The 56,523-nt window shown below is 52.0% G+C and carries 57 protein-coding genes and 1 tRNA gene (2 of these 58 cut by a window edge); 36 read left to right on the plus strand and 22 right to left on the minus strand.

What is annotated here, in order from left to right; all coding sequences use genetic code 11:
- From tdh to QWF21_RS06860, 10 genes are all read left to right on the plus strand, one after another.
- Positions 1-530 carry the 3' portion of an L-threonine 3-dehydrogenase gene (tdh, locus tag QWF21_RS06810; protein WP_330087296.1) on the plus strand. Its footprint begins 496 nt before the window's first position, so the window shows 530 of its 1,026 coding nt (coding positions 497-1,026); its start codon lies off the left edge, out of view; the stop codon is at positions 528-530.
- A gap of 224 nt (positions 531-754) precedes the next feature.
- Entirely contained in the window at positions 755-1,321 is a 567-nt protein-coding gene (locus tag QWF21_RS06815; RefSeq protein WP_330087297.1) for a diguanylate cyclase, read from the plus strand.
- Complete coding sequence (locus QWF21_RS06820) at positions 1,318-2,415, plus strand: beta-ketoacyl-ACP synthase III (RefSeq protein ID WP_330087298.1); 1,098 nt, start codon at positions 1,318-1,320, stop codon at positions 2,413-2,415. The genes QWF21_RS06815 and QWF21_RS06820 overlap by 4 nt, the downstream gene beginning before the upstream one ends.
- A gap of 14 nt (positions 2,416-2,429) precedes the next feature.
- Positions 2,430-3,122, plus strand: coding sequence for an iron-containing redox enzyme family protein (locus QWF21_RS06825; RefSeq protein ID WP_330087299.1), 693 nt, complete (start codon positions 2,430-2,432; stop codon positions 3,120-3,122).
- Positions 3,112-3,969, plus strand: a complete 858-nt coding sequence (locus tag QWF21_RS06830; protein ID WP_330087300.1) for a DUF6999 family protein — start codon at positions 3,112-3,114, stop codon at positions 3,967-3,969. Before QWF21_RS06825 ends, QWF21_RS06830 begins: the two co-directional genes overlap by 11 nt.
- A gap of 453 nt (positions 3,970-4,422) precedes the next feature.
- Positions 4,423-5,058 carry a hypothetical protein gene (locus QWF21_RS06840; RefSeq protein WP_330087301.1) on the plus strand — a complete coding sequence of 212 codons (636 nt, stop codon included), beginning with the start codon at positions 4,423-4,425 and terminating at the stop codon, positions 5,056-5,058.
- Entirely contained in the window at positions 5,055-5,366 is a 312-nt protein-coding gene (locus tag QWF21_RS06845) for a hypothetical protein (protein ID WP_330087302.1), read from the plus strand. Before QWF21_RS06840 ends, QWF21_RS06845 begins: the two co-directional genes overlap by 4 nt.
- Positions 5,359-6,807, plus strand: coding sequence for an esterase/lipase family protein (locus QWF21_RS06850; protein WP_330087303.1), 1,449 nt, complete (start codon positions 5,359-5,361; stop codon positions 6,805-6,807). The genes QWF21_RS06845 and QWF21_RS06850 overlap by 8 nt, the downstream gene beginning before the upstream one ends.
- A gap of 5 nt (positions 6,808-6,812) precedes the next feature.
- Positions 6,813-8,450, plus strand: a complete 1,638-nt coding sequence (locus QWF21_RS06855; RefSeq protein ID WP_330087304.1) for a choice-of-anchor X domain-containing protein — start codon at positions 6,813-6,815, stop codon at positions 8,448-8,450.
- Positions 8,451-8,526: 76 nt separating this feature from the next.
- Entirely contained in the window at positions 8,527-8,832 is a 306-nt protein-coding gene (locus QWF21_RS06860; protein WP_330087305.1) for a hypothetical protein, read from the plus strand.
- A 4-nt stretch (positions 8,833-8,836) separates the two neighbouring features.
- Here the strand turns inward: QWF21_RS06860 and nagB are convergent, their stop codons facing one another.
- The 12 genes from nagB to QWF21_RS06920 all read right to left on the minus strand — a co-directional run bounded on the left by nagB (position 8,837) and on the right by QWF21_RS06920 (position 21,117).
- Positions 8,837-9,631: a glucosamine-6-phosphate deaminase gene (gene nagB, locus QWF21_RS06865; protein ID WP_330087306.1), complete on the minus strand. Its 795-nt coding sequence runs from the start codon at positions 9,629-9,631 to the stop codon at positions 8,837-8,839.
- 123 nt (positions 9,632-9,754) lie between these two features.
- A complete protein-coding gene (locus tag QWF21_RS06870) occupies positions 9,755-10,567 on the minus strand; it encodes a copper resistance protein NlpE N-terminal domain-containing protein (protein WP_330087307.1) in 813 nt (270 codons plus the stop codon).
- Positions 10,568-10,631: 64 nt separating this feature from the next.
- Positions 10,632-10,910 carry an acylphosphatase gene (locus tag QWF21_RS06875; RefSeq protein WP_330087308.1) on the minus strand — a complete coding sequence of 93 codons (279 nt, stop codon included), beginning with the start codon at positions 10,908-10,910 and terminating at the stop codon, positions 10,632-10,634.
- A gap of 120 nt (positions 10,911-11,030) precedes the next feature.
- Positions 11,031-12,617 carry a bifunctional phosphoribosylaminoimidazolecarboxamide formyltransferase/IMP cyclohydrolase gene (gene purH / locus QWF21_RS06880; protein ID WP_330087309.1) on the minus strand — a complete coding sequence of 529 codons (1,587 nt, stop codon included), beginning with the start codon at positions 12,615-12,617 and terminating at the stop codon, positions 11,031-11,033.
- 91 nt (positions 12,618-12,708) lie between these two features.
- The gene (gene fis / locus QWF21_RS06885) at positions 12,709-12,999 is read right to left on the minus strand and encodes a DNA-binding transcriptional regulator Fis (protein WP_228590975.1); all 291 of its coding nucleotides are present in this window, start codon (positions 12,997-12,999) and stop codon (positions 12,709-12,711) included.
- A gap of 15 nt (positions 13,000-13,014) precedes the next feature.
- On the minus strand, positions 13,015-13,986 hold the full coding sequence (dusB, locus tag QWF21_RS06890; protein WP_330087310.1) for a tRNA dihydrouridine synthase DusB: 972 nt from the start codon (positions 13,984-13,986) through the stop codon (positions 13,015-13,017).
- 253 nt (positions 13,987-14,239) lie between these two features.
- Positions 14,240-15,595, minus strand: a complete 1,356-nt coding sequence (locus tag QWF21_RS06895; RefSeq protein ID WP_330087311.1) for a hypothetical protein — start codon at positions 15,593-15,595, stop codon at positions 14,240-14,242.
- Between the two features lie 189 nt (positions 15,596-15,784).
- On the minus strand, positions 15,785-16,666 hold the full coding sequence (gene prmA / locus QWF21_RS06900; protein WP_330087312.1) for a 50S ribosomal protein L11 methyltransferase: 882 nt from the start codon (positions 16,664-16,666) through the stop codon (positions 15,785-15,787).
- A 128-nt stretch (positions 16,667-16,794) separates the two neighbouring features.
- The gene (gene accC, locus QWF21_RS06905) at positions 16,795-18,135 is read right to left on the minus strand and encodes an acetyl-CoA carboxylase biotin carboxylase subunit (RefSeq protein ID WP_330087313.1); all 1,341 of its coding nucleotides are present in this window, start codon (positions 18,133-18,135) and stop codon (positions 16,795-16,797) included.
- 18 nt (positions 18,136-18,153) lie between these two features.
- Entirely contained in the window at positions 18,154-18,609 is a 456-nt protein-coding gene (gene accB / locus QWF21_RS06910) for an acetyl-CoA carboxylase biotin carboxyl carrier protein (RefSeq protein WP_330087314.1), read from the minus strand.
- Between the two features lie 19 nt (positions 18,610-18,628).
- Positions 18,629-19,087 (minus strand): type II 3-dehydroquinate dehydratase, encoded by a 459-nt coding sequence (gene aroQ, locus QWF21_RS06915; protein WP_330087315.1) that lies wholly within the window; start codon positions 19,085-19,087, stop codon positions 18,629-18,631.
- Positions 19,088-19,329: 242 nt separating this feature from the next.
- Positions 19,330-21,117: a protein-disulfide reductase DsbD gene (locus QWF21_RS06920; RefSeq protein WP_330087316.1), complete on the minus strand. Its 1,788-nt coding sequence runs from the start codon at positions 21,115-21,117 to the stop codon at positions 19,330-19,332.
- Positions 21,118-21,359: 242 nt separating this feature from the next.
- On the opposite strand from QWF21_RS06920, the gene QWF21_RS06925 reads away from it, so the two are divergent.
- The 3 genes from QWF21_RS06925 (at position 21,360) to QWF21_RS06935 (ending at position 24,116) form a co-directional block, all read left to right on the plus strand.
- Positions 21,360-21,653 carry a co-chaperone GroES gene (locus QWF21_RS06925; protein WP_330087317.1) on the plus strand — a complete coding sequence of 98 codons (294 nt, stop codon included), beginning with the start codon at positions 21,360-21,362 and terminating at the stop codon, positions 21,651-21,653.
- Between the two features lie 38 nt (positions 21,654-21,691).
- A complete protein-coding gene (gene groL / locus QWF21_RS06930) occupies positions 21,692-23,335 on the plus strand; it encodes a chaperonin GroEL (RefSeq protein WP_330087318.1) in 1,644 nt (547 codons plus the stop codon).
- Positions 23,336-23,552: 217 nt separating this feature from the next.
- Positions 23,553-24,116 carry a DUF3016 domain-containing protein gene (locus tag QWF21_RS06935; RefSeq protein WP_330087319.1) on the plus strand — a complete coding sequence of 188 codons (564 nt, stop codon included), beginning with the start codon at positions 23,553-23,555 and terminating at the stop codon, positions 24,114-24,116.
- A 47-nt stretch (positions 24,117-24,163) separates the two neighbouring features.
- Here the strand turns inward: QWF21_RS06935 and QWF21_RS06940 are convergent, their stop codons facing one another.
- Positions 24,164-24,475 carry a prephenate dehydrogenase gene (locus QWF21_RS06940; protein WP_330087320.1) on the minus strand — a complete coding sequence of 104 codons (312 nt, stop codon included), beginning with the start codon at positions 24,473-24,475 and terminating at the stop codon, positions 24,164-24,166.
- A gap of 140 nt (positions 24,476-24,615) precedes the next feature.
- Here QWF21_RS06940 and QWF21_RS06945 point away from each other — a divergent pair, with 140 nt between their 5' ends.
- Entirely contained in the window at positions 24,616-25,044 is a 429-nt protein-coding gene (locus QWF21_RS06945) for a MerC domain-containing protein (RefSeq protein ID WP_330087321.1), read from the plus strand.
- A gap of 3 nt (positions 25,045-25,047) precedes the next feature.
- Here the strand turns inward: QWF21_RS06945 and QWF21_RS06950 are convergent, their stop codons facing one another.
- Genes QWF21_RS06950 through rsgA form a run of 3 tightly spaced genes read right to left on the minus strand, consistent with a single transcriptional unit; the run spans position 25,048 to position 27,719 of the window.
- Positions 25,048-25,746: a glycerophosphodiester phosphodiesterase gene (locus tag QWF21_RS06950; RefSeq protein ID WP_330087322.1), complete on the minus strand. Its 699-nt coding sequence runs from the start codon at positions 25,744-25,746 to the stop codon at positions 25,048-25,050.
- Between the two features lie 57 nt (positions 25,747-25,803).
- Positions 25,804-26,673 (minus strand): archaetidylserine decarboxylase, encoded by an 870-nt coding sequence (asd, locus tag QWF21_RS06955; RefSeq protein WP_330087323.1) that lies wholly within the window; start codon positions 26,671-26,673, stop codon positions 25,804-25,806.
- A gap of 17 nt (positions 26,674-26,690) precedes the next feature.
- The gene (gene rsgA / locus QWF21_RS06960; RefSeq protein WP_330087324.1) at positions 26,691-27,719 is read right to left on the minus strand and encodes a small ribosomal subunit biogenesis GTPase RsgA; all 1,029 of its coding nucleotides are present in this window, start codon (positions 27,717-27,719) and stop codon (positions 26,691-26,693) included.
- A 139-nt stretch (positions 27,720-27,858) separates the two neighbouring features.
- Between rsgA and orn the strand changes: the two genes are divergently transcribed.
- Both orn and QWF21_RS06970 read left to right on the plus strand, forming a co-directional pair.
- Entirely contained in the window at positions 27,859-28,410 is a 552-nt protein-coding gene (orn, locus tag QWF21_RS06965; protein WP_330087325.1) for an oligoribonuclease, read from the plus strand.
- A 71-nt stretch (positions 28,411-28,481) separates the two neighbouring features.
- A tRNA-Gly gene (locus QWF21_RS06970) sits at positions 28,482-28,557 on the plus strand.
- A gap of 73 nt (positions 28,558-28,630) precedes the next feature.
- On the opposite strand, the gene queG is transcribed toward QWF21_RS06970, so the two are convergent.
- Positions 28,631-29,758 (minus strand): tRNA epoxyqueuosine(34) reductase QueG, encoded by a 1,128-nt coding sequence (gene queG / locus QWF21_RS06975; protein ID WP_330087326.1) that lies wholly within the window; start codon positions 29,756-29,758, stop codon positions 28,631-28,633.
- Between the two features lie 151 nt (positions 29,759-29,909).
- On the opposite strand from queG, the gene tsaE reads away from it, so the two are divergent.
- From tsaE to rnr, 13 genes are all read left to right on the plus strand, one after another.
- The gene (gene tsaE / locus QWF21_RS06980) at positions 29,910-30,398 is read left to right on the plus strand and encodes a tRNA (adenosine(37)-N6)-threonylcarbamoyltransferase complex ATPase subunit type 1 TsaE (RefSeq protein ID WP_407935268.1); all 489 of its coding nucleotides are present in this window, start codon (positions 29,910-29,912) and stop codon (positions 30,396-30,398) included.
- Positions 30,391-31,710 carry an N-acetylmuramoyl-L-alanine amidase gene (locus tag QWF21_RS06985; RefSeq protein ID WP_330087327.1) on the plus strand — a complete coding sequence of 440 codons (1,320 nt, stop codon included), beginning with the start codon at positions 30,391-30,393 and terminating at the stop codon, positions 31,708-31,710. The genes tsaE and QWF21_RS06985 overlap by 8 nt, the downstream gene beginning before the upstream one ends.
- Positions 31,710-33,422, plus strand: a complete 1,713-nt coding sequence (mutL, locus tag QWF21_RS06990; protein ID WP_330087328.1) for a DNA mismatch repair endonuclease MutL — start codon at positions 31,710-31,712, stop codon at positions 33,420-33,422. Before QWF21_RS06985 ends, mutL begins: the two co-directional genes overlap by 1 nt.
- A gap of 2 nt (positions 33,423-33,424) precedes the next feature.
- A complete protein-coding gene (gene miaA, locus QWF21_RS06995; RefSeq protein WP_330087329.1) occupies positions 33,425-34,348 on the plus strand; it encodes a tRNA (adenosine(37)-N6)-dimethylallyltransferase MiaA in 924 nt (307 codons plus the stop codon).
- Positions 34,349-34,443: 95 nt separating this feature from the next.
- A complete protein-coding gene (gene hfq, locus QWF21_RS07000; protein ID WP_330087330.1) occupies positions 34,444-34,704 on the plus strand; it encodes an RNA chaperone Hfq in 261 nt (86 codons plus the stop codon).
- 43 nt (positions 34,705-34,747) lie between these two features.
- Positions 34,748-36,028, plus strand: coding sequence for a ribosome rescue GTPase HflX (gene hflX / locus QWF21_RS07005; protein WP_330087331.1), 1,281 nt, complete (start codon positions 34,748-34,750; stop codon positions 36,026-36,028).
- A gap of 37 nt (positions 36,029-36,065) precedes the next feature.
- A complete protein-coding gene (hflK, locus tag QWF21_RS07010) occupies positions 36,066-37,226 on the plus strand; it encodes an FtsH protease activity modulator HflK (RefSeq protein WP_330087332.1) in 1,161 nt (386 codons plus the stop codon).
- 3 nt (positions 37,227-37,229) lie between these two features.
- Positions 37,230-38,108, plus strand: a complete 879-nt coding sequence (gene hflC, locus QWF21_RS07015; RefSeq protein ID WP_330087333.1) for a protease modulator HflC — start codon at positions 37,230-37,232, stop codon at positions 38,106-38,108.
- A 42-nt stretch (positions 38,109-38,150) separates the two neighbouring features.
- Positions 38,151-39,326, plus strand: coding sequence for an aminotransferase class V-fold PLP-dependent enzyme (locus QWF21_RS07020; RefSeq protein WP_330087334.1), 1,176 nt, complete (start codon positions 38,151-38,153; stop codon positions 39,324-39,326).
- Positions 39,327-39,407: 81 nt separating this feature from the next.
- Positions 39,408-40,709 (plus strand): adenylosuccinate synthase, encoded by a 1,302-nt coding sequence (locus QWF21_RS07025; RefSeq protein WP_330087335.1) that lies wholly within the window; start codon positions 39,408-39,410, stop codon positions 40,707-40,709.
- Positions 40,710-40,796: 87 nt separating this feature from the next.
- Positions 40,797-42,179 (plus strand): S41 family peptidase, encoded by a 1,383-nt coding sequence (locus QWF21_RS07030; protein ID WP_330087336.1) that lies wholly within the window; start codon positions 40,797-40,799, stop codon positions 42,177-42,179.
- 179 nt (positions 42,180-42,358) lie between these two features.
- Positions 42,359-42,955, plus strand: coding sequence for a tetratricopeptide repeat protein (locus QWF21_RS07035; RefSeq protein ID WP_330087563.1), 597 nt, complete (start codon positions 42,359-42,361; stop codon positions 42,953-42,955).
- A gap of 65 nt (positions 42,956-43,020) precedes the next feature.
- A complete protein-coding gene (gene rnr, locus QWF21_RS07040) occupies positions 43,021-45,381 on the plus strand; it encodes a ribonuclease R (protein WP_330087337.1) in 2,361 nt (786 codons plus the stop codon).
- Here the strand turns inward: rnr and rsmD are convergent.
- A complete protein-coding gene (rsmD, locus tag QWF21_RS07045; RefSeq protein WP_330087338.1) occupies positions 45,378-45,965 on the minus strand; it encodes a 16S rRNA (guanine(966)-N(2))-methyltransferase RsmD in 588 nt (195 codons plus the stop codon). The genes rnr and rsmD overlap by 4 nt on opposite strands.
- 79 nt (positions 45,966-46,044) lie before the next feature.
- On the opposite strand from rsmD, the gene ftsY reads away from it, so the two are divergent.
- Genes ftsY through ftsX form a run of 3 tightly spaced genes read left to right on the plus strand, consistent with a single transcriptional unit; the run spans position 46,045 to position 48,913 of the window.
- The gene (gene ftsY, locus QWF21_RS07050; RefSeq protein WP_330087339.1) at positions 46,045-47,250 is read left to right on the plus strand and encodes a signal recognition particle-docking protein FtsY; all 1,206 of its coding nucleotides are present in this window, start codon (positions 46,045-46,047) and stop codon (positions 47,248-47,250) included.
- A 2-nt stretch (positions 47,251-47,252) separates the two neighbouring features.
- Positions 47,253-47,936, plus strand: a complete 684-nt coding sequence (gene ftsE / locus QWF21_RS07055) for a cell division ATP-binding protein FtsE (RefSeq protein WP_330087340.1) — start codon at positions 47,253-47,255, stop codon at positions 47,934-47,936.
- Positions 47,933-48,913, plus strand: a complete 981-nt coding sequence (gene ftsX / locus QWF21_RS07060; RefSeq protein ID WP_330087341.1) for a permease-like cell division protein FtsX — start codon at positions 47,933-47,935, stop codon at positions 48,911-48,913. The genes ftsE and ftsX overlap by 4 nt, the downstream gene beginning before the upstream one ends.
- A gap of 17 nt (positions 48,914-48,930) precedes the next feature.
- Here the strand turns inward: ftsX and QWF21_RS07065 are convergent, their stop codons facing one another.
- The gene (locus QWF21_RS07065) at positions 48,931-50,139 is read right to left on the minus strand and encodes an EAL and HDOD domain-containing protein (protein WP_330087342.1); all 1,209 of its coding nucleotides are present in this window, start codon (positions 50,137-50,139) and stop codon (positions 48,931-48,933) included.
- A gap of 183 nt (positions 50,140-50,322) precedes the next feature.
- Between QWF21_RS07065 and rpoH the strand changes: the two genes are divergently transcribed.
- From rpoH to QWF21_RS07085, 4 genes are all read left to right on the plus strand, one after another.
- Positions 50,323-51,174 carry an RNA polymerase sigma factor RpoH gene (gene rpoH / locus QWF21_RS07070; protein ID WP_330087343.1) on the plus strand — a complete coding sequence of 284 codons (852 nt, stop codon included), beginning with the start codon at positions 50,323-50,325 and terminating at the stop codon, positions 51,172-51,174.
- Between the two features lie 264 nt (positions 51,175-51,438).
- A complete protein-coding gene (locus QWF21_RS07075; RefSeq protein ID WP_330087344.1) occupies positions 51,439-51,855 on the plus strand; it encodes a lysozyme inhibitor LprI family protein in 417 nt (138 codons plus the stop codon).
- A 103-nt stretch (positions 51,856-51,958) separates the two neighbouring features.
- On the plus strand, positions 51,959-52,297 hold the full coding sequence (locus tag QWF21_RS07080; protein WP_330087345.1) for a zinc ribbon domain-containing protein YjdM: 339 nt from the start codon (positions 51,959-51,961) through the stop codon (positions 52,295-52,297).
- A 46-nt stretch (positions 52,298-52,343) separates the two neighbouring features.
- A complete protein-coding gene (locus QWF21_RS07085; RefSeq protein ID WP_330087346.1) occupies positions 52,344-52,886 on the plus strand; it encodes a hypothetical protein in 543 nt (180 codons plus the stop codon).
- Between the two features lie 286 nt (positions 52,887-53,172).
- Here the strand turns inward: QWF21_RS07085 and QWF21_RS07090 are convergent, their stop codons facing one another.
- The 3 genes from QWF21_RS07090 to gpmM all read right to left on the minus strand — a co-directional run.
- Entirely contained in the window at positions 53,173-53,946 is a 774-nt protein-coding gene (locus QWF21_RS07090; RefSeq protein WP_330087347.1) for a divergent polysaccharide deacetylase family protein, read from the minus strand.
- A 134-nt stretch (positions 53,947-54,080) separates the two neighbouring features.
- The gene (locus QWF21_RS07095) at positions 54,081-55,193 is read right to left on the minus strand and encodes a murein hydrolase activator EnvC family protein (RefSeq protein WP_330087348.1); all 1,113 of its coding nucleotides are present in this window, start codon (positions 55,191-55,193) and stop codon (positions 54,081-54,083) included.
- Positions 55,194-55,214: 21 nt separating this feature from the next.
- A protein-coding gene (gpmM, locus tag QWF21_RS07100) for a 2,3-bisphosphoglycerate-independent phosphoglycerate mutase (protein ID WP_330087349.1) crosses the window boundary here: on the minus strand, positions 55,215-56,523 show its 3' portion. 236 nt of this gene lie beyond the right edge of the window; the window shows 1,309 of its 1,545 coding nt (coding positions 237-1,545); its start codon lies off the right edge, out of view; it ends in the stop codon at positions 55,215-55,217.

Here is a 56,523-nt window from a genome sequence, read left to right on the forward strand (position 1 = left end):
ATGTGCTGATCACCGGTGCTGGCCCGATTGGTATTATGGCCGCAGCGGTAGCGCGCCATGTCGGTGCCCGTCATGTGGTGATTACTGATGTCAATCCTTACCGCCTGCAACTGGCGCTGGATATGGGCGCCACCCGGGCGGTGGATGTCAGCAAAGAAAAGCTGACCGATGTGATGAAAGAGCTCGGCATGACCGAAGGCTTTGATGTCGGTCTGGAAATGTCGGGTGTACCGTCTGCCTTTAACAGCATGCTCAGCACCATGAACCACGGTGGTAAGATTGCCATGCTGGGTATTCCACCGTCGGATATGGCGGTGGACTGGAATCAGGTGATTTTCAAAGGCTTGATCATTAAAGGCATCTATGGCCGTGAGATGTTTGAGACCTGGTACAAAATGGCCAGCCTGATCCAATCCGGTTTGGATCTCAGCCCAATGATTACCCACGAAATGCCGGTCGATAACTACCAGGAGGGCTTTGATATTATGTGTTCAGGCCAATCCGGTAAAGTGATCCTGAACTGGAGCTAACCGTTTCAGCGCTGTACCAAAAAACGGCCACTTAGTGTGGCCGTTTTTTATGGGGGCCTGACACCCTTGGTTTTTGTTGGCAGTCGCTGGCTCCACTGTTTGCTAAAGCCGGCAGCGTGTTTGGCAGATGGCTGCTCTGTTTTTCGTGAATGCTATTAGGGATGGGCAAGCCCAGACCTTTCATTTACAATAAATAAAAAAGCCATTCAAAGGATGAAGCCGCTTTGCAAACCAGTGACTTATTAATTCAATTGATGCTCTATGTATTCCTGCCCCTGTGGGGGATTGCAGGCTTTATTGATTGGTGTTGCCACCGGGCTACCCGCATTGAGCACACGTCTGGTGTGAAAGAATCTCTGGTGCATTCGCTGATGGGAATCCAAATGGCGATTCCTATTTTGCTGTGCTTGTTGTTTCAGGTAAATGTGCTGATTATGTTGATTTGTCTGCTGGCCTGGCTGGCACATGAGCTGGTGGCACATTACGATGTGCATTATGCTGCGCCCAGACGACACATCAGTATTTGGGAAATGCATGCCCACAACTATCTGGCTACCTTACCACTCTTTATGCTGTTGCTGATTATCGTGATCAACTTCCCGGTATTTATCCAACTGGTCACTCTGGACTGGCAAGGACAGTTTCAGTTTCAGCGTATGCCTTATGCTCATGGTGGTGATAGTTATTTGCTGTATTACCTTGGATTTATGCTGTTGGTGTGCGTACTGCCCTATCTGGAGGAGAACCTGCGCTGTTTGCGGGTCTATCTGCAACAAAGGGCGGCGGCATGAGTGTATTTATCACCAGTACAGGGCACTTCCTGCCAGGCCCGGCGATTAGCAATGAGGAGATGGAGCCGATCCTTGGTTTGGTGCATGGCAAACCCAGCCGGTTACGACGGCGTATTTTGCAATCCAATGGCATTCAGCAACGCCATTATGCGATCGATGCAGAGCACCGTACCCTGTTTTCCAACAGTGATATGGCTGCCAAGGCGGTAGAAGATTGTCTGGCAAACAGCTTTATCGGCAAACCACAACTGACTATGCTCAGTGCTGCCACCAGTCAGGGCGATATGGTATTGCCTGGTTTTGGCTCCATGGTGCAGGCCGAGCTGCAACTGGCTGATGTGGAACTGCATACCAGCCATGGTATTTGTTCCAGCAGCATGATGGCGCTCAAAGCGGCCTATACCGGTATTCTGGCGGGAGAGCATCGCACGGCTATGGTGGTGGCGAGTGAGTTGACATCGCGGCTTTTTAAAGCGCGCCGTTACGAAATGGCCGCAGCCGAGCTGGATTTTAATGCCGAGTTTCTGCGTTGGATGCTGTCGGATGGTGCCGGAGCTTTGTTATTGGAAAGCAATCCAAGGGCAGGTTGTTTCCGGATTGATTGGATCCGCGGCTTTTCCCATGCTGATGCTTACCCGGTGTGTATGAGTGTCGGCCAGGCACCGAATGAGAGCCGAAGCTGGCAAGACTATCCGAGTTATGCCGAAGCAGAAGCCGCCGGGGCTTTGTTACTGAGGCAAGATGTGCGGGTACTGGATGCCATTGTCAAACTGGGGGTCGATGGTTATTTGCGCTTAATAGCACAGGGCCTTATCCAACCCGAGGCCATTGATCATGTGCTGTGCCACTATTCATCGCACTACTTCAAAGGCAAGATTTTCGACATGATGCAGCGGGCTGGTGTCGGGCTGGCTGAGGACAAGTGGTACAGCAATCTGTATCAGCGCGGCAATACCGGCTGTGCTTCGATCTTTATTATGCTGGATGAATTCAGACGGACCCAGAGCTATCGGCCGGGCGACACCATCTTATGCATGGTACCGGAAAGCGGTCGCTTTAATACGGTCTATATGCAGTTAACCGTGATGGATTGAACTAGGAGAGCCGGATGTCGGAAGTCATCAAGAGTGAGGTTGCCCAACAAGGTTTGCAGGCCCTGATGCGGGTTTGGTTTGATTTCGAGCGTCAGCTCGGACGTATCCCTTTGTTGCAGCGTCTGCAGCGTGGCCAGTTTTCGCTGGACGATTACCAAACACTGTTGCTGCACTGGCGTCAGCAGGTGATTGAGGGGTCGCGCTGGATCAGCCGCTGCGCCTCGAGCTTTGATCGCAATTACAGCGATGTGCGCTCTGCCATTATTGGCCATGCCCGTGACGAGCACCGGGATTATGAAATGCTGGAGCAGGACTTTGTCGCCGCCGGTGGGAAACTGGCGACCATTCATGCCGCCAGCAGAGCGGATAACATCGGCTCGGAAGCCCTGCATGGCTTTATTATGTATCGGGCCAGTCAGCCCAACCCGGTCGATTTAGTCGGTGCCATGTGGATTATCGAAGGCTTGGGGCAGAAAATGGCCTCAAGTTGGGCCGGGCAAATCGAACAGGCCACTGGCTGTGACAGCAACTGCACCCGCTTTATGCGTTACCATGGCTCGCAGGATGAACACCATATGCAGGAACTGTATCAGTTGCTGGACAGGGTATGCAGCACGCCAGAGCAATTGGCCGCCATTGTCCGGACTGCCAAAGTTGTTGCCAGGTTGTACTGTCTGCAATTGGAAGAGGTGGAACATGGCCAGTAAACCCAGCGCCTATTTGCAAGCCATTGCGCGTGACAACTCACTGCCCATTGAGCAAAGTGCGCTGGATTTATGGTTGAAGGATTTGCAAAATCCGCTGCGCTGGGGCATCCGGCCCTTGCTGCAGTTTGTCTTTGCCATCCTGCTGCACTTGATTTGGTTTTTTAAGCGCTTGCCGCTGCCTCAGTTCTGTGCGCATCAGAGCTTGCAACGGCTGATTTGTTGGTTTTGCCGCCACTTTGTCAGTAAAGAAGCCAATCTGTTGATCCTGCGTCATTATGCCACCGAATCCAATGTACTGAATTTTCTGGCTGCCAATAGTGCGGTGGACCATTATCAGCCGGTGCAGCTGTACCCCAAAAGCATTGATGACATGCTGGACGCCAGCTTTGTCGAGCATGACCAGCAGTTGTTTCGTTTGTTCGGGGAGCTTGGCGCCTGGCACCATCCGGCCAAGCCCCTGCCGGTCGATGAGCTGAGCTGGCAGCACTGGCAGCCAGTAAAGATGGCAGATTTTCACTTTGTCGAAAAGCGCACCCAGTGGCTGGACTTTGAAAGTGCTCATGCGCTTTTTATGTGCTTGTTTTGCCTGCTGCTAACGCGGGAAGAATACCGGGATGCCATCAATGGCTTTAACCTCGATCAGTCCATCGCCTTGCGCATTGGCGATCTGGTGGGCAACCCCAAGCTGGCCGAGATGGCGTACAACAAACACCCGCATTATCTGGTAGGGCCCTGGAATTTAAGCCAGCGCTTTTTAATGCATGGCTTTTTCACCGAGCAGTTGTATGCCTATCTGGAAGGGGTGCGACAAGAGAACTCTGGCCTGGCCAGTAAAGCCGCAGATTAGCGGCTTAGCTTTTTCCCAATCGCTGCAGCAGCAACTGATTTTCCCGCTCGATATGGCGGTAAAACTCAAGATCAGCCAGCTTGCTGGCAGCGGCTTCATCCAGCACCACCACCGCATGCTGATGCAGTAGCGGGGCAGACAGCGCTAAGCGGCCTTTCTATCATGATTTACTCTGATTAAACAATTAAAGTTGATATGTTGCACTTTTCCGGCCTTCAGTCGCAAATATTGGTGCTTGTGTCGTATTTTTTTACAAAAGTCCAGCGCTCAAACTACTCCTCTGAATTAAATCCTTTCATATTATATTCTTAATGTATGTGGCATAAAATTGGCATTAAGTGTGCTCAAGGTTATGCTAATGTAACTATTGGGGGGTGTATGCGTATAGTGTCTGGTGTTGTTCGTAGGTTTATGGGCGTCTGTGCTGTCTTCAGGTGCTCTGTCTGTGCTTCAGTGTTTATTCTAAGTGCATTCTTTCATGGCAATTTGGTTGCTGCAGTTATCTCAATCAGTACATCTCATCATGAGGTCTATGTTGGTGATACAGTCGAGATGAGTTTTATGATCAGCGGGCTTGACTCCAATGCAGGAAATTCGCTGAGTGGCTTTGATGTGGATATTTACTTTGACAGCGCAGTATTTGGTTTTGTTGGGGTAAGCTTCAGTGATCCTGGTTATGGCAATCAATTGGATTTACCTGGTGAAGCTACTGCCTGGGATTTTGAATCGGGATACAGTGTGTTGTCGCCTGGCATATTGGATATTTATGCGTTATCAGGCAATAGCGCCAGTTACCTTGATCATCATCAACAGTCAGAGTTTCGCTTTTTGTCCATCACTTTTGAAGCGATGATGCCGGCTATAGATACAGTTCTGGAGCTTGATATTTGGGATCCCGACTTACTTTTTATCAATAGTTGGTTTGGTGATTTGGCTGTCACTATGGATGTGTTCTCACTACAACTCTCCGTGCTGGAAAGGACGGTAACCGTTGCTGAGCCCGGCACTTTTTCTATAACGGCGACATGCCTGCTGTTGCTCTTGATGCTAAGAACGCAATCGTTTAAACGCTATGGAGGTATCCAATGAACAAGCAGTTTCCCTTCGTTATTAGTGCGGTTTGTATTTTACTGCTGGCGCTGTCAAGTCTAAAACTCCACTCAGCAGAGGTGGCCGCCCAGGCATTTTCTGGTGAGGTGCTTCAGGTAACTGGTCAGCGTCTGCAACTTAAATTAATAGACAATCAGGTTATTTGGTTAACTTTGGCCCACGAAGGTTTTGAGATAAAAACAGGCAGCCTTATCCGAGGCCACTTTTTACCAATTGGGGATGCATTTGTTGTCACCAATGCGGAGCTAGAGCCTGCCGCGTCCAATAAGGGAGGCAGTAATGAATAACTTATCGTATTTACTGGCTGGATTTCTGCTGATGGCATCCAGTCAGTTTGTTTTGGCTCACACCTCATCTCCATTTGAGCCTCCAGAAGAGAGGCTAGGAGTTTACGTCGTCAATAGTGGGCCTGGGCTGGACACCGGCTGCACTTTTCGTTCTGGTGGCCCTTTGCTTATTGATTTGCCTGTACCTACCGTAGTGAACCCGAATGAACTTAATGCGGACGGTACCCTAAGAAATCCACAGAAGCTGATCGAGCGAGGGGTGGTGGGAGCACAGGCCGTGCTAAGTATGCCAGTCTGGGATGTTGATTCACATGTGCCGGTTCCACCGCCATACCAACCTGAATTAAACAGAGTGTATTTCAATGGTGTCTTTAAGCATATTCAGTCTGGTGAAAATAATCGCTGGACAGACGACTCTATTGTAGTACCGATTGAAGAAGTTCGCTTTGGTCAGAACAACCAGATCCGTATTGATATAGATACTGGCAACACACTTGAGCTGTGGTGTACTGCTGTAGACTGGGTGGCCATTACGTTTGATTTGGCGGCGCCAGTTGTTCTGGCTCATGGTATTAATGCGCAGGCAGACACCTGGGATGAAGGCAGTGCTCCTGGAGTCTTGCAGGCACTGGAAGAGAGTGGTGTGCTTTATGAGCGTTTTTCTGTGACGGCCAATGGGCGCTCTGCTGGTAATGCTGCTGAATTAGAGCCGCAAATTAGAGCATTTTTGCAGAATATAAAGGCAGACAAAGTGCATGTGATTGCTCATAGCAAAGGCGGATTGGATACTCAAGAATTGCAGAGGAGAGAGCTTGAGTTTGAGATTCTCTCACTTTCTACCTTATCAACCCCGCATCTTGGTAGCGTGGCGGCTGATATGTCGATAGTCCAGAAAGCCGAAGCAGACCGCAAAAGAAATTCGGGGGAGGATCCTAATGGTTTTGCCAGTGATTATATTGATAGTTGGACCTTTGGTCAGGGACCTCAATTACCAGGCTTGCGGGATTTAACAACCTATAGAGCGACAGAGGCTATTAATTTGGGTTTGAGAGGCAATATAGACAATACCTTTACGATTGGCGCTAATGCGGATGCAAATAATGATAATGAACTGACACGTGATGAGTCTGCAGGCTTGTTTCCTGGAGTTGCCCATTATGCTGCGCGCAGAGCCTGGCGTGTCATGCGCGACTTTTCTGCTACGCCTGTATTATCCATCCAGGAGGAGCCTTGTGTATTTTGTTGGGGGGGCAGTCGAACAGTGTTAATTTATGAAACTATTCTGGCTGCAGAGCCTCAAGACAATGACATTGTGGTTACCACATCAAGTGCAAACCCATTCTATGGTACAGCTCTGGGTAATTCTTTGCATAATCACTCGACGGTCAAGAATGAGGGCAACCTTGTGCTTATCCTTGAACAGATCATTCCTCTGAGGTAATCGCCATGATTGATTCGATATACAAAAAAATCAGCTGGAGTTGCTTTTTTGTCGGCAGGGTACTGCTGGTTGTAGTCGCTGCTTTGGCTTCAATGGTGCATGCAACTCAAACTGTGCGAACAGAAAACATCGTTGTGGGCTCCGAATCTGTAGAGGTAATTTTTCATCATGAGCAAAGTGCCCAGGTGATGTTGGAAGCCATAGTCCCCGTTGACGGGGCAAGCATCACTTTGCGAGACCCAGCAGGGCAGATCATTCGTTCATCCGCCGCCGGCGATGTGGAGTTTTACCCGGGAGCAGATCTCGAGGATCCTCTGCCGGGTGGTGTTTTTGTTATTGATGAGTTGGCATTTTCGCAAAGTGGCGAATGGACAGTACGTTTTGATTACCCAATGGCTCAAGTACCTACGGTTGCAATGGTGACGGTGTATGCTCAGTTGCCAGTAAATGCTGGCATTGTATTGGTCAGGCAAAGTTACCTGGTGGGTGAAGATGCTTCTATTGGCATGCTGCTGGTAGAAAATGGTTTGCCTGTATTATCCCAGTCGCCGCTCATCCGGGTGAGTAAGCTGGGCCAGGGGGAGCCTGCCGATGAGGCCGTTGGGCTGGATGATGGTAGTGGCTACGATGGCCGTGCCGATGACGGTATTTACAGCCGAGGCTATACCTTCAGTGAAGCGGGTGTCTACCTGATTGAGGGGGAGGTGGCAATTGATCATGGTGAAAGGACGATGACTTTACAGGCAAGACGGGAAGTTCCAGTTTTTGAAGCGCCACTGGATGTACTGGATGTCAGCGTGTCACTGACTCATGGCGCCAATGGCTGTGTGGCGGCTGTACGCTATGATGTGTTAGTGGATGTACAAGAGGAAGGTGATTATGTTGCCCGTGGTACCTTGCAAGCCAGTAATGGCTTTGAATTGTCGAGCGGACAGAGACTGATCTCGGCGTTGGGGCATACCAGCCTGATGCTAGAGTACACTGCAGATGCCATTCGGACTTCATTGCAAGAAGATGGTCCTTATCGTTTGTCCAGGCTGCAATTTCTGCGCTTGCATGATCTTAGTCTGGCAGCACCAATGCAGGCCTGGCTTGGTGAGACACCGCCCATCAGTTTGGACGAGTTATGCAGCAAGCCCATTGTTATTGAGGACATGGTGGTGCATGAAGTGTTGCAGGGGGACTTTATTGCTCAGCTTGAGTTCGTTGTGCCGATAACTGTCCAGGTGAATGCCAACTATCAGTTTTCATTTAAATTGGTTGGTGCACAAGGAGAAGACATCGCTCTTATTTCACTATCCAGATTTTTGTCTGCCGGTAGGCATGAGGTTAGTTTCATCATGGATGCCAGTCAGGTACAAACCATTGATGGGCCCTACCGGGTGTTATCTGCACTTGTATATGGGGCTGGTGAAACGGCCATGAAGGCTTTTGTCGGTCAGTCTGAGCCCTATCTGCGTTGGCAGTTTTTACCCACCTTAGAAGGTGACTTGAATGGTGATGGTGTTGTGGATGAGCTAGACAGGCAGATTATTCTGAATTACCGCAATAGTGATGCATTAAGCCCCGGCGACCGGCGAGACATTACGCAGGATGGGAAAATTGACCTGCGTGATGCCAGAGCCCTTAGCCAATTGATGTAATCGTAATGAAGTATGTCTTATCTCAGTCTTTAAGGCATACTTCGGTTACCTCCACCGCTCATTAGGCAAGCCGCTGATGCATAGAATACCAGTTATTTTTATACTGTATGGCTATCTGGCACCAGCCCTGCTGTATCTGCCTGACTTTTGGGAATTACCTTACTGGCTGGAAAAAGCCTTCCTGGGGTTTGCTTTACCCCTGTGGCTGTTGATTATGCCTTGGATGGGGCTGTTGCAAAGCTGGCACCTGATTGAAGGCGAATGGTGGAAGCTGCCGACGCTGACTGGTTTAACCCTGGTATTGTTGGCCTATACCGCTTTGTATTATGCCATGCTGTGGTTGGTCCGACGCTTGTTGCACGCATGGCAGCACAAATCATAACGGTTTAGCTTTTGCCCAACCGCTGCAGCAGCAACTGATTTTCCCGCTCGATATGACGATAAAAGTCGATGTCGGCCAGCTTACTGGCAGCTGCTTCATCCAGTACTACCACCGCATGCTGATGCAGTTGCAGGGCCGAGGCCGGGCAGGCGGCGCTTAGCGGGCCCTCAACCATGGCTTTGACTGCATCGGCTTTGGCCTCGCCGGTTGCCAGCAGCAGCACCTTGCGGGCATCCAGGATGGTACCGATGCCCATGGTGATGGACAAGTGCGGTTGGTACTCACCCTCAGTAAAAAAGCGGGCATTGTCGTGGATGGTGGCCTGGGTCAGGGTTTTTACCCGGGTACGCGAACGCAGGCCGGATGATGGCTCGTTAAAACCAATATGGCCGTTGCGGCCAATCCCCAGCAATTGCAAATCAATGCCTCCGGCTGCTTCGATACGGGTTTCGTAATCGTGACAGGCGGTGATGGGATCGGCGGCATTGCCCGGTGGTACATGAGTATGCTCGGGGGCAATATCAATCAGATCAAACAATTGCTGCTGCATAAAATAGCGGTAGCTTTGCGGGTGTTCGGGTGAAAGACCCAGGTATTCGTCCAGATTAAAACTGGTAGCTTTAGCAAAGCTCAGCTCGCCCGCCTGGTAGCGGCCAATCAGCTTTTGATAGAGCGCAACCGGGGTAGAGCCGGTGGCGAGTCCCAGCACAGCGTCGGGCTTTTTACTCAGCAAACGACTGAACTGGTCGGCGCCGTACTCAGCAACAGCATCGGCATTGGGCTGGATCACGATCTGCATAACGACTTCCTGTGGTTTTTACAGCAAAGCCACCTGGCGCAGGTGGCCGAATTTTAGGCAGCTAACATAGCAGAAATAAGGATAAATGACAACGTTGTCATGCCGTTTATGCAGGGGGCCGGGTTACTCCCCGGCAGGCCCTGCGGCACTAAAGCGCGCCAGTGGTGCCATCCTGGCCCGGTTCAGTGTCAGGCTGTCATCGGTCAGGTTAAAGTTATCAAAACTTTGTAGAACGTCCAAAAACTCCGACTCGTAATTGTCTTGCAGGCACGCCATTTGCGTCATGCCAACGCCGGAAACCCGTAGCCGCAGAGCATCGCTGTTCAGCTCATAACCGCCAAAGAAACGATTACAACCCGCATGGCCATACACTCTGGCTTCGGTGCCGCTAAATACGATATAAATCGGGTTGTCGGCTGCTAATGGTTGCCCCATCAGCTCTGTTAGTTGCCACTTGGTATCGGCCAGCGGTGCTGTGGCTAGTTGTGGGGGAGGGGCTTTATGCAACTGGTAATGATCTGCCAGCTTACCGGTAATACGCTGGCCGTTCAGGTCCAACTGCCAGAGTATGTTTTCACCAACAAAAAACTGGTCACCGCCAGGCTGTGGCCGCTGCAAACGTACGATCTGGCCACTGCTGTCCCAGTCAAAGTTACCATCTTCACGAAATACTTCGTTGGATTTACCCAGATACTGAGTTTCTAACTGGTAATGCCCATCCTGGTGCAGGGTCAGTTTGGTTTTAATACCTTCGCAGTCGGCGCAGGGCAACACACCCTCATAGCGCCCATCCCAGTCCAGAGCATTGCGGCTGCTGTGAGCCGGGTCTGCTACTGCTGCTGTGGTGCCATTATCAGCACTTAAAGACACATCCGGTTCGGCACAGCCGAGCAACAGCATGCTGGCAACTAAAAAACTTGTTGGTAAGTACTTCATCGTTTTTCCTCGATGGCTTGTCAAACATCTCTATTCTATGCGGCAACTCTGAATCATGCCTGAACTAATGGCGGATCTGAAAATCCTGCCATTCATCAGTTGGTATGTCTTTATCGATATCAATGGCGCTGACTTGTGCCTGAGGTGGGCCTTGCCAGCACCACTCCAGCAGTTGTTGCAAATGATCGGGCATGCCTTCAGCAACTACTTGTACCCGGCCATTGTCCAGGTTCTGGCAGTAGCCAGTCAGGCCCAACATCCGGGCTTGTTGCTGGGTAGAGGCACGGTAAAACACGCCTTGTACTTTGCCATGGATCTGCAGTTGCCAGCGTTCGTGGTGCATGGAGCCTCCATTGATACTCTGTTGGACACTGAAGTATAGAGTAGCCTGTTTGGTAAGCGTGGCAAAGTAGCAAATAAAAACGGCAGCCGATGGCTGCCGTTGCATGGGGAAGTCGTGCTGTTAGTGGCGGAAATGACGCACACCGGTAAACACCATGGCCATGCCGTGCTCATCGGCAGCGGCAATGACTTCAGCATCGCGCATTGAGCCTCCCGGCTGGATCACTGCAGTGATACCGGCAGCAGCGGCTGCATCGATGCCATCACGAAACGGGAAGAAAGCATCGGATGCCATTACCGAGCCTTTCACTTCCAGCTGTTCATCAGCCGCTTTGATGCCGGCAATTTTGGCGCTGTACACCCGGCTCATCTGGCCGGCACCGACACCGATGGTCATGCTGTCTTTCACATAAACGATGGCGTTGGATTTGACGTACTTGGCCACTTTCCAGCAGAACAATAAATCTTTGAGTTCCTGCTCCGTTGGCTGACGCTTGGTGACTACTGTCAAATCTGTGGCGCTGACCCTGGCCTGATCACGGTCTTGCAGCAAAATACCGCCATTGACCTGTTTGATATCCACTGCCGGGGCTGGGGCGCTAAAGGCGCCACACACCAGCAAGCGGACATTTGGCTTGCTGCCAATCACCGCAACAGCCGCTTCGGTGGCTGCCGGGGCAATAATTACTTCGACAAACTGGCGATCAATGATGGCCTTGGCGGTGGTCTCATCCAGTTCACGGTTAAAAGCGATGATGCCACCAAAAGCGGAGGTTGGATCCGTCTGGTAAGCACGCTCATAGGCGCTCAGAATACTGTCGCCAATGGCCACACCGCATGGGTTAGCGTGTTTTACGATGACACAGGCTGGCTCACTGAACTCTTTCACGCATTCCAGTGCGGCATCCGTATCGGCGATGTTGTTGTACGACAGAGCCTTGCCTTGCAGCTGTGTGGCGGTTGATACCGATGCTTCCTGAGCTGCCGGGTCTACATAGAAAGCCGCTTGCTGGTGGCTGTTTTCGCCATAACGCAAATCCTGCTTCTTCACGAACTGGCTGTTGAAGGTACGCGGGAAACGATTGGCCGGCTCGGCTGGGCTGTCATAGGCTGGCAGCATGGCACCAAAGTAATTGGCAATCATGCCGTCGTACTGAGCGGTGTGTTCAAACGCAGCAATGGCCAGGCTAAAGCGGGTGGCGTGGGTGGTGCCGCCCTGATGTGAACGCATTTCAGCCAACACGGTCTCGTAATCAGCGGCATTGACGATAATGGTGACGTCTTTGTGGTTTTTCGCCGCTGCGCGCACCATGGTTGGGCCACCAATGTCGATGTTCTCGATGGCATCTTCTAAGCTGCACTCTTTGTTGGCGACGGTTTTAGCAAAAGGATACAAGTTCACAGCTACCAGATCGATGGCACCGATGCCATGTTCGGCCATCACTTCTTCGTCCTGGCCACGACGTGCCAGAATGCCACCATGTACTTTCGGGTGCAGCGTTTTAACGCGGCCAGCCATAATTTCCGGGTGACCGGTGTAATTGGAGACTTCCTGCACTGGGATGCCATGCTCGGCCAGCAGTTTGGCGGTGCCACCAGTGGACAGGATTTCTACCTGCATCTGATGCAAAGCGCTGGCAAATTCAACAATACCGGTTTTGTCCGACACACTTAGCAGTGCACGACGAATGGGGCGATAGGTAGTCATTTTTGTTTCTCTGTTGCTTAAACGGGGCGATTAAAAATGAAAAAAGCACCTGGCGGTGCTTTTAAGCAGGGGCCGGGCCCCTGCATCAGTCTCAGCTCATGCCGTACTGTTTTAATTTTTTCCGCAGCGTGCCACGGTTAATACCCATCAGGTTGGCAGCACGGGTCTGGTTGCCACGGGTATATTTCATCACTTCTTCCAGCAAAGGACGCTCCAGCTCAGACAAAACCAGCTCATACAGGTCGTTGACGTCCTGGCCATTTAGCTGCTGCAGGTAGTGGGCAACGGCTTTTTGCGCAGCGGTTCTCAGCGCTTGAGGTTTTTCCTGAGACTGCACATGGGCATTGGTGATAAAAGGCGAAGAAACAGTTTCATTAAACATTGCGATTCTCTTTACTTAAGTTGCTGCTAGTTGATGAAAATACATAGTTAACGCTGCCAGCTGCTGTTCGGGCAGCTCGATGGCGTTGAATTCTCGACGAAATGCACCGGCTGCATCATGCTCGGCCAGATACCAGCCAACATGCTTGCGGGCGATGCGCGGCCCCAAATGTGGGCCATAGAGCTGATGCAATCCCTGCACATGCTCTTGCAAAATGGACTCGACTTCCGAAAGCTCAGGGGGCGCTAATTCTTGCCCTGTGGCCAGGAAGTGTACTACTTCCCGGAAGATCCAAGGGCGCCCCTGCGCTGCGCGACCTATCATAATGGCGTCCGCGCCGGTGGTATCAAGCACCATTTTGGCTTTTTGTGGTGAGGTTACATCACCGTTGGCGATCACCGGTAAGGTGACTGCCTGTTTGATGGCGCGAATTGTATCGTATTCTGCGTCCCCTTTGTACATACAAGCGCGGGTACGGCCGTGAACCGCCAGCGCCTGAATGCCATTGGCTTCAGCTATACGGGCAATTACCACCCCATTTTTGTGGTCCGGATGCCAACCAGTACGAATTTTCAGCGTAACTGGCACCGACACGGCTTGGACCACGGCCTGGATGATCTGTTCCACCAATTGCGGAAATTGCAGCAGAGCAGAACCAGCCAGTTTTTTATTCACTTTCTTGGCCGGGCAGCCCATATTGATATCAATGATATCGGCGCCCAACGCCACATTGTACTGAGCGGCTTCGGCCATTTGTGCCGGATCGGCACCGGCAATCTGTACCGAGCGGATACCAGTTTCAGCCTGATGCGTCATGCGTTTTTGTGATTTCTCGCTTTGCCACACCAGCGGATTGCTGGAGAGCATTTCCGATACGGCCAGGCCAGCACCAAAACGACGACACAGCTGACGAAAGGCGACGTCTGTTACACCTGCCATCGGAGCACAAATCACATTGTTCGGCAGTTGATAGGGACCGATTCGCACTTTTTGCTCCGCTCGCACAGCTCTTACCCTCAGGGGGCGCAAGTTTACGGATTTTTGCCCGCCTTGCAAAGGCTAATATTTAAACAATGTTGAAATTTATTGCGCCCTGAAGCCTTGACAAAAGCTAACTGATTGAATTTTAGTCGTCATCAGGCCAGAGCTAGCCTCAGGATAAAAAAGGCGCTACCCATAGGCAGCGCCAATATCCAACACTCAGGAACAGAGGTGCAGGAAACAGGGAGGAGCAGAATCCTTAATGATCGTGCTCATCATCGGATGGCTCAGCCACACCGAGCCAGGTGATCAGAGCCGGCTCAAAATCCAGTGCAATACGCTCAACCGTCAGGCTGTGCAGATCGACTACCACCAGCTGTTTGGCGACCGGATCGGTCAGGTAGATGGTTTCGTTTTGCTGGTTCACAGCAATGCGTGGACGGTTGTTGTTATCGATGGTTTCGATCAATGCCAGGCTGTCTTTCAAGGCAAAGTCCGCATCCCAGTCAAAGACATGGAGGGCACCACTGCTATCCAAGACCGCATAATGCTCGCCATGCGCATCGACCGCTGAAGCAACGCGGGTGACTTCACTGTCGCCACGCCAGTCCAGCTCACGCATGGTGCCGTGAACAGCATCGATGATCCAAATGGCTTGACCGGCATAACCAATGACCTCATGCTGATGCTTATGGCCGCTGAAGCTACCAATACGACCAGTCAGGCCGTCGGCATTGGCAATTTTGCTGGCTAAAAATTGAGTACCGCGTTGCTCTACCAACAGCACACCGTCGGCGCAGCCAAATAGGGTGTAATCCTCAATTGAATAACTGCCATGCAGGCTGGCACAGGGCTCGGTAAAGCGGATTTCATAGTGATAGTGATCACCATGGCGATGGTACAACTCCACCTGGCTTGGCAGGGTTGTTGCTGTGCCTTCTGCCCGGTAAGTGGTCAGTAGGTAGTCACCCCGTACTTCGGCTGTACCATGTTGGTTGATAGCCAGCGTCAGGCTGGCACCAATGCGGCCATGAGCTAAGTCATCATCATTGAACACGAATACAGCAGCATTTTGCTGTGGATCGGCGTAGCCATCGTAAAATAGCGCTGCCAGGCCTTCGTGTGCTTCGTAATGAGTGGGTGCCGGCCCTGCCAGTGCAAAGCTCAGCATCGCAGGAGCCTGCACATAATCGTGCATATGATCGCCATGATCTTCCTGCCACTGGCCGCCATCCAGAATTTGCGTACTATTTTCGCTGCGTTGATTCAACAGCGCAAAGCGAAAACCCGGGCTGGCATAGAGCTGGGATACTTCATGCTCCGTTTCCAGTTCAGCGATGATTTCGTTATCATGCAAATCAAACACATAGACATGGTGATGATCGTGGTCATGGCTGTGATCATCGTCATGATGCGGCGCTGCGGTGATGACCAATCGGCCACCTTCCGTGTTGTGGTGGCCGTGGTCATGATCGTGGTCATGACCATGATCATGGTCATGTGGATCCTCTGCTACCGTATCCTGATAGGTATGGCTGTCGTTACAGCCCATTAATACTAAGCCACTGGCCAATGCCAAAGTGGCAGCCAAAGGAAAAGAGGTTGAAGTGCGCACAGCAAGTCTCCGACAGTATGTTATGATTTGTTATAACATAACACCAAACCGGTGGGGCTGACCAGCCTCTTGGGCTGGAATTTTAAGCTGTTGAACGATGATCGGAGCTGTATTTCGAGCCAGGGAAAACGGTGTTTTCCCTGGCAACTGGGCGAAACGGCATGGATGCCGTTGCAGGATGGAAGCGAATCAGTTCAGTTTACGGGCACTTAGTCGTACCCATTCGTCCTGCTCGACCACAGCATCGAATTCAAAACGGTCGCGGTAGGCCGCCATCACTTGCTCGGCCTGTTGCGGCAAAATGCCGGACATCACCAGGCTGCCGCCAGGGCGGACATAGGCTGCAATCACTTGATTCAGTTCGGCCAAAGGGCCGGCCAAAATATTGGCCACCACCACATCAGCACTTAAACTGGGCTGGTCTTTCGGTAAATACAGCTCCAGTTTATCGGCAACTCCATTGCGTTCGGCATTGGCCAGGCTGGCCTGAATGGCTTGCGGGTCGATATCAATGCCGACCACCCGTTTAGCGCCAAGCTTTAAAGCTGCTATCGCCAGAATGCCGGAGCCGCAGCCAAAGTCCACCACCGTTTGCTCTGGCTGGATATGCGCGTCCAGCCATTGCATGCACAGGGCGGTGGTTGGGTGGGTGCCGGTGCCAAAGGCAATACCCGGGTCCAGTAGCACATTGATGGCGTCCGGGTCTGGTATTTCACGCCAGCTGGGGCAAACCCAAAGCCGCTCGCCAAACTGAATAGGGTGGAAGTTATCCATCCATTCACGTTCCCAGTCTTTGTCTTCCAGTTGCTCCAGTTTGTAGTTTAAACCCTGTTTAAACAAAGCAGTTTGCTGCAGTTTATCCAGCACCGACTGCATCGGGTAATCGGCTTCAAACAAGCCCATCACGGTGGTGTCTTGCCAGTACAAGACTTCACCGGGCAGAGGCTCATAAATGGGGGTGTCTTTACTATCAATAAAGGTGACGGCCTGGGCTCCCCAGCCAATCAGCATGTCACTCACTTGTTCGGCGTGGTGCTCGGTGGTTTGAATTCGAAGTTGGATCCAGGGCATTGAGGGTCTCTTGCTGGCAAAACGAAACACCCATTCTAACACTTGCTGGCATCAAAGCTGAAATAAAGCCGCCGTGGAAAATAAAAACAGGCTCCGCAGAGCCTGTTTTAAAGGATTGAACACCCGGTTTATAAACCGAGTTTCTTTTCCAGATAATGAATGTTGGTGCCACCGGCGCAGAAACCAGCATCATTCATAATGTCTTTGTGCAGCGGGATATTGGTTTTGATCCCACCCACCAGCAGCTCAGACAGCGCATTGCGCATTTTAGCTATTGCCACTTCGCGGGTGTCGCCATAGGTGATCAGTTTGCCGACCATCGAATCGTAGTTCGGTGGTACGGTGTAATCGGCGTAAATATGCGAATCCCAACGCACTCCGAGGCCACCCGGCGGATGGAAGCGGGTGATGGTGCCCGGCGACGGAATAAAGCTGGCCGGATCTTCGGCATTGATACGGCATTCAATGGCATGGCCACGTATCACAATGTCTTCCTGCTTAATGCTGAGCGGCAAGCCAGAGGCAATGCGCAACTGCTCTTTGATCAGATCGACACCAGTGATCATTTCCGTAACCGGGTGTTCCACCTGAATACGGGTGTTCATTTCAATAAAGAAGAACTCGCCGTTTTCAAACAGGAACTCAAAGGTGCCGGCACCGCGGTAGTTCATTACCTTACAGGCTTCGACACAGCGGCCACCGATAAAGTCACGCAGCTCCTGGCTAATGCCCGGGGCAGGTGCTTCTTCCACCACTTTCTGGTGACGGCGCTGCATGGAGCAGTCACGTTCACCCAGGTGGATGGCATGGCCCTGGCCATCGGCCAGTACCTGAATTTCGACATGGCGGGGGTTTTCCAGGAATTTTTCCATGTAGACCATATCGTTGCCAAAAGCCGCTTTGGCTTCGGCTTTGGTCATTTCAATCGAGCTGACCAGTTCGGCTTCAGAGCGGACCACCCGCATGCCGCGGCCACCACCGCCACCAGCAGCTTTGACAATGATCGGGTAACCGATGCGATTGGCAATGGCTTTGTTGGTGGCAGCATCATCACCGACGGCGCCATCCGAGCCTGGCACACAAGGCACACCGGCTTTTTTCATCGCTTCGATGGCCGAGACTTTATCGCCCATCAGACGAATGGAGTCGGGCCGCGGGCCAATAAAGACCAGGCCGCTTTCTTCCACTTGCTGGGCAAATTCAGCATTTTCTGCCAAAAAGCCATAGCCAGGGTGAATGGCCTGGGCATTGGTGACTTCGGCCGCTGCAATCAGTGCCGGTACATTCAGGTAGCTTTTTGGCGAAGGCGCCGGACCGATGCAGATGGTTTCATCGGCCAGCAGCACATGCTTCAGATTACGATCGACCGTAGAATGCACGGCGACCGTCTTGATCCCGAGCTCTTTGCAGGCGCGCAGAATACGCAGTGCAATTTCGCCCCGGTTGGCAATCAAGACTTTTTCTAACATAGGATTGGCCTTTTTTGCTTATTCGATGATAACCAGTGGCTGGTCAAACTCTACCGGCTCGCCGTCCTGAACCAGGATTTCTTTTACCACACCGGCTTTGTCGGACTGGATCTGGTTCATCATTTTCATGGCTTCGACGATGCAGAGGGTATCGCCGACTTTCACGCTTTGGCCGACCTCGATAAATGGCTTGGACGTTGGCGAAGGCGAACGGTAGAAAGAACCAACCATGGGTGAACGTACCCGATGGCCTGAGGTTTCTGCCGGTGCACTGGCAACGGCTGGTGCTGCCGCTGGTGCTGCTGCCGGGGCAGGTGCAGCCATAGGGGCTGGTGCCGCCGCATAGTGGATTTGCTGTGGTGCTGTGCTTTGACGGCTGATGCGAACCGATTCTTCGCCTTCGGTGATTTCCAGTTCAGAGATACCGGACTCTTCAACCAGCTCGATCAGTTTCTTGATTTTTCTAATGTCCATAAAGGTTTAACCTGTCATTCTAGGTGGATGGATTGGATTGTGTAAAAGACACTGCTGCCTCAATGGCAAAGCGGTAACCCTGTGGCCCCAGGCCACAAATCACGCCTTTGGCAATGTCCGAAAGATACGAGTGCTGCCGGAATGGCTCGCGGGCATGCACATTGCTCAGATGCACTTCGATGCAGGGAATGGCTACTGCCAGCAGGGCATCACGTAGGGCAATGCTGGTATGAGTGAAAGCACCGGGGTTGATGACAATAAAGTCTATCTTGCCCAGGCTCCGGTGAATGCGGTCGAGCAGTTCATGCTCGGCATTGCTCTGAAAGTGGCTAAGCTCCACGTTCAAACCCGAGGCAAAATCCTGCAGTTGCTGCACCAGCTCCGTCAGGCTTTGCGAGCCATAGACCGAAGGCTCGCGTACACCCAGCATATTTAGATTGGGGCCATTTAACAACAGAATCCGCGTTTTATTCACCATAAGCTGCACATTTCCTGCACGTTCACGTTAGTTCTCTGCATTATGCCTGAAGCAGCCAGAATAAACAGCTGCCTCGAGCTTTATGAGTAAATAACGTGCGCTTGGTTCCGATTTAACGGCTTATTATAGTGAAATCGTGACAAATGGCAGCAAAATACTGGTCTAATCAGCAGGAAAAGACCAGTTTGTTCTCACTAAGCTGCCGTTTATACCCATATAGCGCCTTGTTGCGACATGGCAGCTTACTGCAGAATGGCTGCTAAATGGCGGGCAAAGGGGCGGGCTGCCATAAAGCCGGTGACACGGGATTGTGTCATTTCCTCACCATCGGCATCAAAGAACAGTAGGGTGGGCAGGCCCAGCACCTGATAGCGATCCAATAATTGCTGATTGGCCCGGGTCATGCGGGTGACATCAATTTTCAGCAGTACCATTTGCTGCAAGTAGGGCTGTACTTGCTCGGCCGGAAAGGTCAGCAGCTCGAACTCTTTGCAGGCCACGCACCACTCCGCGTACAAATCCAGTAATACCACCTGGCCATTGGCTTTGGCCTCGGCCAGCGCCTGATCCAATTCTGCCTGATCGGCTACCAGCCGGAACTGGCCCGGGGTTTGTTGCCCTGCAACAGTTGTTGCCATCGAAGGGCTGGCCGATTGAGGCCACAGCAGTTGCACATTAACCAGTACAGTTAAAATCAGCAGCAATTGCGCCGGTAGCCAGAGCGCGCTACGGGCTTTGGCACTGCTTAGTTGCTGCGATACATAATGCAGGTACAAGGCGGCAGACAAGGCTAGTACCGAGCCCAGCAGCAGAGTCACCCAGCCAGGCACAAAACGATCCAATAACCAGACCGGCACCGCCAGTAGCAAAAAGCCGAAGATATTTTTCACCGCATACATCCACTGGCCGGCTTTAGGCAGCAGCTTAGCGCCCGAGCTGCCGAGGATCAGCAGTGGCAGGCCCATGCCCAGACTGAGTACATAGAGCGTAATGGCACCGCGCAGCAGATCGCCACTTTGCGCTACGTACAGCAGGGCGGCAGTCAATGGGGCTGTCGTACAAGGGGAGGCAATCAGGCCGGATAAGCTGCCCATCACAAAAGCGCCCTTGGCCGAGCCACGTTGTTGCTTGTTGCTGATAGCGGCAACTTTGGCCTGCCAGCCACTGGGTAAACTGAAGTTCAGGGCACCAAACATGGCAAGGGCCAGCAGCACAAACAACAGACTGACCAGCACTAATATCATCGGGTGTTGCAACATGGCCTGAAAACGTACCCCCAGGCTGGCAATCACTAAACCGAGCAAGGCATAGGTGAGTGCCATGCCCTGTACATAGGCAAAGGACAGGCGAAAGGCTTTCTTGTTGGATAAATCCTTGCCCTGACCGACAATAATACTGGATAAAATCGGGTACATCGGAAACACGCACGGGGTAAACGCCAGGCCAAGGCCTAACACAAAGAACACGCCCAGCGTCAGTAAGAAGCCGGAACCTGCCAGACGCTCGGCCAGGGTATTCTGGCTGGATACCGGTGCAGAAGCGGAAGTGGCTGCAGTACCGTTGGCAGCATCGACGGCAGAGCTACCGGAAGATTCGCCAAGCGGCACCGTTTTGGTGGTGGGCGGGTAGCAAAAGCCAGCTTCAGCACAGCCCTGATAACGCACCCGTAACTCGGCGTCCTCGCCAATATCCGATAAGGGCAGGCGCAAAATCACCTGATGGTAGTACACATCGGTCACACCGAAGAATTCGTCTTCAATGGTCATGGCCGCCGGGTAGCTGGGGTGTGAGAAACTTACCGCAATACCGGCAAACTGAAATTGCTCTTTGTACAGATAATAGCCGTCGGCAATGGTCCAGCTAAGCAGCAGCTCATCGTCCTGTTGGCGAAAATCAAACTGAAAGGCCTGATCGACCGGTAAAAAGCGTGACGACTCACCGGTAATGGCAGCCAATACACTGTCATTGGCCTGGGCCGGCAACAGCGCCAGCCAGCACAACAACACGCCAGTCAATAACGATCGTAACATCTATCGGCTCTCTTCTTGGTTTCAGGCAGGTCAGACTATACGCTGCCCGACAGGTTCCAGTCTTGTCTGAAGCGATACAATACCAGTTTGCTGCTATCATTAGCAAAATCTGTTGCCACACAGATCTCTGCAGAAAATTTTTTTAGCTTCCCCCTTGGATTCAGTTTTTGCTTGCCCCATATACAGCGCAACCCATTTTAACAACCCATGTTAAAACGCAAACTCGCTTTAGGAGATAGAGCATGAATATTCGTCCTTTACATGACCGCGTCATCATCAAACGTCAGGAAGCTGAATCCAAGTCAGCCGGTGGTATCGTTCTGACTGGCTCTGCTGCAGAAAAATCCACCCGCGGTACCGTGATCGCCGTTGGCAATGGCCGCATTCTGGATAACGGTGATGTGAAAGCACTGGATGTCAAAGTTGGCGACACTGTGATTTTCAACGATGGTTACGGCGTTAAGACGCAAAAAATTGATGGTGAAGAAGTGCTGATCGTCAGTGAGAACGATATCCTGGCTGTTGTCGAAGCCTAATCAATCATTGCACTAACTGAATTTAGAGGAAAATGAAAATGGCAGCAAAAGAAGTTCGTTTTGGTGATGATGCCCGCAATAAAATGCTGAAAGGCGTCAATATTCTGGCCAATGCCGTTCGTGTCACTCTGGGTCCGAAAGGCCGCAATGTGATTCTGGATAAATCCTTCGGTTCACCGCTGATCACCAAAGATGGTGTGTCTGTCGCCAAAGAAATCGAGCTGGAAGACAAGTTCGAAAATATGGGCGCTCAGATGGTGAAAGAAGTTGCTTCTAAAGCCAATGACGAAGCCGGTGATGGCACCACCACCGCCACAGTACTGGCTCAAAGCATTATCAACGAAGGTGTGAAAGCCGTTGCTGCTGGCATGAACCCAATGGATCTGAAACGCGGTATCGACAAAGCTGTGGTTGAAGCCGTTGCTGAATTGAAAAACCTGTCTCAGCCGTGTGCTGATAGCAAGTCAGTTGCTCAGGTAGGTACTATTTCTGCGAATTCGGACTCAGAAATTGGCCAAATCATCGCCGATGCAATGGACAAAGTAGGTAAAGAAGGCGTGATCACGGTCGAAGAAGGCCAGGCGCTGGCCAACGAGCTGGACGTGGTTGAAGGCATGCAGTTTGACCGTGGTTACCTGTCTCCATATTTCATCAACAACCAGGAAGCTGGTCAGGTTGAGCTGGAAAGCCCGTTTATCCTGAATGTGGATAAAAAAATCTCCAACATCCGTGAGCTGTTGCCGGTGCTGGAAGGTGTGGCCAAAGCAGGCAAGCCATTGCTGATCATCGCTGAAGACGTGGAAGGTGAAGCCTTAGCTACGCTGGTGGTGAATAACATGCGCGGTATCGTCAAAGTGGCGGCAGTCAAAGCACCAGGTTTCGGTGACCGCCGTAAAGCCATGTTGCAGGACATCGCTGTACTGACCAACGGTACTGTGATTTCAGAAGAAATCGGCCTGGATCTGGAAAAAGCCACGCTGGAAGACTTAGGTACTGCCAAGCGCGTGGTACTGACCAAAGACAACACCACCATCATTGATGGTGCTGGTGACGAAGCAGCCATTGCTGGCCGCGTGAAGCAAATCCGTCAGCAAATCGAAGAAGCGACCTCGGATTACGACAAAGAAAAACTGCAAGAGCGTCTGGCCAAGCTGGCTGGCGGTGTTGCGGTGATCAAGGTTGGTGCTTCGACTGAAATCGAAATGAAAGAGAAGAAAGCCCGCGTTGAAGACGCGCTGCACGCAACCCGTGCTGCGGTGGAAGAAGGCGTGGTCCCTGGTGGTGGTGTCGCTCTGGTTCGTGTTGCTGCCAAGCTGGCAGGCCTGACGGCAGAGAACGAAGACCAGAACCACGGCATCAAAATCGCCCTGCGTGCGATGGAAGCTCCTCTGCGTCAAATCGTCGCCAACGCCGGTGAAGAGCCGTCTGTGGTCGTGAACAAAGTAAAAGATGGTTCTGGCAACTACGGTTACAACGCAGCCAACGAAACCTATGGTGACATGCTGGAAATGGGTATCCTGGATCCAACCAAAGTAACCCGTTCTGCACTGCAGTTCGCTGCTTCTGTTGGTTCATTGATGATCACCACCGAAGCCATGGTGACCGAAGTACCAAAAGACGAAGCCGCTGCCCCAGATATGGGTGGCATGGGCGGAATGGGTGGCATGGGCGGCATGATGTGATGCCCTCAGACCCCGTCTGAACCCCTGAAAACCCGGCCTTGGTGCCGGGTTTTTTATTGGGTAGCGTTCTGGAAACAGGCACAATAAATAACAATAAATGACAACTTAATGAATCCAATTCAGTCTATAGTCATATAATATTGACTAGAATTTAGTCAGGCTCGATCGCTGTGTTGTCGGGCTTGGTAGCGGTGTATGCTATTAATTGGAGGCAACAATGACCACACCTATTTGGCGCAAACTAATGATGGCAGGTGCCCTGGCTGGGCTGATGAGCGCAAGCTTTCATGGTCTGGCGGAGGATGCATCCAACTTAACCCTGACTTTCCAGGAGCCGGAAAAGTTCACCGATATCCGGCCCGCCAATGAAAGCCGGGCGCGTTTTCGTGAGCGGACACTGGCAGGTTTTGAGCGAATTTTTGAAGAATTTGCCGCCGAGCTACCGGAAGGTTATCAATGGCAGGTGACAGTGACGGACATTGATTTGGCCGGTGATGTCAATCCGATGTACAGCCGCACAGGGCAGGATATCCGGGTGGTGAAAGACTTGTACTCACCCAGAGTCGCTTTTACGCATGTGCTGCGTGATGGCTATGGCGAGCAGGTCGCCGCTGGTGATGAAAACCTTCGTGATATGGGGTTTTTGCAAAGTCCGCGCATGGTGGGACCACGTCACCAGGAGCTACGTTACGAGTACACCATGTTAAAGCGTTGGTTTGAGCGTGACCTGATGCCACAAATTGAAGCACATCAGGCCAAATTACCTAAAGTGAGCGAGTAGTAAGCCTGGCTGGGTAAAAACGGCAAGCCTTGAGCTTGCCGTTTTGCTTAATGGGTTTTTAAAGCTTGCTGGAACTCTTGCAAGGTTTGATGCAGTTGTTTTAGTTGCTGTACTGCTCGTTGCAAGGTCGCGGTACTGAACTGCTGGCTTTGACGCATGGCAGCCACCAGTTCGGCGGTTTCGGCTAAGTACGGCATAAAGCGGGCACTTTGTACCTGAAAACCGGCACTGGCCGGGAAAATTGCCTGATACTTACCTTTCCCCTGCTGCTTTAATGCATCCAAGGTCTGATCGGCATCCAGCGCTTTGCGGTACAACTCTTTCAGGTTGGTATCCAGTTGGTCTAGCAGTTGGTCCATAGTCCCGGTCTCATACAACATCATGCGGCAATTATGCCATAAAGCCTGGCGACCCGCAGCCGCTTCAGCTCGCTCTGTATTTCATTTTTTGCCGATTTGTTATATCATCTCATTCCTGTTGCTCATCGAAGGTAATTACAGTGCTTAGCCTGGGACGAAATGTATTGGATAAAGCGGGTATTGCGCTCACATCATTGTGTGCTGTGCACTGCATTGTACTGCCGGTGTTGCTGCCAGTGCTGCCTTTGCTGGGTGCCAGCTTTTTGGCCGATGAAAGCTTTGAGCGGGCCGTCTTACTACTGACCATGGTGTTGGGCTTCATAGCCTTGTTCTCCGGTTTTCACCGTTATCACCGCAAGCTTTACCCATTTTATTCGCTGTTTTTAGGTGGCTTTATTTATTGGCACAAAGATATTTTCGGCCATCACTGGGAGCCGGCGGTGTTGACCATTGGCGCTGCTTTTGTGGTGCTGGCTCATGTGATGAATATGCGGCTGTGTCAGCGCTGCAGCGGTTGCAAAACAGAGGTTGATTGCAAAGATAATGAGGCTGTGACCCAGCAAAGTTAAAGCTTAGCCGCCTTCGAATGCCCACACCCGGCTGCGCGCCGGGTAATTGGTAAAGATACCATCCACACCCAGCTGCTGCATCGCACTGATGTCATCCAGCCCATCCACGGTATAGACAAAGACTTTCAAACCGAGTTGATGGGCGTCATGCACCAGTTGCTGGTCGATAAAATTCAGATCGCAGTGCACCGAGTACATGCCTAAATCGTGCACGTACTGAGCATAGTTCAGTTGCAGACTGGCGGTAAGCGCCCCCAATCGCAGCTCTGGCAACGCCTGTTTTAACTGCAGCAGCAGATGATGATTAAAAGACGACACCAGCACATCACTGAGTGATAAGCCAAGCTCTTGCTCAGCTTTGGCCAGTAAGGCCAGCAGGGGCTGAGCCGTGTCTTTGCCTTTCAGTTCGATATTCAACCAGCAGCGGTCTTGTACCAGCTCCAGCACCTGCCACAGAGTTGGAATGGGCTCGCCCTCACCGGCATCCAGCTGTTGCAAATACGCCAGGCTATGCTGGTAAATGGTGCCAGTCCCATTGGTGGTGCGCTCCAGCTTGGGATCGTGTATCACGATCAGTTCGCCTTCTACCGCATACACATCCACTTCAATGGCATCGGCGCCCTGCAAAATGGCCTGAGCGATGGCCAGCAAGGTATTCTCCGGAAACTCACCACTGGCACCCCGGTGGGCAATGATCTGCATACAGGCTCCTTAAAAACGATGCTGGTGCTTAGCCTAATTGGCCGTCAATGGCTGCCGTTAGTCGTTTGGCTGCAGTCTTTTGGCAAAAGCTGCGCCCATGCGAGTGGTACTGCCGGGCTGCTGGTCGGCTAAAAATTCCAGTTGCTCTGGGGCAAACGCCAACACCACAGTGGAGCCCAGTTTAAAGCGACCCATTTCGGCGCCTTTTTCCAGTCGCACCGCTGTGGGGCCGGTGGCCGGGTACTGCCAGCGATGCACGGTTTTACCCGTTGGTGGTGTAATGGTGCCGGCCCACACCGTTTCGATGCTGGCAACAATGGTCGCACCGACCAAGACCAGCGCCATCGGGCCCAGCTCGGTATCAAAGATGGTGACTACCCGCTCGTTGCGGGCAAACAGGTTAGGGACATTTTCTGCAGTTAAAGGATTGACGGAGAACAAATCGCCCGGCACATAGATCATTTCGCGCAGGGTGCCGCTTACCGGCATATGGATGCGATGGTAATCTTTCGGTGCCAGATAGATGGTCGCAAATAGACCGCCCAAAAAGGGCGCCGCGGTCTCGGCTTCACCACCCAGCAGGCTTTGCAGCGAATAATCGTGGTTCTTAGCCTGTACCAGCTTGCCATCGGTAATGGGGCCCAACTGACTGATGGTGCCATCGACCGGGTGAGCGATGATATCGGCAGCGTCCGCCAGTGGCCGGATACCGTCTTTGAGTGGCCGGGTAAAAAACTCATTAAAGCTGCGGTACTCACGCGCCTGCTCAAACTTGGCTTCGGTCATATCGATTTTATAGGCTTTGATAAACAGCTTGATCAGCAGATGGCTGAAAAAGCCCAATCTGGCGGCTGCCAGGTAACCGACCAGTCGCGAGATCAGGTGCTTGGGCAGAATGTATTGCAGGATGATTTTTACTTGGTCCATAACGGGCTCTTTTGCTGTTAAAAATGATTCGGTTTGTCTTCTGCCATGCTGGTCAGAATCCGCAGATAGCTTTGGTACCGCTGTTCGCTGATGTTGTCATCGGCCACTGCTTGCAGAATAGCACAGCCTGGGTCTTTGATGTGCTTGCAGTCCCGAAACTTACAATGCCCAAGCAGTGGTTGAAACTCGACAAAGCCAGCGGTGACCTGCTCCGGGCTAAAATGCCACAGGCCAAACTCACGAATGCCGGGCGAGTCAATCAACTGGCCACCGCCAGGCAAATGGTACAGCCGTGAGGCGGTGGTGGTGTGCTGTCCAAGGCCAGATACATCCGAGACCTGTTGGGTAGAAAGTGCCAGCTCCGGCAAAATAGCATTCATAATGGATGACTTGCCGACACCGGATTGCCCAACCAGAATACTGGTACCCTCTTGCAGCAACTGCTGCAGTGCGTCCATGCCTTCGCCCTGCTTAGCACTCAGCCATAAGCTGGCATAGCCCAGCTCGCGATAGAGCTCCAGCTGTTGCTGCAAGGCGTGTCGTTGTTCAGCGCTCAGCAGATCGGTTTTATTCAGCACCAGCACCGGCGGAATACCGGTCACTTCGGCCGCCACCAGATAGCGATCGATGATGTGGGCAGAAAACTCGGGCAGTACCGCTGACACCACCACAATGCGGTCGATGTTGGCTGCTACCGGCTTTAAGCCATCGTAAAAATCAGGGCGCAGCAGCACAGTGTCACGTTCGGCTACCGCATCAATAATGCCATCGACACTGCCTTGCGATTGGCGGACCCGGCGAAAGGCCACCCGATCGCCAGTCACGACCGAACTTAACGTGCGGCGCAGATTGCAGCGGATCACACTGCCATCTGCCGCTTCAACATCCGCATGCTTGCCAAAGCGGCTTAAAATTAGCCCCGGCTCGGCTGGCAAATACAGATCGTCATCGCTTGAAGCACCTTGTTGGCTGGTGTCTAAGCGTTTCTCATTCTGACGGGCAATGCGTGCCTGTTGTTGTTTGGTTAAGCGTCGTTTCGGGCTCACTCGGTTTTGCCTGTTGTGCGCGGGCTCGGCTGAGGCAGTAAGCCGGCTGGTCGCATGGGAAATTGCGGTGTATGATACCGCTTATCCAACAAGTTACAAAGCATCCTGCTGTTTAAGCGGGTAAGCAGATGAGGCAGCGATGGCAGTGAATGAACACAATTTAATCTGGCTGGATTTGGAAATGACCGGGCTGGACCCGAAAAAAGATGTGATTTTGGAGATCGCCACCATCGTCACCGACAGCCAACTGAACATTCTGGCGGAAGGGCCTTCGCTGGCCATTAAGCAGCCGGATGCGGTACTGGATGGCATGGATCCCTGGTGTGTCGAGCAGCATGGCAAAAGCGGCCTGACCGAGCGCTGCCGCAGCAGCACAGTGAGCCTGGCCGAGGCCGAGCAGCAAACGCTGGCGTTTTTACGCCAGTATGTGCCAGCCGGCAAGTCGCCGATGTGCGGCAACAGCATTGGTCAGGACCGCCGTTTTCTGGTGGAGTACGCGCCAGAGCTGGAAGCCTTTTTCCATTACCGCAACCTGGATGTCAGTACCGTGAAAGAGCTGGCCCGGCGCTGGGCACCAGAGGTACTGAAGCAGGTGCAAAAGCAGGGCAGCCACCTGGCGCTGGATGATATTCGCGACTCCATCGGCGAATTAGTCACCTATCGCACGCATTTTTTCAAAATTCCGCAATAAAGGGCTTGCATTGGCCGCTGGTTTTTGTAAAATGCGCGGCATCAGGAACGTTACCAGGCCTGATGTGTATTGCGAGTTTAGCTCAGCTGGTAGAGCGCGACCTTGCCAAGGTCGAGGTCACGAGTTCGAACCTCGTAACTCGCTCCAAATTCTGAAAAAGCAGCCTTCTGGCTGCTTTTTTGTTTTCTACCCTGAGCCAGGCCATGAGCGCGAAGTTGCTTCAGGCATCACGGGGCAGGCCTTTTTTCACAATCCGTACCAGTCGTTCCGTTTGCCGTGGCAAGATCGAGTCCTCCAGCCACTGTTTTTTCTGCTGTTGCTGCAAGGCCCAATCGATGTGCTCTTGCACCAGTTCGGATGCGTCAGCCTGGGCTTGGTGCAGTGCCTGCACGATGTCCTCTGAAAAAGGCGCATTGCCAAGGGCGACTGCCAGGTTACGCTGCCAGCGCTCAAAACCTATCCGGCGGATCGGGCTGCCTTCGGTACGCTGCAAAAAGGTGGTTTCATCCCAGCGAAACAAAGCCAGCAGGCTTTGATCACGCCAATGGTCTTTGATTTGAAAATCAGCCTCAAGGCTAAGGGGTGCCGCCCGGTTTTCCGGGCAAACCAACTGGCAATCATCGCAGCCATAGATACGGTTGCCGAGCAAAGGGCGAAACTCCAGTGGAATCGCGCCTTTAAGCTCAATGGTCAGGTAGGAAATGCAGCGCCGGCCATCCACGATAAAGGGGGCGACGATGGCCTGAGTCGGACAACTGGTGATGCAGGCCACACAACTGCCGCAATCGCCCTGATGTGGCTGATCGATGGGCAGCGGCAGGTTCACCAGCAGCTCGCCCAGAAAAAACCAGGAGCCTGCTTCTTTGTTCAGCAACAGGCTGTGTTTGCCTACCCAGCCAAGCCCTGCTTTTTGCGCCAGCGGCCGCTCCAGCACCGGCGCTGAATCGACAAAAGGCCGGTAGCCCAGTTCGCTAACCTCCCGCTCTATGCGTTCGGCCAACTGCTTTAGTTTTTTACGGATCACTTTGTGGTAATCGCGTCCCAATGCATAACGGCTGATATAGGCCTGGCTCGGATCCTGCAGGTTGCTGGCGAAGGCTGCACGCTGTGGCAAGTAGTCCATCCGTACCGAAATGACTCTTTGGGTACCTGGCAATAACTCACCGGGCCTTGCTCGTACCATGCCATGGCGTGCCATGTAATCCATCTCGCCGTGAAATTCTTGCTCCAGCCAGGCTTGTAAACGCGGCTCTTCCCGCGTCAGATCGGTATCGGTGATGCCACAGTCGGAAAAGCCAAGCTCTTTGGCCCAGGTTTTAATGTGCGCTGCCAGTGCTGCTAAGCTCATACCATGGGGGAAGTAAAGATCGGATGTGCAGATGGTAGCATAAGCATCCTTGGCAGGTAATCTTTCGTGCCACTGCTATCGGGTATAACAGTTGCACGGAATTTTTGTTAAAATCTCCGGTCATAGCAGCAAATGGGCAGAGGCAAACCGCGTGCAGGCAGCAAACAGTTATCAACGAATTTTGCAGGATGAGACGGTAACGGAGCAACTTGCTGCCCGGCTGGCTCTATTGCTTCCAGAGCGGGCGGTGTTGTTTTTGCAAGGGCCACTTGGTGCCGGTAAAACTACCTTCAGTCGTTTCTTGCTCCAAGCGCTGGGACATTCGGGCGCGGTCAAAAGCCCAACCTATACCTTGGTAGAACCATACATGCTGGGTGCTAGACAAATTTACCATTTTGATTTATACCGGTTAACAGATCCGGAAGAACTTGAATTTATTGGGGGTCGCGACTATTTCAGCGACCAGGCAATCTGCCTGATTGAATGGCCAGAGCAGGGGCAGGGCTTTTTGCCAGAACCAGATTTAGTAGTGCAGCTAAGTTACCAGGCTGCAGATGATGAGCCTGTTCGCTGCATTGAAATGCAGGGCCAGACTGAGCTTGGTCGCTCGATAGTACAAACGATGAGTGCGCATGATTAACAATAGAAAAAGGTTCTGCTGGTTAGGACTGCTGTGGTGCTGTTGGGCTGGTTCGCTTTGGGCCGCCAGCAATGAAGTACAGAGCATCCGTATCTGGCCATCGCCGGAAAACACCCGGGTGGTGTTTGATTTAGCTGCTGCACCGGATCATCGCAGTTTTTCGTTGGAGAACCCCCACCGTTTTGTTATTGATTTACGGCAGCATAAGACGCAAAACCGTCTGCCGACGGCAACGGGGGAAGCCAGCTTAATCCAGAGTATCCGCTCCAGTTACACGGCCAATAATCAGACCCTACGGATTGTGCTGGATCTATCGGATAAAGCGTCTGCCAACGTCTTTAGCTTGCCGCCGACCGGGCCCTATGGTCATCGTTTGGTGGTTGATTTCAAAGGGGAGCAACGCGAGCTGCCGGTAGCTCAGGCCAGAGCGCAGCGTCAGCCTGGTCGTGATATTATCATTGCCATAGATGCAGGTCATGGCGGTGAGGATCCAGGTTCGATCGGGCCTGCCGGAACCTATGAAAAAAATCTGGTGTTGCCAATTGCCCGCCGGCTAGCCGAACTCATCAACAACGAGCCGGGCATGAAAGCGGTGCTGGTGCGCACTGGCGATTATTTTGTGCATTTGAACCGCCGTACCGACATTGCCCGTGAGATGCAGGCGGATTTACTGGTGTCGATCCATGCTGATGCGTTTACTTCACCACAGCCCCGTGGAGCAGCCGTCTGGGTATTGTCGCTACGCCGCGCCACCTCGGAAGTCGGCCGGATGCTGGAGCAGAAAGAACGTCATTCTGAGCTGCTTGGTGGGGTCGGCGAAATTATCCGTGACTCGGCGCAAGAGCGTTATCTGGCGCAAACGGTACTGGATTTATCAATGAACCACTCGATGGTGTCGGCCCACCAGGCTGCCACCCATGTCCTGTCGGAGCTGGGGCAAATCACCCGTTTGCACCGGCGCGAGCCACAGGCGGCCAGCCTGGCCGTGCTGCGCTCACCCGATATTCCTTCAATATTGGTCGAAGTGGGCTTTATTTCTAACCCGCAGGAAGAACAGCAGCTTCGTACGGCTCAGCATCAGCAACGTTTGGCGCAGTCAATGTTCCAAGGCCTGCGCCGGCATTTTCGTGAATCACCGCCGGCCGATTCATTGTTTGCCCAGCATCGCTCGCGAGAGCATCGGGTCGAGCGCGGCGAGTCGTTATCCCTGGTGGCACAGCGGTACAATGTGTCGGTAGAGGCGCTGCGCCAGCATAATCAGCTTAATGGCGATACCATTCGTATTGGCCAGGTGCTACGGATCCCAGACTAATGCCGATTCAGATTTTACCGCCACAACTGGCTAACCAGATTGCGGCGGGGGAGGTGGTTGAACGTCCAGCCTCTGTGGTGAAAGAGTTGGTAGAGAATGCGCTGGATGCCGGTGCCAGCCAAGTTGATATTGAGATTGAGAAAGGTGGGGCCCGGTTAATGCGTATCCGGGATAATGGCTGTGGTATTGCTCAGCAAGAGCTTACTCTGGCACTAAGCCGCCATGCCACCAGCAAAATCAGCAGCCTGGATGATCTGGAACGCATACTCAGCCTGGGCTTTCGTGGTGAGGCCTTGGCCAGTATCAGTTCGGTGGCGCGTTTAAGCCTGACGTCCCGACCTGCCAGTCAGGAGACGGCCTGGCAAGCCAGTGCTGAAGGTCGCGACATGCAAGTGCAGTTACAACCTGCCGCTCATCCGGTGGGGACTAGCGTCGAAGTACTGGACTTATTTTTCAACACGCCGGCCAGACGCAAATTTCTGCGGACTGAAAAAACCGAGTTTTTCCATATTGATGAGCTGATTAAGCGGCTGGCACTTAGTCGTTTTGATGTTGGCTGGACTCTATCTCATAACGGTCAAAACGTCCGTCGGCTTAAACCGGCGATGACACCGGAGCAGCAATTACAGCGGGTAGCCACACTCTGTGGTCGTCGCTTCTCTGACAGTGCCTGCTGGATTGAAAATCAGCATCAACAACTGAAATTATGGGGCTGGTTGTTGCCTCCGACGGCCATCGAGCGTCAACCCGGCTGCCAGTACAGCTACGTGAATGGCCGCATGATGCGCGATAAACTGCTGAACCATGCGATTCGTCAGGCTTACGGTGACTGGTTAGGGGACGATCAACAGCCGGTGTTCGTGCTCTATTTGCAACTACCGGCAGACGAAGTGGATGTAAATGTGCATCCGGCCAAGCACGAAGTGCGTTTTCATCAGGCCAGGCTGGTGCATGATTTTGTCGTTAGCGCTCTGAGCAGTGCTTTGGGGCAACTGCAACCGCAGGACCTACAGGCCCAGCAACACACTGCAGCGGCCTGGCAGCCGCAAACACCACCACAACCGACCATGGCAGTGGGCAGTGCATCACGAGCCGCTGCTGGCCGCGCAGGCTATCCGCTTACGAAAGCTAAGCCGGCTGAGGTTGCGCGGCAGTTGCAGTACCTGGATACTTTGCAGGAAGCCAGCCAGGCCGCCTATGTGTTGGCACCTGCCGGCGCTGCAGCAACAACTTCGGCAGGTCCGAAACCAATGTTGCTGCACAATCGCTTTATACTGCTGCAGACCGATGACGCTGTGCAGCTGCGCAGTGCAGCAAAAGCCATGGCCGAGCTGTGTCAGCCCTGCGAAGCCACTAAAGCCTTATTGGTACCTATGCGATTGAAGCTCAGTGCCGACGAAATGATGTTGCTGCAGCAGCAGGCGGACACCCTGGTAGCGCTTGGCTTTGATGCAGTGCTACGTGATCAGTTGCTGATCGTGCGGGCCATGCCGCGTTGGTTGCAGCGTAGCCCGCTCGAGCATTGCTTATTGCCATTCTTTCAGCAACTGCAGCAAAGCGGTTTGGTTGCTGCATTTGATATGCTACTTAAGGCGCATTGGGTTGCGTTGAACGATCTCGTAGAATGCTTGCCTGAGCTGCTGACAGCTACTCTTATGGAAGCGACTGTATCTGTTGATCTAAGCGCCGCTATCAACACGTTGGAGAGCTAAGTATGCCGCAAAGTCCGGTGCTTTTTTTGATGGGGCCGACCGCAGCAGGTAAAACTGCTTTGGCACTGGCGCTTGCAGCTGAACGCCCGGTGGATATTATCAGTGTCGATAGTGCGTTGATTTACCGGGGAATGGATATTGGTACTGCGAAACCCACAGTGGAAGAGTTGGCGCAAGCTCCACATTATTTGATTGATATTAAGGACCCGGCGGAAGCGTATTCAGCGGCAGATTTTCGTAGCGATGCATTGGCTTGTATTGAGCAGAGCAGGCAGCGAGGCCGCTTGCCGGTATTGGTGGGTGGCACCATGTTGTATTTTAAGGCATTGCTGGAGGGCATCTCCCCGTTGCCGGCAGCCGACCCGGTGATTCGGGCACAGCTGGAGTCCGAGGCTAAAGAAAAAGGCTGGGAGGCATTGCATCAGGAACTTTCTGTGATAGACCCGGTCTCAGCTGCTCGGATACACCCAAATGATCCGCAACGCATCAACCGGGCGTTGGAGGTTTTTCGGCTCACAGGTCAGAGTATGACAGAACTGACCGCGCAGCAAGGACCTGCTTTGCCGTTTCCGGTACAGCAGTTTGCGATTGCGCCAAGCGATCGGGCTCAGCTGCACCAACGTATTGAGGTGCGTTTTCAGCAGATGCTGGCGACTGGTTTTGAGCAGGAGGTCCGGCAACTGAAAGAACGGGGTGATTTGCACCTGCAATTGCCATCGATGCGTTGCGTTGGGTATCGACAGATGTGGCATTATCTGGATGGTGACATTGATTATCAGCAGATGCAGCAACAAGGGATCGCTGCGACCCGGCAACTGGCAAAGCGACAACTAACCTGGTTGCGAGGCTGGAATAATGTAAACTGGTTGAAAACTGAAGCAAAACTGACGGAAAACTTGCAAGCGGTGGTATCTTCGCTAAGCTAAAATCCGGGACGCAAAAATATAGTCAGTTGTACATCTTGAAAAATTTGAATGAATCCATAGATCAAGCGGACTTATAACAATAAGGAATGCGGCACATGGCAAAAGGCCAATCATTACAGGATCCTTTCCTGAATACATTACGGCGGGAGCGGATCCCGGTTTCTATTTATCTGGTAAACGGCATTAAATTGCAGGGACAGGTTGAATCCTTTGATCAATTCGTCATTCTGCTGAAAAATACCGTCAGCCAAATGGTGTATAAACATGCCATCTCTACTGTGGTGCCTTCACGGGCGGTGAACACCATGATAGCTCACACCAACAGTGGAAATGAATCTGACGAAGCCGACGATTAATTCCCCGGCCTCAGCACGGTTAAACACTTCAGATGTATCTGCAGTGGATCATGAACGGGCAATTCTGGTTCAGGTAGAGTTTTCTGCGCAATGGCCGCAGGAGACTTTGCAGGAATTGGTATTGCTTGCTCATTCTGCTCAGGTTGAAGTGGTTAATACTATGCGCTGCCGGCGGCAAAAACCGGATAGCCGCTATTATGTTGGCTCTGGCATTGCGGAGTCTCTGGCACAGCAGGTAGAAGCGCTTGAGCTGACGGTACTTATTTTTAATCACGATTTGAGTCCTGCGCAAACGCGTAATCTGGAGCGTTGTTGCCAGTGCCGGGTTATTGACCGTACAACTCTAATCCTGGATATTTTTTCGCGGCGAGCCCGCAGTTACGAAGGGAAGTTGCAGGTCGAGCTAGCGCAATTGCGTCACCTGTCTTCACGGCTGGTGCGAGGCTGGGACAATGCCGAGCGGCAAAAAGGCGGTATTGGTTTGCGTGGTCCGGGTGAAACCCGGCTGGAAACCGACCGGCGCTTATTGCGACAACGGATGACGGCGCTGCGCCAGCGTATTGACAAACTAACGCGACAGCGCGAGCAGGGAAGGCAAGCCAGACAACGAGCAGCGGTGCCGGTTTTGGCGCTGGTAGGTTATACCAATGCAGGCAAATCCTCGTTGTTTAACGGGCTGACCCAAGCCAATGTGCATGCAGCCGACCAATTGTTTGCTACCCTGGACCCCACCTTACGCCGGCTGGAACTGGCTAACTTTGGTGCCGTGGTACTGGCCGATACCGTTGGTTTTATCCGTGAGTTGCCGCACGATCTAGTGGCTGCTTTTAAATCCACTTTGCAAGAAACCCGTGATGCCGATCTGGTGTTGCTGGTGGTGGATTATGCCGATGCAGATTATCCCTCCAAGCTTGCACAGGTACAAAAAGTGCTGGCTGATATCGATGCTGCTGATGTGCCGCAATTGTTGGTGTGGAATAAGATTGATCAGTGTGCGCTGGCGCCACGTATTGATTATGACGAGCAAGGGTTGCCTCAGTCTGTCTACCTGTCGGCCAAAAGTGGAGATGGTCTGCCTTTGTTGCTGGACGCCATTCGGCAACGCTTGGCCCAGCATTATTTACGGCTTACCTTGCTCTTGCCAACCGATGCGGGGCTCTGGCGAGCTCGCTTGCATCAGTTGCAGGCGGTAGAACAAGAACATTTTACTGAACAAGGCGACACTGAGTTACACATTCGTGTGTCAGCGGCCGATTGGGGGCGCTTATTGCAGCAAAGTGCAGGCTTGCTGGAAAACTATATCGTCAGTGAACCGCTTTTTTGATACATTAACCCAAATCGTACTATCAGTGGAGTAGACCATGGCTTGGAATGAGCCGGGCAAGAATGGCAAAGATAACGATCCTTGGAAGCAAGGTGGTCGTGATCAGGGCCCGCCCGATTTAGATGAAGTATTTCGTAACTTTGGCAAAAAATTTGGTGGTATTTTCGGTGGGGCCGGTGGCGGCAACCGGGGCACCTCAGGTGGTGGCTCCGTTTCCACGGTGTTATTGCTGGTTGCCATTGTTGCTGCTTTGGTTTGGGCCTTTAGTGGCTTTTACACCATCAAAGAATCAGAGCGCGGCGTGATCCTGCGTTTTGGTCAGTACCATACTGAAGTTGGAGCTGGCATTCACTGGAAGCCCACCTTCATTGACCAGGTACGACCGGTCGATATCGCCAGTGTGCGTTCTTTCCGTACCGATGGCTTTATGCTAACCCAGGATCAGAACCTGGTGCGGGTGACCTTTGAAATTCAGTACCGGGTGTACAATGCGCGTGCTTACCTGTTTTCGGTTGTGAATGCCGACAACAGTCTGCAAGAAGCGACTGACGCAGCACTGCGTTTTGTGATTGGTCACTCCCTGATGGATGATGTGCTAACCCGTGGCCGTGAAGTCGTGCGGCAAAATACCCGCCAGGAGCTGGAAACTATTATCAGCCCATACCAGATGGGGTTAACGCTGGTCGATGTCAACTTCCGTGATGCCCGTCCGCCGGAAGAAGTGCGTGATGCCTTTGACGATGCCATAGCGGCGCAGGAAGATCAGGAGCGTTTTGTGCGGGAAGCGGATGCTTATGCCCGTGAAATCGAGCCACGTGCCCGTGGTCAGGTCAACCGTGTGATGCAAGAGGCGGAAGCTTACCGCCAACAGGTTATTCTACGCGCTCAGGGTGAAGTTGCCCGTTTCCAACAACTGTTGCCAGAATACATTGCTGCACCGCGGGTAACCCGCGAGCGTCTGTACCTGGAAGCGATGGAAGAAGTGTATAGCAATACCTCCAAAGTGCTGATCGATGTGACCAGCGGCAACAACATCATGTATTTGCCATTGGATCAGATGCTTAAAGGTGGTAGTGCTGGCTCTGGTTCTTCCAGTGCACTTCCGGTAACGCCACAGCGGTCACTGCAGGAGTCGCAAAATACTGCGCCGCGGCAGGATGGCATTCGCGGTACCACTACTCGTGATGGGAGACGTTAAGGCATGAAAAATTTAATTGTTGCAATCCTGGTGGTTGCCGGCCTGATCCTGTCTTCGGCACTTTTTGTGGTGCCGGAAGGCGAGCGGGCCATTGTGATTCAATTCGGTAAAATTCAGCGGGATGCAGCAGGCGAAGTGCAGGTGTTTGCGCCTGGCCTGCATTTTAAAATTCCAATGATCGAGACGGTCCGCAAACTGGATGCCAGGGTGCAGACGTTGGATGATCCGGCAGACCGCTTTGTCACCGCAGAGAAGAAAGACTTGTTGGTGAACAGCTATGTGAAATGGCGTATTCGTGATTTCGGTCAGTATTTTTTGAGTACCGGCGGTAATACCCAACAGGCTGAAGTGCTGTTAAAGCAGTACATCAACAACGGCTTACGGACCGAGTTCGGTACCCGTACCATTCCGGAAATTGTTTCCGGAGAGCGGACCGAGTTGATGGAAAGTGCATTGGAGCAGGCTGGCATCGCAGCCAATGAGTTGGGGATTGAGGTCATTGATGTTCGGGTGAAACAAATCAACCTGCCGGATGAAATCAGTATTTCAATTTTCGCCCGGATGCGTGCCGAACGTCAGGCCGTAGCGCGGGAGCATCGTTCCCGTGGTATGGAAGATGCGGAGAAAATTCGTGCTGATGTCGACGCCCGGGTGACCGTTATGTTGGCCGATGCAGAGCGTAACTCCCGTACCGTCCGAGGTGAAGGAGATGCCCAGGCTGCCAACATCTACGCAGAAACCTACAGCAAAGATGCCGAGTTCTTCTCCTTTATCCGTAGCTTAGAAGCGTACCGGCGGAGTTTCCGTAATAAAGATGATGTGTTGGTGATTCAACCAGACAATGACTTCTTTAAACACATGAAAACCAATCAGAAACCATAAATGAAAAAGGCCCTGCGGGGCCTTTTTACTGGGTGAGCTTTTATGTATCAGCATCTGTACCAACACTTTTTACAAGGGCATCAGGGTAAGCAGCATTTTGCCAGCCACTCGCATCATTTCTGGCCGGATGTAACCCGTCAGGCGATGCTGGATTACTGGGACTTAAGTGCGCGTTGCTCGGATGAAAAATGGCAAACTATTTTTGCTGAGGTGCTACCACAAACGCAGCGTTTGCTGGCGGCACAGCTTGGCAGCCAGCAACCGGAGCAATTGGTGTTTGCACCCAATACCCATGAACTGGTGATGCGCTTGCTAAGTTGTTTTGACTGGCGTAAGCCGATCCGGGTGTTAACCACCGACAGTGAATTTTACAGCTTCCAACGGCAGGTAAGCCGGATGCAGGAGGACGGCCTGGTTGAATTGACGGTGATCCCGACCGAACCCTTTGCCGATTTTGAACAGCGCTTTATTGCAGCAGCAAACAGCAATGAGTTTGAGCTGATTTTCTGCAGCCAGGTGTTTTTTAACTCAGGCGTGGCTATTGCCGATCTGACCGATTTTGTCCAGCAACTTGCAGCGGTATCGCAGGCCATGATCGCCATCGATGGTTACCACGCTTTTATGGCGTTACCCCTGGATGTATCAGCCATTGAATCACGCATCTTTTATCTGGCCGGCAGTTATAAGTACGCCCAGGCCGGTGAAGGCTGTTGCTTTATGCTGTGCCCAAAAGGGAATCAATACCGGCCTGTCTACACCGGCTGGTTTGCCGAGTTTGGCGCACTGGCACAGCAACGTCCGGAACAGGTACCCTACAGCACCAATGGCTTTCGCTTTGCCGGCGCTACTATGGACTACAGCGCCTTATACCGGTTGCGTGCTGTCTTATTGTTATTGCAGCAAGAGCAACTGACGGTGCCGGTTATTCATCGGTATGTGCAACAGTTGCAACAGGTCTTTTTGCAGCAATTAAGAGCTTTGGTGCCATCGGTGCTGAATGAGACACAGCTTTTACAACGGAATTTGCAGCAGCATGGTCACTTTTTGACCTTTGCTTTGCCAACCGCCGATGATGCCGCTGCTGTTTCCAATTTTTTAAAGCAACATCATATTCTTACGGATTACCGGGGCAACCGGCTACGTTTTGGCTTTGCCATGTACCAATGCGCGGATCAGTTTGATTTGGGCTGTCTGGCATTATTTTCGACGAGCAGCTGACTTTTTTTCAGCCATCCAGATGCAGTTTGCTCAGAGTTTTGGTAGAATCCACGCCTATTTTTTTTCCATGTTGTAGGAACCATGGCCAAAAACGTCGTTGTGCTGGGCACCCAATGGGGTGACGAAGGTAAAGGTAAAATCGTTGACTTGTTAACTGATAAAGCCTCGTATGTGGTGCGTTATCAGGGCGGGCATAATGCAGGTCATACCCTGGTGATTGGTGGTGAGAAAACAGTCCTGCACCTGATCCCATCCGGTATCTTACGTGACAATGTCACCTGCGTTATTGGCAATGGTGTGGTGGTATCTCCCGAAGCGCTGTTAAAAGAAATGGCGATGCTGGAGCAACGCGGCATTCCGGTGAAAGAGCGGTTAGTGCTTAGTGAGGCTTGCCCGTTGATCCTGCCTATTCACGTTGCACTGGATATTGCCCGTGAAAAAGCCCGGGGCGCCAAAGCCATTGGTACCACGGGTCGCGGCATTGGCCCGGCCTATGAAGATAAAGTGGCCCGGCGTGGTTTACGTGTTGGTGATTTGTTCAACCCAGAGCTGTTTGCTGAGAAGCTGAAAACTGTGATGGAGTTGCATAACTTCACCCTAACCCAGTACTACCAGGCCGACGCGGTGGATTACCAGCAAACTCTGGATGATGCACTGGCGATTGCGGATACCTTAAAAGCCATGGTAACCGATGTCACCGACTTGCTGGATAAAGCGCGTCGGGATGGCAAAGCTATTATGTTTGAGGGGGCTCAGGGTACCTTACTGGATATTGACCACGGGACTTACCCCTATGTCACTTCCTCCAACACCACTGCAGGTGGCGTTGCTACCGGTTGTGGTTTTGGTCCCCGTTACCTGGATTATGTGCTTGGTATTGTTAAAGCCTACACTACCCGGGTAGGCGCTGGTCCATTCCCGACCGAGTTAAGCTGTGCTGCTGGTGAGCATCTGGGGGTGAAAGGCCACGAGTTTGGTGCGACCACCGGCCGTAAACGCCGTACCGGTTGGTTTGATGCAGTTGCGGTGCGCCGGGCTGTGCAACTGAACAGCATTTCTGGTTTTTGCCTGACTAAACTTGATGTACTGGACGGGCTGGAAACTGTCAGTATTTGTACCGGTTACCGGATGCCATCGGGTGAAGTGCTGGATGTGCCGCCGCTGGCAGCTGAAGGCTACGAGCAGGTAACACCTGTCTATGAGACCATGCCAGGCTGGCAGGACAGCACCTTTGGTTGTCAGTCGGTGGAGGCTCTGCCGCAAGCGGCACGTAATTACATTGCCCGGCTGGAACAACTGACCGGTGTGCCAATTGATATTATTTCTACCGGCCCGGACAGAACTGAAACGATCACTTTACGGCATCCGTTTATCGAATCCTGAGGTTGTTTGTTCGCATCCTTGAAAAAAGCTGCCTTCGGGCAGCTTTTTTTATATGATGTGTTATCAAGTAATGAATGGGTTGCCTCAATGAAATTTTATCTTCTTGTTTTTGCATCGTTTTTATTGGCGGCATGCGGCGGCTCTGGTTCATCCGGCTCATCGGGTGCCAACCTGGTTAACCCTGCGCAGTTCTCTGGTCAGCATTGCCCATCGACGGCTTCTGCCAACGCCGAAGCATTTTGCCTGATGTTCCAAGATTATCTGTGGTATCGGGAGATGCCAGAGCGGGTCAATCTGAACCAGTTTAACAGCGCCGATCAATTGGTGCGGGCCGTCCGTGCATCGCATGATCGCTTCAGTTATGTCTTATCGGCTGAAGAGTATGAGGCGCGCTTTATCGATGCCAGGTTTTTCGGCTATGGCATGTCGTTTCAGATCGTTGATAACGAGAGTGCTTTGTTGATCCGTTTTGTTTACAGCGATGGCTCTGCTGCAGAGAATGGTTTGCAACGTGGCGATCGCATTACTGAAATTGAAGGCAAAACGGTGGCACAGTGGTACGCCGATATAGAGGCTGGCCGGGCAACCAACGATGATATGTTTGGTGCGAATGATGATGGTGTGATGCGCCACTTTGCTTGGATTAAACCGGACGGTAATGCTCTGCAAGCCGATTTTATTAAGCGTGAGGTCACTACCAATACGGTGTTGCATCGCTCAGTGTTGGAAAAGGAAGGTAAACGTATTGGCTATCTGGTGTTTAATTCATTTATTGAGCTGTCGGAAACCGAACTGGAGCAGGCATTTAGCTATTTTAAACAACAAAATATTGATGAACTGGTGCTGGATGTGCGATACAACGGTGGAGGTTTGATTCGGGTGGCCAGTCAATTGGCCTCGCACATCGCCTGGCCCACATTACAAAACAAGACCTTTGTTACTTTCTCCCACAATGACAAGAACCCGCAAAACAACCGGACCTGGCAGTTTAGCCTGGGGCAGCGAGGCCAGAGCTTCTTGAATTTATCTCGGGTGCTGGTACTTACTACGCCGGGTTCCTGCTCCTCCAGCGAGTTGGTGATCAATTCGTTGACCCCTTTTATCGAAGTGGTGCAAATTGGTGAAGCCACCTGTGGTAAGCCGGTTGGCCAGCAGCCGGAATACTTTGACCGCCGGCAGCAGGTGATGTTTGCAGTGAATTTCCAAACCGTCAACGCGCTGGGCTTTGGTGACTATTTCGATGGCCTGATGCCACACTGTCCGGTGCGCGAAACCATACCGGGTGACTGGGGGCTAGAGACTGAAGCCTTGCTGCAGGAGGCTCTGTATTATTTGAGCAACGAAAGTTGTTCCAGTGCATCGCAGCAGTACTTTGCCCCTCTGTTGCTGCAATCGCCTGAACAAGTTCGACTGACAGCTCCAAAGCAAAATCTGGCGCAGCCATTCTGGCGGCAGTGGAACGAGCAGTAGGCGATAAAAGCACAGTGATAAAGGCCAACCGCACCGAGTTGGCCTTTTTTTTGCTATAGTTTTGTCAGTAGTTTTGTCAGTCAAGACGAAACCAAGCCATGCCAGGAAGATGCCTGGTAGCACTGGAAAAGAGAACAGAGATGATACGGTATTTTTGGCAGGCAGTGGTGTTGGGACTGATGCTGGTAAGTGCAGCTCAGGCCGAGGAAAACCGCATCCGGCAGTTGGAGGCGGTACAGCTGTATACCCAGGATGAATTGTTGGCATTGATCCGCACCAACAGTCATTTGCGTCGGGTGCAGGATGATGAGTGTCAACTGGTTCGAGACATTGAAGCCCGGGCCGATATTATGAAATTACCGGCTTACCAGTTTTTATGGGGCGATATGCTGGCTTACGCCGTCTGTGTTCCTCGCGATATTGAACGTGGCTGGCAGTTGATGCAAGACGCGGCTGCGCAAGGGTTACCTGAAGGGCTGGAGCAAGTAGGCCGGTATTATCATATTGGCCGCTTTGTACAGCCCGATGCCGAAAAAGCCATTGTCTATCTGCGAGAAGCCGCAGCTCTGGGTAATTTGCCAGCCACCATCCGGCTGGCCGAAATCCTGCTTGCCGATGCCGGCAGTCCGCGAGATTACGAGCAGGTATACCGCTGGTTGCATCATTCGGTCACGGCCGATGCATCAATGCACCAGAAAATCAGTCAGTTGTTGCGTCAGTTCGAACAGCGGATGCCGGATCGGGTAGTGCAACGGGCGCGTCGACCTGTGTCCTGAATGTCATACAAGGATGCGCTGAAGGTGTTACACTAAAGGCTAGTTAGGTTACAGAAGAGTCATGCATGACCATTAAAGATCCCTTCCTGGCCCGTGAGCAGGAAAAGTACGACAATCCGATCCCAAGCCGGGAATTTATTCTGGAGCACATTGAAAAGCGGCAACAACCTGCCTACTTTGAAGAGCTGGTTGCCGAGTTGCAGCTGAGTGATGACGATCACATCTTTGCCTTGAAAAAGCGGCTGCGCGCTATGGAGCGTGACGGCCAGTTAATCTTTACCAAAAACCGGCGCTATGGGCTGGTTGATCGGATGGACTTAAAGAAAGGCCGGGTTATTGGTCATCGTGATGGCTTTGGCTTTCTGAAGCTGGATGAAGGTGGTCCGGACTGGTTTATTCCCAATCATGAAATGCATCGTTTGCTGCACGGCGATCAGGTATTAGCGACCCTGACCGAAAGCAGTCGCGGCCGGCAAAAAACCGAAGCTCGCATCGTGCGGGTGCTGGAGCCTCGTACTGAAGCTGTGGTAGGGCGTTATTACCGAGACTATGCGCTGGCTGTTGTGGTGCCGGACGATCCGCGCATCGGCCAGGATATTGTAGTACCGGAGGGTGCTCAGGGCGAAGCCCGGCATGGTCAGGTGGTGCTGGTGGAGATTACCGAGCGTCCCACTAAGCGGGTGAATGCAGTGGGACGGGTGATTGAAGTACTGGGTGAGCATATGGCGCCTGGTATGGAAATTGAAGTGGCCATTCGGAATCACCAGATCCCGCATCAGTTTCCGGAAGCTGTGAACAAACAAGTCAGCAAGTATGGTGAAGAGGTCGCCGGCAGCGATAAAGCCGGCCGGGTCGATTTAACCGCTATGCCTTTTGTCACCATTGATGGTGAAGATGCACGTGATTTTGACGATGCTGTCTATGCCGAGTCCCGAGATGATGGTGGTTGGCGGCTTTGGGTGGCCATTGCCGATGTCAGCAGCTATGTTCAGGTGGATACGCCGCTGGATCAGGAAGCGCTGCTGCGTGGTACTTCGGTGTACTTCCCGGATCAGGTGGTGCCGATGTTGCCCGAAGCACTGTCGAATGGGCTTTGTTCACTAAACCCTCATGTCGACCGGCTTTGCCTGGTGGCCGAAATGGATATTGGCGCCAATGGTAAATTAATGAATTACCGCTTTTTCGAAGCGGTCATGAACTCCAAAGCAAGGTTGACCTACAGCAAAGTGCATGCAATTTTGCAAGGCGATCTGGCGTTGCGTCAGCAATACCAGGCCAATCTGACAGCATTAGAAACCTTGTACAGCCTGTACCGCCGGCTGGCCAAAACCCGTGCCCAGCGTGGAGCCATTGAATTCGAAACTGTTGAAACCCGATTTATTTTCAATAGCCATCGCAAAATTGAGCAGATTGTACCGGTGCACCGCAACGATGCGCATAAGCTGATCGAAGAGTGCATGATCATGGCCAATGTGGCGGCAGCCCGCTTCCTTGAGAAGCATAAAACCCCGGCGTTGTATCGGGTGCACGAGCAGCCGGATCCGGATCGTTTCGCCAACTTCCGCCGTTTCCTGGCCGAGCTTGGCATTGAAACCACCTTACCGGATGAGCCAGAGCCGCTGCAACTGGTGCAGGAGTTGGCAAAGCTGGCCGACCGACCCGATCGTGAGCTGATTGAAACCACCTTACTGCGCTCGATGAAACAAGCGGTCTATCAGGGCGATAATGAGGGGCACTTTGGCCTGGCGCTGCCGGCTTATGCCCACTTCACTTCCCCAATCCGGCGTTATCCGGATTTGGTGGTGCATCGCAGCATCAAATCGATTTTGCAGCAGCAGGGTCAGCAGACCAAAGGGGCTCATCGCTACAGCCCTGAGCAGGTGGAGCAACTCGGTGAGCACTGCTCGATGACCGAACGCCGGGCTGATGACGCGACCCGCGAAGTATCGGACTGGTTGAAGTGCGAGTACATGCAGGATCATCTGGGCATGGAGTTCGATGGGGTCGTTTCCACGGTGACCAGTTTTGGCCTCTTTATCCGGCTGACTGAACTCTATATCGAAGGGCTGGTGCATGTGACCTCGTTGAAAAACGATTACTACCACTTTGATGCCGAGCGCCAGATCCTGATGGGGGAGCATTCGCGTCAGGGCTACCGGTTGGGCGATCTGGTCAAGGTCAAGGTGATGGCTGTGAACCTGGAAAGCCGTACCATTGACTTAGCACTGGAAGAAGAAGGTACGCCGCGCCGTAGTAAGGGCAAAGCCAAAGAGACGGCTCCGTCGTTGCCTGGTAAGGTGGTGGTCAAAAGTGCGAAAAAACCCGCAGGAACCAAGCGCAAGGCAGTTGCTGCCAAACCTGCAGCCAAAGGCCGGCCAGGCAAGCCGGCAGCTAAAGGCAAGCCGAAGGCCAGAAAGAAAGGTTAAGCCTCTCGGCGGAACAGTCGATATGCCAGCTGACCGGCGATTTTTTCCCGGTACAGCTGCCAGTTGACTGGCAGTGCCTGCAGGGGCAATTCTTTTTCGGTTTCCAGATAGATCCAGGCATTGCCACTAAGCCAGCCGTGTTGCTCCAGCAATTGACAGCAGGGCTCGGCCAGGTTTTGGCGAAATGGTGGGTCTATAAACACCAGATCGAAGGGCTGGCTGCAGCCTTGTTGCAAAAATTGCAGCGTATCGGTTTGTTGTACCTCTGCACTGGCAGCAAGGCTTTGGCACAGATTGTTCAGTTGCTGGGCTTGTGGTTTGTCCTTTTCCAGCAGCAAAGCAAAGCTGGCCTCTCTGGACAAAGCTTCCAGCGCCAGGGCTCCACTGCCGGCAAAGCAGTCCAGCACCCGTTGTTCAGCAACTTCCTGCATCAACCAGTTAAAGAGTGTTTCCCGCACCCGGTCAGTGGTGGGCCTGAGCCCTTCGGCATCGGCGACCGGAATTTTCCGGCCCCGCCATCGGCCGCTGATGATTCGGACTTGTCCCGGGCTGGCTGGTTTTTTTCCTGCTGCTGATCGTCTCATCTAATGGTTTATGCCTGTTGGTGAAGATGCTAGTATAACCACCAATTTTACCCGATCTGAAGTGCACTGACACCGACTTATGAGCAAAGAATCCAAACTCTTCTCCTGGCTTGGCTTTGGTAAGAAATCGACAACAGCTGACAGCCCTGAGCCAGTAGACACAACTGTGCCAGTAGACAGCCCTGAGCCAGTAGACAGCCCTGAGCCAACCGATAGCCCAGAACCAATCAGCCTTCAAGCTGAGGCTACACCAGAGTTAGCTGATAACACCCAACCTGAATCTTCTGCAGCGCCAGAGCCAGTCGCCAGTGCCAGGTCAGAGCAATTGCCGGTCAGTCAACCTGAGCCTGCAGTGACTAATAAACCAGGTTTTTTTGCCCGTTTGCGGCAGGGCTTAAGCAAAACCAGCCAAAACCTTGGTTCTGGCCTGGCCGCTTTATTTCTGGGCAAAAAAATTGATGACGAATTATACGAGGAGCTGGAAACTCAGTTGCTGCTGGCCGATGTCGGGGTAGAAACCACGCAGAAATTGATCAAACAACTGACACAGCATGCGGATCGTAAAGCGCTAAAAGATGCCGGGCAACTGTACCAAAAGCTGCAGCAGGATATGGCCGCTTTACTGCAGGATGTAGAACAACCACTGCTGCCAATCCACAGCGATGGTCCCTTTGTCATTCTGATGGTCGGGGTGAATGGCGTTGGTAAAACTACCACCATTGGTAAGATGGCACAGCAGTTTAAGCAGCAGGGCAAAAGTGTGATGCTGGCGGCAGGAGATACCTTTCGGGCTGCAGCGGTCGAGCAACTCCAGGTGTGGGGTGAGCGTAACCAGATCCCAGTAGTGGCGCAACATACCGGAGCCGACAGTGCCTCGGTTATTTTTGATGCGTACCAGGCTGCCAAAGCCCGAAAGGTAGATGTCTTGATTGCTGATACCGCCGGCCGGTTGCAGAATAAAGCGCACCTGATGGAAGAGCTGAAAAAAATAGTCCGGGTGGTGCAAAAAATCCAACCGGATGCGCCACATGAAGTCATGTTGACCCTGGATGCCGGTACCGGTCAGAATGCATTAAGTCAGGCACGAATTTTTAACCAGGCCGTCCCTTTAACGGGCATCAGTCTGACCAAGCTGGATGGTACCGCCAAAGGCGGGGTCATTTTTGCTATTGCCGACCAGTTTAAAGTACCGATCCGTTACATTGGGGTTGGGGAAGGGATCGATGATTTGCGAACCTTTAACAGTACTGACTTTATCCAGGCTTTGTTTAACAAGGACTCCTGATTATGCTGACTTTCGATCAGGTTAGTAAAAGTTATCCCGGTGGTTTTATCGCGCTGGACCGCATCAGTTTCGAGCTGGCCAAAGGCGAAATGGCGTTCTTAACCGGCCACTCTGGCGCTGGTAAAAGCACCTTATTGAAGCTTATCAGCCTGATTGAACGCCCGACCAGTGGCCGGGTGCTGATCAACAACGTCGATTTAAAGCGCATTCGCCGCTCCCAGGTGCCGTATATCCGGCGCGATATCGGCATTATTTTTCAGAATCACCGTTTGCTGATGGAGCATACCGTATTCGACAATGTGGCGCTGCCGTTGGTGATTGAAGGCTTTACCGGCAAAGAAATGGTGAAACGGGTGCATGCAGCGCTGGATAAAGTTGGCTTGCTGGATAAGGTCCGTTGCTTGCCGGAAACCTTGTCGGGTGGTGAGCAGCAACGGGTCGGTATTGCGCGGGCGGTGGTGAATAAGCCCCCTTTGCTATTGGCGGACGAGCCCACGGGGAACCTGGATCCGGAACTATCAAAAGACATTATGCAGGTATTTGAAGCCTTCAACCAGGTGGGGGTATCAGTTTTGGTGGCAACCCACGATCACGGTTTGGTCGCGCGCATGCGTTATCGCACCCTCACTCTGAAACAGGGGAGCATGATCAACGATGGCTTATTGCAATACGAGGAGCCACTGTGAGTATTTTATTTTCTGGCCGGGCGGCTGGTGCCAGCAGCAAGCAAATCAGCCTGGTGCAGCGTTGGGTGATGTTCTGGGTACAGCATCTGCGTCAATGCATTGGTAGTTTAGGCGAGCTGTGGCGCACGCCCTTGGCTTCGTTAATGACGATTGCCGTACTGGGCGTTAGTCTAACCTTACCGACTACCTTGCATGTGCTGGTGAAAAATGTGCAGAGCATCAGTGGCAACTTTACCCAAGCGGCAGAAATTAGCTTTTTTTTACACGATGGTGCCAGTGATGCTCAAATTACTACCCTGATCACCATGCTCAGTGCTGATACCGATGTAGAGCAGGTGCGCTTTATTTCCAAAGCGCAGGCTATGGAAGAGTTTCAGCAAGTTTCCGGTTTCGGCCAGGCGTTGCAACTGCTGGACAACAATCCATTGCCTGATGTGCTGCTGGTAATGCCGCGCCATACCCATCCGCAAGCGGCAGAACAATTACGGCGCAGGATTGAGCAAGAGCGTATTGTTGATTTTGGCAAACTGGATATTGCCTGGTTAGAGCGGTTGGATGCTATTTTATTGTTGTTGCGCCAGGCGGTGCTGGCCATTGCTTTGTTGTTATTAACCGCCGTGTTACTGATTATCGGCAATACCATTCGCTTATCCATTATGAATAAAAAAGAAGAAATTGAAGTAATGAAGCTGGTGGGGGCGACCGATGCTTTTATTCAGCGACCTTTTTTATACACCGGTGTCTGGTTTGGTTTGTTTGGTGGTTTGCTGGCATTTCTGGTGGTCGAGATGATGGTGTGGTGGCTGGAGGGGGCCATAGGGCAAATTACCGAGCTGTACGAAAGTCACTTCCGCCTGATGACGATGACTTTTAGCGAGTTCCTTGGCTTGCTGCTATTGGCTGTTGCCCTTGGCCTGGCAGGCTCCTATATTTCCGTCAGCCGGCATATTCGTGCCATTGAGCCTACCGGGCCTTAACTGGCCCAAACCCGAGTTTACAACTGCAGCTGCTCGGCCCATTCGATGGCATCCAGGTACATAGCCCGGACATCCATGGGCTCGGAGCTTAGATGCTGCAGCTGTTGCTGGCAGTTCTGCCAATTTGCCTGCTCATAGTGCAGCACCAGTTGCAGAGGTTGGCTTAACGGACCTTGTTGATTCAATAGAGCCTGCTTGATCGCATCTTGCACCGGTAGTTGTGTCAGTACCTGCGGCAGCGGTTGTTCTAATAAAGCATCGATCAGGGATAATAAACCGGTTAAAAAGGCGCTGGATTGCAGTTGTGCTTGCCCGCTCGCTTGCGCAATCAGATCGCAAAACCGGGCCCGGATAATGGATAGCTTCAGTAATTCAGGCTGCTGGTTTTCAGCAAGGTTGGATAAGGCTACCAGGGCGATGAATTTTTTTAACTCGATTGCTCCCATAAATACCATGGCATGTTTGAGCGTCTGGATGGGTTTGGTGCGGGCGTAGAAAGCGCTGTTGATAAAGCGCAGTAATTTGTATGACAGGCCCAAGTCCCGCTCCATCACGCGCACTAATTTATCGAAATCAAGCTCTGGCTCTGCGGCTTCAGCAATGAGTGCCAGCAGATGGATTTGATGGTGACCCAGTTTTTTGTGTCGGAGCATCTGTGGATGCGCAAAAAAATACCCTTGAAAATAATCAAAACCAAGTTGTTTCAATTGTTGAAACTCTTCCATTGTTTCCACTTTTTCAGCCAGTAACTTACCGCGAAAGTCTTCCAACTGTGCCAGTTGTGCTGCCAGTGTGGGCAAAGGGTTTTGCCGGATATCCACTTTCAGGAAATGAATATAAGGCATTAAACGTTGCCACTGTGGGTTAAAGGTATAGTCGTCCAGTGCCAGTTGATAACCTTGCTCATGCAACTGGCGGCAGGCAGTTAACAGCTCACTGCTAAAGGGGACCGACTCCAGGATTTCAATCACGGTGTTGGCGGGATCCAAAGCGTGCGGGAACTGGTACAGCAGGCTGTCTTCAGTGAAATTAATAAAAGCGAGTTTATGCTGGGTAATACGCTCCAGCCCGACAAGGAAGTGGTGCTCGGTGATCAACCGGCTGGTGGCTTCATCCGGATCGATAGACGGAAAACTGTTTTGCTCACCATCGCGAAACAGCAATTCATAGCCAATCAGTTGTTGCCGCTGATCAAAAATTGGCTGACGAGCAATATAGCTGTACATGTTTTCTGCTCCGTCAATAAGTTAGCTTCAGTGTAATGCAATTTAATCAGGCCGTATATTGCGTATTAGCATGACCAGAAACTCTTTAGATAAATCAGTTATAAAAAGGCAGAAACTAAAATTAGCACTCTCGGTCAAAGAGTGCTAAGATATTTTTCAACTTGAGATGGATGGAAGTACATCATGACGAAATCATCTGAACTTATGACCCTGACCTTAGGCGCCAGCAGCAGCTTTGAAGCCTATACGCAGACGGTAAGCTCCATTCCGATGCTCAGTGCGGAAGAAGAAAAAGGTTTGGCTGAACGGCTGCATAATGAAGGTGATTTAACGGCAGCCCGGCAACTGATCATGTCGCATTTGCGTTTTGTGGTGCATATTGCCCGCAGCTATTCAGGTTATGGTTTACCGGTAAGCGATTTGGTGCAAGAAGGCAATATCGGCCTGATGAAAGCGGTAAAGCGCTTCAATCCTGCTGTAGGTGTGCGGCTGGTCTCTTTCGCTGTGCATTGGATTAAAGCAGAGATTCATGAGTATGTGCTGAAAAACTGGCGTATTGTTAAAATTGCCACCACCAAGGCGCAGCGTAAATTGTTTTTTAACCTGCGTAAATCCAAGAAGCACCTGGGGTGGTTTAGCCAGGATGAAGTCGCCCATGTTGCAGAGACGCTGGGTGTCGCAGAGCATGAGGTGCGTGAAATGGAATCACGCATGAGCAACTACGACATGCCTTTTGATGCACCAGAAGGTGATGACGACCAGGCGTACACTGCACCGGCCTATTATTTGGAAGATAAAAGCTCAGATCTGGCCAGCCAGGTGCAAGAGCGGCAGTCCGATGACATGGCGCACGATCAACTGCACGCAGCATTGCGTACTTTGGACGAGCGCAGCCAGGATATTATCCGGGCACGCTGGCTGGAGCAGAACAAGATGACACTGCAGGAACTGGCTGCACGTTATGAGGTGTCTGCCGAGCGGGTACGCCAGCTGGAAAAAAATGCTATGAAGAAACTGCAAGCCGCCATGAGCTAAGCAGTCCCGTTTCAAGAAACCACCGCAGGACGGTGGTTTTTTTATGTCTAAGTTGCAGGTCGATAAGGGGTTTAATTCGTCGTTATTAGAATTATGCGGATAAAGTATGTTTTTTGGGTTAGATTGAAAGCATTGAAAAATAGCAAACAACTACCTTGCCGTACTTACGAACTACTGTCGTCTTGACTCAGTTCATACGCAGGTATGCAGCGTTTGCGGGGAAAGAGTTGTATCGATGTAGATAAATCAAACTAAGAGGATGCGATGAAAAACTTTTTGGTATGGTGGTTTGGCTTGTGCTCATTGGCGGTTTTTGCCTGTGAGGAGCATAGGATTGATTGCGACAAGGCCTACACGACTTTCGAAATCAATCAGTGCGCAGCGATGGAGTTGGACAAAGCCAACCAACAGCTGGCTTATTACCTGGACACCGCACTTGAGCACAACAGTGATGATGCCGAATTGGTGAAGGCGATAAAAGCAGCCCAGCAGGATTGGGAGCGTTATGCCAATACGCATTGTCAGGCGGTTTATACCCAGTGGCGTGATGGCACCATCCGGGGAGCTATGGCACTGTCCTGTATGACGCAACAGACCCAGGGGCGTACCCATGAAATTTGGCAACGCTTCCTCACCTTTATGGACAGTACGGCTGCTGTGCTGCCCGAGCCTGGGGTTTGATAGCCGCACCACAATGCCTGCATGCAACGGACTGGTGGTAAACAACAGCGCTTTGCTGTATGGTTTGGCGCTGCGAAATTCCAGACCAATGGAGCTTTGAACCATGAGTGATTTACCTGCCTGTCCGAGCTGTGGCTCCTCCTATACCTATGAAGATGGGGTGATGTTACTTTGCCCTGAGTGCGGCCATGAATGGCAAGCAGGTGATGAAGCCCAACAAGACGATGCTTTGGTGGTAAAAGATGCCCATGGCAATCTGTTGCAGGATGGCGACAGCGTAACAGTGATAAAAGATCTGAAAGTGAAGGGCAGTTCCCTGGTAGTAAAAGTGGGCACCAGGGTAAAGAACATCCGCCTGGTGAATGAAGATCACAACATTGATTGTAAAATTGATGGTATCGGGGCGATGAAGTTAAAATCTGAGTTTGTAAAAAAAGCCTGATTGGACTGTGATTGGCAATGGCAAGGAGCTGAAATGAACGATAGGCGTGATGATGCGAAATAGTCGCCTATCAGGTCATGTCTGGCTATTAGTGCCATTGCTGTTGAGCTTTTTTTTCATCTATCAAGTGGCGCTCATTTATTCGGTGATGGCTATGGATTGTACACCGATGGAACAACTTTGGCTGACTGAGCGTCGGTTAGGTTTCAACCCTTTCACCTTATTTGCACTGGTGTTTGTACTATTTGGGCTCTGGGCGCTGTTTGAAGTGGCCATTGCATGGCTAGCTCCCCCTTCGGAGCTGTGGCCTTATCGCATTATCAGCCTGCTGGTTGTGCTCTCAGTGATTGCGATTTTGGCGGCTTTAAGAACACAGTGGGAATACTTTCAAGTTCAGTGGGGGCAGCGTAATCATCAGGATTTCACCTTTGCATTGATAAAAATGCCAGAGCAGATCTATAAGAATCAATGGTATGAATTTTTGACTGAATTGCGCTGTGAAGACCCGAGCTTTTTTGAGAGCATGGATTCGGAAGAAGCATGGTATCAGCTGGAAACCCTGTTTTTAGAAGAAAGAAACCCATTGTAGCGAAGACAGGTCAGCCAGTTACACAACATGATGATATTTGCTGCGGGCATTGAAACATCACAAGATGAAAGTTCAAGGAGTATCTGAATAACCGAAAGAAATGGATGTGCTCTGTGATATACAGCACTGTGACATTATGGGGTTGGAGCTTGGTGGTTAACTAGGCTGTATTCTTGCTTCGGGTTTCATTGACATTGCATATTGGTTGGAATGCAGCATCTTGTTATAGGGTGGTGATCACCTATCTGAAGTGGTTAGCTCAGCTAAAGGTGTGTGCGGTGCACTGTTACTCTAGGGCTGCTACCGCAGGTGCCGTGTAACCCGCGGCAATGACACGGTGTTCTTTTGGTAAGAATGCTGAAATCGGTACCAACTCTATTCCAAGCTCCGGTAGTTTAGCCAATTTTTGTTGTAAAAAATGGTACGTTTCCGGGTAGGGATGACCAATGGCAATAGCTTTGTTGTGTTGTCTGGCTATGCGGATAAGTTGATCAAACTGTTGTTGCAAGGCCTCTTCGCTGACGTCGTTATCCAAAAACACATGCCGGCTCAGGCTGGTAACGCCATGTTGCCTGGCCTGGTGGCGTGCCCGGCTTTGCACCGTGGTCAGGCTATCGACAAAAAATAACTGCCGTTGATGCAAATATTGCATTAACCAGGCCATCGGTTGGTCCAGCTCGGTCAACAGGCTGCCCATATGGTTATTCACACCAATGGCGTAGGGGATATCCTGCAAGGCCAGGCTAAGCTGGTGGGTAAATTCAGCCTGAGTCATATCCCGGGTAAGCCCACCTGGTCCCAGAGCTTTGCCATTGCTGGCTTGCATTGGCATATGCAGCATCACATCCTTGCGCTGACTGTAAGCCAATTGAGCGGATTGCTGACCGTAAGGTGTAAAGGGCAGGATCGCAATGGTCAGGGGATAGGGCAGGCGTACCATATCCAGATCACTACGCTGATAGCCAATATCGTCAATGATAATGGCAATTTGTGGTTTGGCTGCCGCACTGGTGCAGCAGCCAAGCAGACACAGCAAGAGCAGTTTTAGTAATCCGTGCACAGTTCGCGCTCGTTTTTATTGTTGGTAGTAAAAGTACTGTCAGGTACTTCACCTTTAGCTCGTGGTGCCATTATAAATCGTTTTTCCGGCAGGGGAAGCGCAAATTGGTCACCATCCAGGCTGGCCATACCAAGCTAGCGACTTTGCAACCAGGCTTGTGGATTAACGGCCTCACCTTTTTCGCGGATCTCAAAATAGACGCCGGCTGTAGCCTGGCCACCGCTGCGGCCGACCTGGGCGATTTGCTCTCCTGCCATAACTTGCTCCCCTGGCTCTTTGAGTAAGGATTGGTTGTGGCCATACAAGCTCATAAAGCCATCACCGTGGTCGAGTACCAGCACCCAGCCATAGCCTTTTAACCAGTCGGCATAGATCACCTGGCCATTGGCGATGGCACTGACGGCACTGCCTTCGGTACCCTCAATAAGCACTCCTCGTGAGCGAAGCCCGCCCTGGCGCAGCTCATTAAAACGTTGCAGTAAACGACCTTGGAGCGGCCATTGCAACTGGCCTTTGAGCGCAGTCAAACCAGCCAGTTGCACCTGCTGAGCTTTGGCTTTTAAAGCGTCAATAGTGGCTTGCAGGCTGCTCTCATTCTGGCGTAAATAGCTTAGTTGTTGCCCTTGTTCTTGCAGCAAATGTTGCAACGAACGAATAGTGCTTTGTTGCTCGGTACGCGCTTGCTGCAACTGCTGCTGACGTTGTTGCAGTGCCTGCAACTGATTTTCCAATTGCTGCTGACGTGAGTGCAGTTCTTGTTGTACTTGCGTCAGTTGCCCGGCGGTCTGCCGGATAGCGTGCAGTTGTTGCATTCTGGCTCTGTTAAAGTACTGATAGTAGGTGAGTACCCGCTCCAGTTGCCTGGCATCCTGTTGATTTAACAGCATCTGACTGTAATCATGCTGGCCCAGTTGGTAGGCACTGCGTAACTGTGTTGCCAACTGTTGTTGCTGTTGCCCAAACTGTTGTTCCAATGCTTGTTGCTCGGCAACCAGTTGTTGCATCCGCTGCTGCGTTTCAGCCAGCGCCTGTTGCTGCTGCTGTACTTGCTGACCGGCTTGTGCCAGGGTTCGATCGGCTTGCTGCAACTGCTGCTCTGCTTGTTGCAGGGCCTGTTGCTGTTGTTTTAGTTGCTGTTCCGTCTGACGAATGGATGCCTGCACTTCTGCCAGCTCTTGCTCCGAGCTGGTGCGGGGATCACTCGCTGCTGGCGCTGCTATCAGCAGAGACAGCAGACCAAACAGCATGGATGCTCGTGGCGGCATCTGTCAGCTTAACTCAAACAGGCTGTGGCCTGTCATTTCGGCAGGAATAGCCATATCGATCAGACGCAGCATGGTTGGTGCGATATCACTTAAGATCCCATGTTGGGCCGCCTTGGCCGGCCGGCCAACATAAATCAGTGGCACCGGGCAGCTGGTATGAGCGGTATGTGCCTGACCGGAGTGGTGATCGGTCATTTGTTCGGCATTGCCATGATCGGCGGTGATCAGGCATTCACCCCCCACCTGTTGCAGAGCCTCTACCACCCGGCCTATGCAGTGATCTACCGCTTCAACAGCTTGAATGGCTGCTGACAGGATGCCGGTATGACCAACCATGTCACCATTCGGGTAGTTGCAGATGATGACATCAAATTTCCCACTGTGAATAGCTTCGACCAGGCGGTCGGTCAATTCCTCAGAGCTCATTTCAGGCTGCAGATCATAAGTTGCTACTTGCGGAGAGGGAATTAAAATACGCTCTTCGCCAGAGAAAAGCTCTTCGCGACCACCGCTGAAGAAGAAGGTGACATGGGCGTACTTTTCCGTTTCAGAAATCCGCAACTGGGTTTTCTGGTGTTTAGCCAACCATTCACCCAGTACATTGTCCAGCGCCTCAGGCGGGAAGGCTGCAGGTGCTTTCAGCTCGGCAGAGTACTCGGTTAAGGTTGTAAACTGGCTTAATTGCGGACGCTGTCCCCGGTCAAAGCCGGTAAAGTCTGATTGCACAAACACCTGGCTCAATTGACGGGCTCGATCGGCCCGGAAGTTCATAAAAATCAGGCTGTCGCCATCACACATGCGGATAAGATCCCCTTGTGTATCGGTGATAGCTGTGGGTTTTACAAACTCATCGTTTTCATCTCTTTGGTAGGCTTGCTGCAAAGCGCTGATGGCATCACCACTGCGGTAATCAGCCTGCCCCTGTGTTAGCAAACGATAGGCTTTTTCAACCCGATCCCAACGATTGTCCCGATCCATGGCGTAATAACGGCCCACTATGGAGGCGATTTGGCCGCATTGCTGCTGTGTGAAATAATCTTGTATCCGCTGCAATGAAGCCTCAGCACTGCGAGGTGGAGTGTCACGCCCATCTAAGAAAGCATGAAGATAAACCTTGCTGGCTCCCTGCGCCCTTGCCATCTCCAGTATGGCGAGCAGGTGGTCTTCGTGACTGTGTACACCGCCTGGTGACAATAAGCCCATCACATGCACGGCACCCTTTGCGGCAACCGCTTTGGCAATGGCTTGTTGCAACACCGGGTTCTGCTGAAAGCTGCCGTCCTGAATGGCTTTGGTTACCCGGGTAAAGTCC

It is taken from the genome of Alkalimonas mucilaginosa (assembly GCF_036327005.1).
GTDB lineage: Bacteria > Pseudomonadota > Gammaproteobacteria > Enterobacterales > Alteromonadaceae > Alkalimonas > Alkalimonas mucilaginosa.

Bases quoted from the DNA above. Each gene is read 5' to 3' on its own strand.
- accB (WP_330087314.1), bottom strand. From the start codon at position 18,609: ATGGACATTAGAAAAATCAAGAAACTGATCGAGCTGGTTGAAGAGTCC.
- QWF21_RS06870 (WP_330087307.1), bottom strand. From the start codon at position 10,567: ATGAAGTACTTACCAACAAGTTTTTTAGTTGCCAGCATGCTGTTGCTC.
- QWF21_RS07020 (WP_330087334.1), top strand. From the start codon at position 38,151: ATGTATCAGCATCTGTACCAACACTTTTTACAAGGGCATCAGGGTAAG.
- queG (WP_330087326.1), bottom strand. From the start codon at position 29,758: ATGAGCTTAGCAGCACTGGCAGCGCACATTAAAACCTGGGCCAAAGAG.
- nagB (WP_330087306.1), bottom strand. From the start codon at position 9,631: ATGCAGATCGTGATCCAGCCCAATGCCGATGCTGTTGCTGAGTACGGC.
- QWF21_RS06940 (WP_330087320.1), bottom strand. From the start codon at position 24,475: ATGGACCAACTGCTAGACCAACTGGATACCAACCTGAAAGAGTTGTAC.
- hfq (WP_330087330.1), top strand. From the start codon at position 34,444: ATGGCAAAAGGCCAATCATTACAGGATCCTTTCCTGAATACATTACGG.
- groL (WP_330087318.1), top strand. From the start codon at position 21,692: ATGGCAGCAAAAGAAGTTCGTTTTGGTGATGATGCCCGCAATAAAATG.
- QWF21_RS06820 (WP_330087298.1), top strand. From the start codon at position 1,318: ATGAGTGTATTTATCACCAGTACAGGGCACTTCCTGCCAGGCCCGGCG.
- QWF21_RS07035 (WP_330087563.1), top strand. From the start codon at position 42,359: ATGCTGGTAAGTGCAGCTCAGGCCGAGGAAAACCGCATCCGGCAGTTG.
- QWF21_RS07095 (WP_330087348.1), bottom strand. From the start codon at position 55,193: ATGCTGTTTGGTCTGCTGTCTCTGCTGATAGCAGCGCCAGCAGCGAGT.
- rpoH (WP_330087343.1), top strand. From the start codon at position 50,323: ATGACGAAATCATCTGAACTTATGACCCTGACCTTAGGCGCCAGCAGC.
- prmA (WP_330087312.1), bottom strand. From the start codon at position 16,666: ATGCCCTGGATCCAACTTCGAATTCAAACCACCGAGCACCACGCCGAA.
- QWF21_RS06925 (WP_330087317.1), top strand. From the start codon at position 21,360: ATGAATATTCGTCCTTTACATGACCGCGTCATCATCAAACGTCAGGAA.
- QWF21_RS06875 (WP_330087308.1), bottom strand. From the start codon at position 10,910: ATGCACCACGAACGCTGGCAACTGCAGATCCATGGCAAAGTACAAGGC.
- QWF21_RS07030 (WP_330087336.1), top strand. From the start codon at position 40,797: ATGAAATTTTATCTTCTTGTTTTTGCATCGTTTTTATTGGCGGCATGC.
- mutL (WP_330087328.1), top strand. From the start codon at position 31,710: ATGCCGATTCAGATTTTACCGCCACAACTGGCTAACCAGATTGCGGCG.
- QWF21_RS07080 (WP_330087345.1), top strand. From the start codon at position 51,959: ATGAGTGATTTACCTGCCTGTCCGAGCTGTGGCTCCTCCTATACCTAT.
- QWF21_RS06920 (WP_330087316.1), bottom strand. From the start codon at position 21,117: ATGTTACGATCGTTATTGACTGGCGTGTTGTTGTGCTGGCTGGCGCTG.
- ftsY (WP_330087339.1), top strand. From the start codon at position 46,045: ATGAGCAAAGAATCCAAACTCTTCTCCTGGCTTGGCTTTGGTAAGAAA.
- rsmD (WP_330087338.1), bottom strand. From the start codon at position 45,965: ATGAGACGATCAGCAGCAGGAAAAAAACCAGCCAGCCCGGGACAAGTC.
- orn (WP_330087325.1), top strand. From the start codon at position 27,859: ATGGCAGTGAATGAACACAATTTAATCTGGCTGGATTTGGAAATGACC.
- aroQ (WP_330087315.1), bottom strand. From the start codon at position 19,087: ATGGTGAATAAAACGCGGATTCTGTTGTTAAATGGCCCCAATCTAAAT.
- QWF21_RS06985 (WP_330087327.1), top strand. From the start codon at position 30,391: ATGATTAACAATAGAAAAAGGTTCTGCTGGTTAGGACTGCTGTGGTGC.
- QWF21_RS06850 (WP_330087303.1), top strand. From the start codon at position 5,359: ATGAATAACTTATCGTATTTACTGGCTGGATTTCTGCTGATGGCATCC.
- QWF21_RS07075 (WP_330087344.1), top strand. From the start codon at position 51,439: ATGAAAAACTTTTTGGTATGGTGGTTTGGCTTGTGCTCATTGGCGGTT.
- fis (WP_228590975.1), bottom strand. From the start codon at position 12,999: ATGTTTAATGAAACTGTTTCTTCGCCTTTTATCACCAATGCCCATGTG.
- hflC (WP_330087333.1), top strand. From the start codon at position 37,230: ATGAAAAATTTAATTGTTGCAATCCTGGTGGTTGCCGGCCTGATCCTG.
- accC (WP_330087313.1), bottom strand. From the start codon at position 18,135: ATGTTAGAAAAAGTCTTGATTGCCAACCGGGGCGAAATTGCACTGCGT.
- QWF21_RS06935 (WP_330087319.1), top strand. From the start codon at position 23,553: ATGACCACACCTATTTGGCGCAAACTAATGATGGCAGGTGCCCTGGCT.
- QWF21_RS07065 (WP_330087342.1), bottom strand. From the start codon at position 50,139: ATGTACAGCTATATTGCTCGTCAGCCAATTTTTGATCAGCGGCAACAA.
- miaA (WP_330087329.1), top strand. From the start codon at position 33,425: ATGCCGCAAAGTCCGGTGCTTTTTTTGATGGGGCCGACCGCAGCAGGT.
- QWF21_RS06825 (WP_330087299.1), top strand. From the start codon at position 2,430: ATGTCGGAAGTCATCAAGAGTGAGGTTGCCCAACAAGGTTTGCAGGCC.
- QWF21_RS06845 (WP_330087302.1), top strand. From the start codon at position 5,055: ATGAACAAGCAGTTTCCCTTCGTTATTAGTGCGGTTTGTATTTTACTG.
- QWF21_RS07025 (WP_330087335.1), top strand. From the start codon at position 39,408: ATGGCCAAAAACGTCGTTGTGCTGGGCACCCAATGGGGTGACGAAGGT.
- QWF21_RS06950 (WP_330087322.1), bottom strand. From the start codon at position 25,746: ATGCAGATCATTGCCCACCGGGGTGCCAGTGGTGAGTTTCCGGAGAAT.
- QWF21_RS06855 (WP_330087304.1), top strand. From the start codon at position 6,813: ATGATTGATTCGATATACAAAAAAATCAGCTGGAGTTGCTTTTTTGTC.
- QWF21_RS06860 (WP_330087305.1), top strand. From the start codon at position 8,527: ATGCATAGAATACCAGTTATTTTTATACTGTATGGCTATCTGGCACCA.
- rnr (WP_330087337.1), top strand. From the start codon at position 43,021: ATGACCATTAAAGATCCCTTCCTGGCCCGTGAGCAGGAAAAGTACGAC.
- asd (WP_330087323.1), bottom strand. From the start codon at position 26,673: ATGGACCAAGTAAAAATCATCCTGCAATACATTCTGCCCAAGCACCTG.
- QWF21_RS06830 (WP_330087300.1), top strand. From the start codon at position 3,112: ATGGCCAGTAAACCCAGCGCCTATTTGCAAGCCATTGCGCGTGACAAC.
- purH (WP_330087309.1), bottom strand. From the start codon at position 12,617: ATGACTACCTATCGCCCCATTCGTCGTGCACTGCTAAGTGTGTCGGAC.
- ftsE (WP_330087340.1), top strand. From the start codon at position 47,253: ATGCTGACTTTCGATCAGGTTAGTAAAAGTTATCCCGGTGGTTTTATC.
- hflK (WP_330087332.1), top strand. From the start codon at position 36,066: ATGGCTTGGAATGAGCCGGGCAAGAATGGCAAAGATAACGATCCTTGG.